The organism is Mesorhizobium sp. BR1-1-6 (assembly GCF_020165355.1).
Classification (GTDB): Bacteria; Pseudomonadota; Alphaproteobacteria; order Rhizobiales; family Rhizobiaceae; genus Mesorhizobium.
This window is the reverse complement of record NZ_JAIUHZ010000007.1, coordinates 57,124-113,125: the sequence shown is the minus strand read 5'-3', so window position 1 is coordinate 113,125 and position 56,002 is coordinate 57,124. Positions and strand designations below refer to the sequence as shown.

53 protein-coding genes, 1 other RNA gene and 2 pseudogenes (2 of these 56 running past the window's edge) are annotated in these 56,002 nt (G+C 64.0%); 37 read left to right on the top strand and 19 right to left on the bottom strand.

Annotation, left to right across the window (positions count from 1 at the left end):
* Positions 1–1,496 carry the 5' portion of a cisplatin damage response ATP-dependent DNA ligase gene (locus tag LB545_RS16075; protein ID WP_140523788.1) on the bottom strand. 106 nt of this gene lie to the left of the window's left edge, so only the first 1,496 of its 1,602 coding nucleotides appear in the window; the start codon lies at positions 1,494–1,496; its stop codon lies off the left edge, out of view.
* A 4-nt stretch (positions 1,497–1,500) separates the two neighbouring features.
* Positions 1,501–2,511, bottom strand: a complete 1,011-nt coding sequence (locus tag LB545_RS16070; RefSeq protein WP_140496897.1) for a ligase-associated DNA damage response exonuclease — start codon at positions 2,509–2,511, stop codon at positions 1,501–1,503.
* Between the two features lie 186 nt (positions 2,512–2,697).
* Between LB545_RS16070 and LB545_RS16065 the strand changes: the two genes are divergently transcribed.
* Positions 2,698–3,057, top strand: a complete 360-nt coding sequence (locus LB545_RS16065) for a hypothetical protein (protein ID WP_140559694.1) — start codon at positions 2,698–2,700, stop codon at positions 3,055–3,057.
* Positions 3,058–3,105: 48 nt separating this feature from the next.
* Here LB545_RS16065 and LB545_RS16060 read toward each other — a convergent pair whose 3' ends face one another.
* From LB545_RS16060 to LB545_RS16030, 7 genes are all read right to left on the bottom strand, one after another.
* Positions 3,106–4,047 (bottom strand): 2-hydroxyacid dehydrogenase, encoded by a 942-nt coding sequence (locus LB545_RS16060; RefSeq protein ID WP_140496893.1) that lies wholly within the window; start codon positions 4,045–4,047, stop codon positions 3,106–3,108.
* Between the two features lie 86 nt (positions 4,048–4,133).
* Complete coding sequence (locus tag LB545_RS16055) at positions 4,134–5,765, bottom strand: ABC transporter ATP-binding protein (RefSeq protein WP_140513100.1); 1,632 nt, start codon at positions 5,763–5,765, stop codon at positions 4,134–4,136.
* Positions 5,762–6,907: an ABC transporter permease gene (locus LB545_RS16050; RefSeq protein WP_140523799.1), complete on the bottom strand. Its 1,146-nt coding sequence runs from the start codon at positions 6,905–6,907 to the stop codon at positions 5,762–5,764. The genes LB545_RS16055 and LB545_RS16050 overlap by 4 nt, the downstream gene beginning before the upstream one ends.
* A complete protein-coding gene (locus tag LB545_RS16045; RefSeq protein ID WP_140496886.1) occupies positions 6,907–8,001 on the bottom strand; it encodes a microcin C ABC transporter permease YejB in 1,095 nt (364 codons plus the stop codon). The genes LB545_RS16050 and LB545_RS16045 overlap by 1 nt, the downstream gene beginning before the upstream one ends.
* A 168-nt stretch (positions 8,002–8,169) precedes the next feature.
* Positions 8,170–10,038 carry an extracellular solute-binding protein gene (locus LB545_RS16040; protein ID WP_140559693.1) on the bottom strand — a complete coding sequence of 623 codons (1,869 nt, stop codon included), beginning with the start codon at positions 10,036–10,038 and terminating at the stop codon, positions 8,170–8,172.
* Positions 10,038–11,915, bottom strand: a complete 1,878-nt coding sequence (locus LB545_RS16035; protein ID WP_140556752.1) for an extracellular solute-binding protein — start codon at positions 11,913–11,915, stop codon at positions 10,038–10,040. The genes LB545_RS16040 and LB545_RS16035 overlap by 1 nt, the downstream gene beginning before the upstream one ends.
* 165 nt (positions 11,916–12,080) lie before the next feature.
* The gene (locus tag LB545_RS16030; protein ID WP_140496880.1) at positions 12,081–12,782 is read right to left on the bottom strand and encodes a c-type cytochrome; all 702 of its coding nucleotides are present in this window, start codon (positions 12,780–12,782) and stop codon (positions 12,081–12,083) included.
* 191 nt (positions 12,783–12,973) lie between these two features.
* Here LB545_RS16030 and LB545_RS16025 point away from each other — a divergent pair, with 191 nt between their 5' ends.
* Together LB545_RS16025 and LB545_RS16020 are read left to right on the top strand one after the other, a co-directional pair.
* Complete coding sequence (locus LB545_RS16025; RefSeq protein ID WP_140523806.1) at positions 12,974–13,702, top strand: 3-deoxy-manno-octulosonate cytidylyltransferase; 729 nt, start codon at positions 12,974–12,976, stop codon at positions 13,700–13,702.
* A gap of 35 nt (positions 13,703–13,737) precedes the next feature.
* Positions 13,738–14,601 carry a prephenate dehydratase gene (locus LB545_RS16020; protein WP_140564881.1) on the top strand — a complete coding sequence of 288 codons (864 nt, stop codon included), beginning with the start codon at positions 13,738–13,740 and terminating at the stop codon, positions 14,599–14,601.
* Position 14,602: 1 nt separating this feature from the next.
* Here LB545_RS16020 and LB545_RS16015 read toward each other — a convergent pair whose 3' ends face one another.
* The 3 genes from LB545_RS16015 to LB545_RS16005 are packed head-to-tail and all read right to left on the bottom strand — an operon-like array spanning position 14,603 to position 16,334.
* Positions 14,603–14,902, bottom strand: coding sequence for a Dabb family protein (locus LB545_RS16015; RefSeq protein WP_140496873.1), 300 nt, complete (start codon positions 14,900–14,902; stop codon positions 14,603–14,605).
* A gap of 19 nt (positions 14,903–14,921) precedes the next feature.
* The gene (gene nudC / locus LB545_RS16010) at positions 14,922–15,863 is read right to left on the bottom strand and encodes an NAD(+) diphosphatase (protein ID WP_140896351.1); all 942 of its coding nucleotides are present in this window, start codon (positions 15,861–15,863) and stop codon (positions 14,922–14,924) included.
* Between the two features lie 51 nt (positions 15,864–15,914).
* Positions 15,915–16,334, bottom strand: a complete 420-nt coding sequence (locus LB545_RS16005) for an HIT family protein (protein ID WP_140670842.1) — start codon at positions 16,332–16,334, stop codon at positions 15,915–15,917.
* 145 nt (positions 16,335–16,479) lie between these two features.
* Between LB545_RS16005 and ffs the strand changes: the two genes are divergently transcribed.
* The 13 genes and pseudogenes from ffs to LB545_RS15940 all read left to right on the top strand — a co-directional run bounded on the left by ffs (position 16,480) and on the right by LB545_RS15940 (position 28,658).
* An RNA gene (gene ffs / locus LB545_RS16000) (signal recognition particle sRNA small type) lies at positions 16,480–16,576 on the top strand.
* Positions 16,577–16,681: 105 nt separating this feature from the next.
* Positions 16,682–18,508, top strand: a complete 1,827-nt coding sequence (locus tag LB545_RS15995) for a DNA polymerase III subunit gamma/tau (RefSeq protein ID WP_140556747.1) — start codon at positions 16,682–16,684, stop codon at positions 18,506–18,508.
* Between the two features lie 24 nt (positions 18,509–18,532).
* Positions 18,533–18,862 (top strand): annotated as a pseudogene (locus LB545_RS15990) (YbaB/EbfC family nucleoid-associated protein); the annotation flags it as partial.
* 71 nt (positions 18,863–18,933) lie between these two features.
* Positions 18,934–19,341: a hypothetical protein gene (locus LB545_RS15985; RefSeq protein ID WP_140556746.1), complete on the top strand. Its 408-nt coding sequence runs from the start codon at positions 18,934–18,936 to the stop codon at positions 19,339–19,341.
* A gap of 196 nt (positions 19,342–19,537) precedes the next feature.
* Positions 19,538–20,497: a cell wall hydrolase gene (locus LB545_RS15980; protein ID WP_140523817.1), complete on the top strand. Its 960-nt coding sequence runs from the start codon at positions 19,538–19,540 to the stop codon at positions 20,495–20,497.
* Positions 20,498–20,595: 98 nt separating this feature from the next.
* The gene (gene recR / locus LB545_RS15975; RefSeq protein ID WP_140513120.1) at positions 20,596–21,201 is read left to right on the top strand and encodes a recombination mediator RecR; all 606 of its coding nucleotides are present in this window, start codon (positions 20,596–20,598) and stop codon (positions 21,199–21,201) included.
* A 197-nt stretch (positions 21,202–21,398) separates the two neighbouring features.
* Positions 21,399–22,676, top strand: coding sequence for a lytic murein transglycosylase (locus tag LB545_RS15970; RefSeq protein WP_224705447.1), 1,278 nt, complete (start codon positions 21,399–21,401; stop codon positions 22,674–22,676).
* 253 nt (positions 22,677–22,929) lie between these two features.
* Positions 22,930–24,573: an ABC transporter substrate-binding protein gene (locus tag LB545_RS15965; protein WP_140496855.1), complete on the top strand. Its 1,644-nt coding sequence runs from the start codon at positions 22,930–22,932 to the stop codon at positions 24,571–24,573.
* A 9-nt stretch (positions 24,574–24,582) separates the two neighbouring features.
* Positions 24,583–25,650, top strand: coding sequence for an ABC transporter permease (locus LB545_RS15960; RefSeq protein WP_224705445.1), 1,068 nt, complete (start codon positions 24,583–24,585; stop codon positions 25,648–25,650).
* Between the two features lie 139 nt (positions 25,651–25,789).
* On the top strand, positions 25,790–26,716 hold the full coding sequence (nikC, locus tag LB545_RS15955; RefSeq protein ID WP_140559687.1) for a nickel transporter permease: 927 nt from the start codon (positions 25,790–25,792) through the stop codon (positions 26,714–26,716).
* On the top strand, positions 26,713–27,558 hold the full coding sequence (locus tag LB545_RS15950) for an ABC transporter ATP-binding protein (RefSeq protein ID WP_140523825.1): 846 nt from the start codon (positions 26,713–26,715) through the stop codon (positions 27,556–27,558). The genes nikC and LB545_RS15950 overlap by 4 nt, the downstream gene beginning before the upstream one ends.
* A complete protein-coding gene (locus tag LB545_RS15945; RefSeq protein WP_140523828.1) occupies positions 27,555–28,304 on the top strand; it encodes an ABC transporter ATP-binding protein in 750 nt (249 codons plus the stop codon). Before LB545_RS15950 ends, LB545_RS15945 begins: the two co-directional genes overlap by 4 nt.
* Before the next feature lie 39 nt (positions 28,305–28,343).
* Positions 28,344–28,658 carry a hypothetical protein gene (locus tag LB545_RS15940; protein WP_224705442.1) on the top strand — a complete coding sequence of 105 codons (315 nt, stop codon included), beginning with the start codon at positions 28,344–28,346 and terminating at the stop codon, positions 28,656–28,658.
* A 12-nt stretch (positions 28,659–28,670) separates the two neighbouring features.
* Here LB545_RS15940 and LB545_RS15935 read toward each other — a convergent pair whose 3' ends face one another.
* From LB545_RS15935 to LB545_RS15925, 3 genes are read right to left on the bottom strand one after another with little or no spacing between them, the layout of a single operon-like run.
* Positions 28,671–31,769: an efflux RND transporter permease subunit gene (locus LB545_RS15935; RefSeq protein WP_224705440.1), complete on the bottom strand. Its 3,099-nt coding sequence runs from the start codon at positions 31,767–31,769 to the stop codon at positions 28,671–28,673.
* On the bottom strand, positions 31,766–32,845 hold the full coding sequence (locus LB545_RS15930; protein WP_224705438.1) for an efflux RND transporter periplasmic adaptor subunit: 1,080 nt from the start codon (positions 32,843–32,845) through the stop codon (positions 31,766–31,768). Before LB545_RS15930 ends, LB545_RS15935 begins: the two co-directional genes overlap by 4 nt.
* Entirely contained in the window at positions 32,842–33,825 is a 984-nt protein-coding gene (locus LB545_RS15925; RefSeq protein WP_224705436.1) for an efflux RND transporter periplasmic adaptor subunit, read from the bottom strand. The genes LB545_RS15930 and LB545_RS15925 overlap by 4 nt, the downstream gene beginning before the upstream one ends.
* On the opposite strand from LB545_RS15925, the gene LB545_RS15920 reads away from it, so the two are divergent.
* On the top strand, positions 33,824–34,042 hold the full coding sequence (locus LB545_RS15920) for a hypothetical protein (protein ID WP_224618226.1): 219 nt from the start codon (positions 33,824–33,826) through the stop codon (positions 34,040–34,042). The genes LB545_RS15925 and LB545_RS15920 overlap by 2 nt on opposite strands.
* 405 nt (positions 34,043–34,447) lie before the next feature.
* A complete protein-coding gene (locus LB545_RS15915) occupies positions 34,448–35,725 on the top strand; it encodes a 4-aminobutyrate--2-oxoglutarate transaminase (protein WP_140523842.1) in 1,278 nt (425 codons plus the stop codon).
* A 104-nt stretch (positions 35,726–35,829) separates the two neighbouring features.
* Here LB545_RS15915 and LB545_RS31030 read toward each other — a convergent pair.
* The 3 genes and pseudogenes from LB545_RS31030 to LB545_RS15905 form a co-directional block, all read right to left on the bottom strand.
* Positions 35,830–35,922 (bottom strand): annotated as a pseudogene (locus LB545_RS31030) (type II toxin-antitoxin system RelE/ParE family toxin); the annotation flags it as partial.
* Between the two features lie 10 nt (positions 35,923–35,932).
* A complete protein-coding gene (locus tag LB545_RS15910; protein ID WP_140658032.1) occupies positions 35,933–36,163 on the bottom strand; it encodes a type II toxin-antitoxin system ParD family antitoxin in 231 nt (76 codons plus the stop codon).
* Between the two features lie 36 nt (positions 36,164–36,199).
* Complete coding sequence (locus LB545_RS15905) at positions 36,200–37,453, bottom strand: NAD(P)/FAD-dependent oxidoreductase (protein ID WP_224705434.1); 1,254 nt, start codon at positions 37,451–37,453, stop codon at positions 36,200–36,202.
* Between the two features lie 444 nt (positions 37,454–37,897).
* Here LB545_RS15905 and LB545_RS15900 point away from each other — a divergent pair, with 444 nt between their 5' ends.
* The 18 genes from LB545_RS15900 to trmB all read left to right on the top strand — a co-directional run bounded on the left by LB545_RS15900 (position 37,898) and on the right by trmB (position 55,147).
* On the top strand, positions 37,898–39,187 hold the full coding sequence (locus tag LB545_RS15900; RefSeq protein WP_140556727.1) for an imelysin family protein: 1,290 nt from the start codon (positions 37,898–37,900) through the stop codon (positions 39,185–39,187).
* Positions 39,188–39,294: 107 nt separating this feature from the next.
* Positions 39,295–39,606, top strand: a complete 312-nt coding sequence (locus LB545_RS15895; protein ID WP_140523850.1) for a (2Fe-2S)-binding protein — start codon at positions 39,295–39,297, stop codon at positions 39,604–39,606.
* Positions 39,572–40,057, top strand: coding sequence for a bacterioferritin (gene bfr / locus LB545_RS15890; RefSeq protein ID WP_140496826.1), 486 nt, complete (start codon positions 39,572–39,574; stop codon positions 40,055–40,057). Before LB545_RS15895 ends, bfr begins: the two co-directional genes overlap by 35 nt.
* A 12-nt stretch (positions 40,058–40,069) precedes the next feature.
* Entirely contained in the window at positions 40,070–41,665 is a 1,596-nt protein-coding gene (locus LB545_RS15885; protein ID WP_224705432.1) for a di-heme oxidoredictase family protein, read from the top strand.
* Entirely contained in the window at positions 41,665–42,744 is a 1,080-nt protein-coding gene (locus LB545_RS15880; RefSeq protein WP_224705430.1) for an imelysin family protein, read from the top strand. The genes LB545_RS15885 and LB545_RS15880 overlap by 1 nt, the downstream gene beginning before the upstream one ends.
* Positions 42,745–42,746: 2 nt before the next feature.
* Positions 42,747–43,853, top strand: a complete 1,107-nt coding sequence (locus tag LB545_RS15875) for a DUF1513 domain-containing protein (RefSeq protein WP_224705428.1) — start codon at positions 42,747–42,749, stop codon at positions 43,851–43,853.
* A 109-nt stretch (positions 43,854–43,962) separates the two neighbouring features.
* Positions 43,963–44,640 (top strand): tRNA (adenosine(37)-N6)-threonylcarbamoyltransferase complex dimerization subunit type 1 TsaB, encoded by a 678-nt coding sequence (tsaB, locus tag LB545_RS15870; protein ID WP_140629794.1) that lies wholly within the window; start codon positions 43,963–43,965, stop codon positions 44,638–44,640.
* Positions 44,640–45,134 (top strand): ribosomal protein S18-alanine N-acetyltransferase, encoded by a 495-nt coding sequence (gene rimI, locus LB545_RS15865; protein WP_224705426.1) that lies wholly within the window; start codon positions 44,640–44,642, stop codon positions 45,132–45,134. Before tsaB ends, rimI begins: the two co-directional genes overlap by 1 nt.
* A gap of 21 nt (positions 45,135–45,155) precedes the next feature.
* Positions 45,156–45,956, top strand: coding sequence for a lysophospholipid acyltransferase family protein (locus LB545_RS15860; RefSeq protein WP_140880044.1), 801 nt, complete (start codon positions 45,156–45,158; stop codon positions 45,954–45,956).
* A gap of 64 nt (positions 45,957–46,020) precedes the next feature.
* Complete coding sequence (gene miaB / locus LB545_RS15855; protein ID WP_224705424.1) at positions 46,021–47,430, top strand: tRNA (N6-isopentenyl adenosine(37)-C2)-methylthiotransferase MiaB; 1,410 nt, start codon at positions 46,021–46,023, stop codon at positions 47,428–47,430.
* A gap of 83 nt (positions 47,431–47,513) precedes the next feature.
* On the top strand, positions 47,514–48,506 hold the full coding sequence (locus LB545_RS15850; protein WP_224518987.1) for a PhoH family protein: 993 nt from the start codon (positions 47,514–47,516) through the stop codon (positions 48,504–48,506).
* Between the two features lie 17 nt (positions 48,507–48,523).
* Entirely contained in the window at positions 48,524–49,030 is a 507-nt protein-coding gene (gene ybeY, locus LB545_RS15845; protein WP_224705422.1) for an rRNA maturation RNase YbeY, read from the top strand.
* Between the two features lie 27 nt (positions 49,031–49,057).
* On the top strand, positions 49,058–50,152 hold the full coding sequence (locus LB545_RS15840) for a hemolysin family protein (protein WP_140624827.1): 1,095 nt from the start codon (positions 49,058–49,060) through the stop codon (positions 50,150–50,152).
* Between the two features lie 10 nt (positions 50,153–50,162).
* Positions 50,163–50,630 carry a VOC family protein gene (locus LB545_RS15835; RefSeq protein WP_140496804.1) on the top strand — a complete coding sequence of 156 codons (468 nt, stop codon included), beginning with the start codon at positions 50,163–50,165 and terminating at the stop codon, positions 50,628–50,630.
* 200 nt (positions 50,631–50,830) lie between these two features.
* Positions 50,831–52,423, top strand: a complete 1,593-nt coding sequence (lnt, locus tag LB545_RS15830; protein WP_140496802.1) for an apolipoprotein N-acyltransferase — start codon at positions 50,831–50,833, stop codon at positions 52,421–52,423.
* A 139-nt stretch (positions 52,424–52,562) separates the two neighbouring features.
* Positions 52,563–52,982, top strand: coding sequence for a helix-turn-helix domain-containing protein (locus LB545_RS15825; RefSeq protein ID WP_140496800.1), 420 nt, complete (start codon positions 52,563–52,565; stop codon positions 52,980–52,982).
* A 170-nt stretch (positions 52,983–53,152) separates the two neighbouring features.
* Positions 53,153–54,418 (top strand): methionine adenosyltransferase, encoded by a 1,266-nt coding sequence (gene metK, locus LB545_RS15820; protein ID WP_140496798.1) that lies wholly within the window; start codon positions 53,153–53,155, stop codon positions 54,416–54,418.
* 27 nt (positions 54,419–54,445) lie between these two features.
* Positions 54,446–55,147, top strand: coding sequence for a tRNA (guanine(46)-N(7))-methyltransferase TrmB (gene trmB, locus LB545_RS15815; RefSeq protein WP_140496796.1), 702 nt, complete (start codon positions 54,446–54,448; stop codon positions 55,145–55,147).
* 113 nt (positions 55,148–55,260) lie between these two features.
* Here the strand turns inward: trmB and LB545_RS15810 are convergent, their stop codons facing one another.
* Positions 55,261–55,425, bottom strand: a complete 165-nt coding sequence (locus LB545_RS15810) for a hypothetical protein (RefSeq protein ID WP_140496794.1) — start codon at positions 55,423–55,425, stop codon at positions 55,261–55,263.
* 294 nt (positions 55,426–55,719) lie between these two features.
* Here LB545_RS15810 and rimP point away from each other — a divergent pair, with 294 nt between their 5' ends.
* On the top strand, positions 55,720–56,002 hold the start of the coding sequence (gene rimP / locus LB545_RS15805; protein WP_140557592.1) for a ribosome maturation factor RimP. 365 nt of this gene lie beyond the right edge of the window; the window shows 283 of its 648 coding nt (coding positions 1–283); it begins with the start codon at positions 55,720–55,722; the stop codon falls past the right edge of the window.

The window sequence follows — 56,002 nt, the reverse complement described above, 5'->3', positions numbered from 1 at the left end:
TTGTGACGCGTCGAACGGTTGAGCCCTTCGAAGGCGACTTCCAGCACCAGCCCGTTGTCACGGTCGGCGCGCACCGAGCGCACAGGCCCGAAACGCTCGATCGTGTTGTCGCGGACATATTTGTCGATCTGCCTCAATTCCTCGTCGGTGAAGCCGAAATAGGCCTTGCCGACCGGCACCAGTTCCTCCTCGCCTTCCGCTCCGGACCAGACGCCGAACGTGTAATCGGAGTAGAAGCTCGAGCGCTTGCCGTGGCCGCGCTGGGCGTACATGAGCACGGCGTCCACCGTGTGCGGGTCACGTTTCCATTTGAACCAGGGCCCCTTCGGCCGGCCGGCGACATAGGGCGAATCCCAGCGCTTCAGCATCACGCCTTCGATGATCGGGTGCGGCGGCGCCCGGCGCAGTTCCTCCAGCGCCTGCCAGTCCGAGAACGCGACGAATGGCGAAAGATCGAAGCGGCTCGGGTCGAGCGTTTTCACGAAGTTTTCGAGGCGGACGCGCCGCTCCCGGAAGGGCAATCCCCGCAAATCCTCCGCGCCGACCTGCAAAAGGTCGTAGCAACGCATGAAAGCCGGATATTGCTGCTGCATCTTCAGTGACACCGTCTTGCGGTTCAACCGCTGCTGGAGATCCGAGAATGTCCCTGTCGCTTCCCGGGGATCGCCGACCAGCAATTCCCCGTCGAGCGTGGCCGAGAAAACCATCGCCTCGGCGAGGTCGGGAAAGGCGCCGGAGACATCGTCGCCGGTGCGCGAATAGAGCCGGCGGATGCCGCCTTCCGACACCGCCTGGACGCGGATGCCGTCCCATTTCCACTCGGCCACGTAATCGGCGGGGTCGAGCCTGTCGAGATCGCCGTCGCCGACCGGGTTGGACAGCATCACCGGCCGGAACAGTGCCCGCGCGGCCCTCTCGGGCTTTGCGGCCTTGCCTTCCAGCCATGCGAACAAGGCTGTGTACGGCGGCGACAGCCCGTGCCAGAGTTCCTCGATCTCGGCGACGTCGACCTTGCCGAAATCCGCCAGTGCCTGCTTGGCCAGCCGCGCCGACACCCCGATGCGCAACCCGCCGGTGACCAGCTTGATGATGGCGAAGCGGGCCGAGATGCCGGCACTGTCGAGCAGGTTTGACAGCACTTTCGGGCCGTCGGAGCGGCTCGCCGCCTGCAGCTTCGCGACCACCTCACCGAGCGTCGGCTCACGGTTCGGTATGGTTCCGGGCGTCTGCGGCCAGACCAGCGACACGGTCTCGGCGAGATCGCCGACATAGTCGTAGGAATAGCCGAACAGCACCGGATCCATGCGTTCGGTCACCAGGGTGCGCAGCATCGCCGGCTTGATCGCGGCGATGTTGAGGTCGCCGGTGATGGCAGCCAGCGCCAGCCCGCGATCGGGATCCTCGACGCTGCGGAAATAATCGGTCAGCAGCGTCAGCTTGCCGTTGCGCGACGGCGTCAGCACAAGGCGGTCGAGCAGTTCGGCGAAGCGATTCATGCCATCAATCGCCCTCGTCCTCATACCCCACCAGATGCAGTGGCCGCGCCGCGATGCCTTCGAGTTCGCACCAGCGCACCAGCGCCTCCTCGCGGCCGTGTGTCACCCAGATTTCCTCTGCGCCGGTCTCCTTGATCGTGGCGGTCAGTTCGTCCCAGTCGGCATGATCCGAAATGATCAGCGGCAGCTCGACGCCGCCCTGCTTGGCGCGCTGGCGGATGCGCATCCAGCCCGAGGCGAAGCAGGAGATCGGATCGGGAAAGCGCCTCGCCCAGCGATCGGCGAAGGCGGCCGGCGGACCGACGACGATGGCGCCGGTGAAATCATCCTTGCTGGCGCTCTCCACTGTCGCCGGCTCCAGCGTGCCGAGATCGATGCCCTGGCTCTGGTAATAGTCGCTGAGCTTGGCCAGCGCGCCGTGGATATAGATCGGCCTGTCGTAGCCGGCGTCGCGCAACAGACGCATCACCCGTTGCGCCTTGCCCAGCGCGTAGGCTCCGATGAGATGCGAGCGTTCGGGGAACTGCGCCGCCGATTTCAGGAGCCGCGCGATCTCCTCCTCGTCCGGCGGGTGGCGAAACACCGGCAGGCCGAAGGTTGCCTCGGTGATGAACACATCGCACGCGATTGGCTCGAACGGCAGGCATGTCGCGTCCTGCTGCCGCTTGTAGTCGCCGGAGGCGACGATGCGCATGCCCTGATGCACGACCGCGATCTGCGCCGAGCCCAGCACATGGCCGGCCGGATGAAAGCTGATGTCGACGCCGTTGAAGGCAATTCGCTCGCCCAGTCCTGCCGTCTGTGTCGTGCCTGCAAAACCCTCGCCATAGCGAAGCCTCATGATGTCCAGCGTCTGCTGCGTCGCCAGCACCGAGCCGTGGCCGGAGCGTGCGTGGTCGGAATGGCCGTGCGTGATCAGCGCCCGGTTGACCGGCCGCACCGGGTCGATGAAGAAGTCGCCCGGCGGGCAGTAAAGGCCCTCGGGCCGGGGATGGAGCAGGTCGCTGGCGCGCATCGTTCCAAGATAGTGGCTAATTCGGGCGCGGGAAGCCTGTTGCAAGAGACTGCTGACTCGTCCTACAGCCACCCGCCGGGCAGCAGTCAGGCAACGCACTCTGAGGCCTGCGGATGCCTCTGCTGCGAAAAAGCCCCAATCGCATGCCGGATTATGTCGGGGCAGTGTCGTAAGGAGGGATTTTCCATGCGCTGGAACATGATGGCCTTGGCCTCTTGCCTCGTTATGGCGGGCTGTGTCGGCAACTCCATGTCCGAGCGCCAGGACGAAAACGTCCAGTCTTCACTGCAGTATGACAGCGTGCCTTGCGGCCAGTTGCTGGCGCAACGCAACGCCCTGGCTCGGCAATACAATCTGACCCAGCAGGCCAAGCCGACATTCTCCAACCCCGCGATGGGCTTCGGCCCGTTCATTCCGGATATCCGCTCCAAGACCAAGCGCGATGCCGACAAGGCAAGCGGCGAGATCGACGCCATGAACCGGTCTATCGAGCGCCGCGATTGCGGCAAGCCGGACAAGCAGAAGAAGTTCGCTCTGCCCGGCTGACGCAGGTCGCCTAGTCTAAGGCGATCCCGATGACCACATGCCAGCGGCCTAATATCCCGCTTTGCGGTCCACCAGGTTCTCCAGCTTTTCGCCCCGCTCGAAGGCGTCCATCTGGCGCAGCATGATCGGCGCCAGGTGGACGGGATCGGACGTGGCCGCGGCATGCGGCGTCACGAACACTTTCGGATGGGCCCATAGCGGGCTGGTCTTCGGCAGCGGTTCGACCTCGAACACGTCGAGGCTCGCTTCCTTCAGCGTGCCGTCGTCCAGCGCGCGCACGATGTCGGCATCCTTCTGCAGGCGGCCGCGACCAGCATTGATCAGCACCGAGCCGCCAAGACCGTTGCGCTTGCGCAATTCCTTCAGCACGCCGTAATTGATGATACCCTTGGTATCCGGCGTCAGCGGCAGCAGCACGACCAGTATGTCTGTGGCATTGAGGAACGGGATCAGCCCGGCCTCGCCGCAATAGGTCGCGACACCTTCCATCGGCCGGTCGGTGCGCGACCAGCCATTGACCGCGAAGCCGAGCGACAGCAGCGCCGACGCCGCCGCGCGGCCGAGACTGCCGAGCCCCATGATGCCGACAGAGATATCTTCAGCGGTGCGCTGCGCCGGCTCGCGCCATATCTTCTTCGGCTGCTGCGACCGGTACAGCAGGCCCTGGCGGTGATGATCGAGCACCCGCCAGACGACATATTCGGTCATGTGCTGGGCCAGGTTGCCGGCGACGACCTTGACGATCGGCACGTCCGGCAGGCTGGGATCGGAGAAGATGTGGTCGACACCGGCGCCGATCGAGAAGATGGCGCGCAGATTGGGCAGCGACCCCAACAGGTTCGGCCGCTGTTTCCACACCACCGCATAGGTGATCGAAGGATCGCTGGCGCCGTCCGGCTCGAGCACCACCTCGCGCTCTGCGGACAGCAGTTCGCGCCAGCGCTGCGGGTGAAAGCCGGTGACGGCAAGCAGGATTTTGCCTTTTTCCATTTATGGATTTTGTCCTGTTGTTCGGTTTGGAGCAATTGCGGGAAAGGCGCAAGGCGGCTTTCCGTCCGGAATTGCGAAGGAAGGAGTCACTCGCTGACGACCCCCGTCGGGGCGGTTTCTATCTTGAAGGCGGCCGAGATCAGCGCCCGAGTATAGTCGGTTTGCGGCTTTTCAAAAATCTGTTCGGAAGGACCGGCTTCGACGATCTGGCCATTGCGCATGACGATGACATCGTTGGCCAGGGCCCGGATGACCTTGAGGTCGTGGCTGATGAAGAGATAGGCGAGGTCATGCTTGGCCTGCAGGCTGCGCAGGAGGTCGACGACCTGCGCCTGCACGCTCATGTCGAGCGCCGAGGTCGGCTCGTCCAGCATGACGAAACGCGGGTTGAGCACCATGGCGCGAGCAATGGCGACGCGCTGGCGCTGGCCGCCGGAGAATTCGTGCGGATAGCGGTTGCGCGTCGCCGGGTCGAGCCCGACTTCCTTCAGCACGTCGACCACCTTGTCGTCGCGCTCGTCGAGCGACAGCTTCGGCTCGTGGATCTTCAAGCCTTCTTCGATGATCTCGGCGATGGACATGCGGGGGCTCAGCGAGCCGAAAGGATCCTGGAAGACGATCTGCAATTCGCGCCTGAGCGGGCGCATGGCGTTGAACGAGAGCTGGTTGATGTCGCGCCCGTTGAACTGGATGGTTCCGCTCGACGAGATCATCCGCGCCAGCGCCAGGCCGAGCGTGGTCTTGCCCGACCCGGACTCTCCAACCACGCCCAGCGTCTGGCCGGCCCGCACGGTGACATCGATGCCGTCGACCGCCTTCACATGGTCGACGGTGCGTCGGAAGAAGCCCTGCTTGATCGGAAACCAGACTTTGATGTCCTTGCCGGTCATCACGGGTGCCGCGGCGCTGTTGGCCGCGGGTGGCTTGCCCTTGGGCTCGGCCGCCAGGAGATGGCGCGTATAGGCGTGCTGCGGATTGGCGAAGATGTCCTTGGTAGGCCCCATCTCGACGATCTTGCCCTTGGTCATCACGCACACCCGGTCGGCGATCTTGCGCACGATGCCGAGATCATGGGTGATGAACAGCATCGACATGCCCTTGCGGCTTTTCAAGCCGGCCAGCAGCTCGAGGATCTGCGCCTGCACGGTGACGTCGAGCGCCGTCGTCGGCTCGTCGGCGATCAGGAGTTCCGGCTCGTTGGCCAGCGCCATGGCGATCATGACGCGCTGGCGCTGGCCGCCGGACAGCTGGTGCGGATAGGCGTCGAGGCGCTTCTGCGGCTCGCGGATGCCGACCTCGTTGAGCAGGGCCAGCGTGCGCGCCTTGGCCGCGCGGTCCGCCATGCCCTGGTGCAGCTTCAGGATCTCGACGATCTGCTGCTCGATCGTGTGCAGCGGATTGAGCGAGGTCATCGGCTCCTGGAAGATCATGGTGATCTTATTGCCGCGCACCTGCCGCAGTTGCTTCTCGTTCATGGCGAGCAGGTCGGCGCCCTGGAACAGGATCCTGCCCGAGGGGTGGCTTGCGCTGGGATAGGGCAAGAGCTTCAGCACCGACAGCGCCGAGACCGATTTGCCGGAGCCGGATTCGCCGACCAGCGCCACCGTCTCGCCCTTGGCGATGTCGAAGGAGATGTGATCGACGGCCAGCGACTGCTGTCCGCCTTGCGCAAAGGCGACGCTGAGGTCCCGGACCGAGAGCAGGGGAGGCTCGCTCATCGGAACGTCTTGCGCGGATCGAAGGCGTCGCGTGTCGCTTCGCCGACGAAGACCAGCAGCGACAGCATCAGCGAGATGACGACGAAGCCGGAAATGCCGAGCCACGGCGCGTTGAGATTGCGCTGCGCCTGCTTGAGCAATTCCCCAAGCGAGGCCGAGCCCGGCGGCAGGCCGAAACCGAGATAGTCTAGCGAGGTCAGCGTCGAGATCGAGCCTGAGAGCAGGAACGGCAGGAAGGTCAGTGTCGCCACCATGGCGTTGGGCAACAGGTGCCGGAACATGATGGTGCGGTTGCGCACGCCGAGCGCGCGCGCCGCGTTGACGTACTCGAAATTGCGCGCGCGCAGGAATTCGGCCCGCACCACGCCGACCAACGCCACCCAGGAAAACAGCAGCATCAGCCCGAGCAGGATGAAGAAGCCCGGCGGCAATATGGCGGCGACGATAAGCAGGAGATAGAGCACGGGGATAGCCGACCATATCTCGATGAAGCGCTGGAACAGCAGGTCCGTCCAGCCGCCGAAATAGCCCTGTAGGGCGCCGGCCGCGACGCCGATCAGAGCCGAGCCGGCGGTCAGGATCAGTCCGAACAGCACCGAGATACGGAAACCGTAGATGACCCGCGCCAGCACGTCGCGCGCCTGGTCGTCGGTGCCCAGCCAGTTCCAGTTACCGACGCTGCAGGCCGGATCAGCAGGCCCTTGCGGGTACTGGTTGCAGCGCGTCTTGGCGTCATACTGCCAGGACGGCTTGGCCGGGGCTGCTTCGGGAATGGCGTTGTTGACGGTCTGGTATGAATAGCGGATCGGCGGCCAGATCATCCAGCCATTGGCGTTGATCTCGTCCTGGATCACCGGGTCGCGATAGTCGGTGACGGCATAGAAGCCGCCGAACTTCTCTTCGGGATAGGCGACCAGCACCGGAAACAGGATCTCGCCCTTGTAGGAGGCGATGATCGGCTTGTCGTTGGCGATGAATTCGGCGAACAGCGACAGCACGAACAGGACAAGGAAGATCCACAGCGACCAGTAGCCGCGCCGGTTGGCCTTGAAGTTCTGCAGGCGGCGCTTGTTGAGCGGCGACAGAAACGGCCGCGGCATCCGCTCCGGCACGACCCCGGCGGTAACACTTGCCTCCGACATCAAACGTCTCTCCGCTCGAAATCGATGCGCGGATCGACCCAGGTGTAGATGAGGTCGGACAGCAATCCGACGAACAGGCCGAGAAGCGAGAAGATGTAGAGGTTGGCGAACACCACGGGATAGTCGCGTTCGACCACCGACCGGAAGCCGAGCAGGCCGAGCCCATCGAGCGAGAAGATGTTTTCGATCAGCAGCGAACCGGTGAAGAAGGCCGAGATGAAGGCGCCGGGAAAACCGGCGATGACGATCAGCATGGCGTTGCGGAAGACATGGCCATAGAGCACCTGCCGTTCCGAGAGGCCCTTGGCGCGGGCGGTCACCACATACTGCTTGCGGATTTCCTCCAGGAAGGAATTCTTGGTCAGCAGCGTCGTCGTGGCGAAGGCCGACAGCACCAGCGCCGTCAGCGGCAAGGTCATGTGCCAGAGATAGTCCCCGATCTTGGCCGGCCATGACAACTGGTCCCAATTGTCCGAGACGATGCCGCGCAGCGGGAACCAGTCCCAGAACGAACCACCGGCAAACAGCACCATCAGCATGATGCCGAACAGGAAACCCGGAATGGCATAGCCGACGATGACGACGCCGCTGGTCCAGATGTCGAAGGGGCTGCCGTCCTTCACCGCCTTGCGGATGCCGAGCGGGATCGAGATCAGGTAGGACAGGAGCGTGATCCACAGCCCGATCGAGATCGACACCGGCATTTTTTCCAGGATCAGGTTGAGCACCGAAATGTCGCGGAAATAACTGTCGCCGAAATCGAACCGGATATAATTCCACAGCATCAGGCCGAAGCGCTCGAGCGGCGGCTTGTCGAAGCCGAACTGCTTCTCCAGCTTCTTAATGAATTCCGGATCGAGCCCCTGCGCGCCGCGATATTTTGAACCGACGTCGCCGGCGGCATCGAAATTACCACCGCCCGCATCGCCGCCGCCACCGCCCAGACGATCGCTGCCGCCCTGGTTCGTCAGCTTGGCGATGACCTGCTCGACCGGGCCGCCGGGGGCAAACTGAATGACGGCGAACGAGATCGCCATGATGCCGAACAGGGTCGGAATCATCAAAAGGATGCGGCGCAGGATATAGGCGCCCATCAGATGGTGCCCTCCCGACGCATGTGATTGGCGAAACCGTCGATGAACGCGCCTCTTTCCCCGTCACTATACGGGCAGAGGATGCCGGTCCACCCTCCGCAGCTGCGGCGCAGCTGCTGCGGAGGACGGGCAGGCAGGTGAGGGGCGGTGCTTACGCCCGCAAGAAATTCAGCCTTTGCCAATTTTTGCCGCCTTGCCCTTGTCGAACCACCACAGCGTCTCGACCGGAAAGCCGAAATCAGGCTTTTGCTCGACGAAGCCGAACATGTCCCAATAGGCGACGCGGTGATTCGCCAGATAGTATGTTGGAATCCAGTCCAGCCGCGCGCGCAAGACCCGATCGAGCGCTCTGAGCGCGGTGACGAGTTCGGACCGGCTTCGCGCCTTGCCGGCTGCCACGATCAACGCGTCGATGGCCTTGCTTTCTGTTCCGGGGTAGTTGCGCTGCCCCGGGATTTTCGCCATTCGAGAATCATAGAGCATCTCCAGGCTGTCATCAGTCGGCGTCGCCCCGATCGACCAATGCAGCACGGTAAGATCGAAGTCGAAATCGCTCTGCCGCTGTTCATATTGCGCCGAATCGACCTGCCGGATCGAAGCGTCGATCCCGATCGCCTTCATATTCTCGGACCATGGGGTGTAGATGCGAACGATGCCGTCATCCTCCGTCAGCATTTCCACCCGCAGCCGCTCGCCCTTGTCGTTGACGACGAAATTGCCCGCCCGCTTCCAGCCGGCTTGCGCGAGCAATCTCGAAGCCTCGCCCAGCAGCTTGCGGTCATGGCCTGACCCGTCGGACAGAGGCTGCGTCACGGCTTCGCCAAAAACCTCCGGTGGCAACTCGGCCCGGAATGGCTCCAGCAGGACCAATTCCTCAGGCGAGGGCAAGCCTTCGGCCTTGTAATCCGACCGTTCGAAGTTCGATTGAGAGCGCTCGTAAGAGCCATAAAACAACGCCCGCTTCATCCATTCGAAATCGAAACACCGGGCGATCGCCCGTCGCACCCGCTCATCGCGGAATTGCGCACGACGCTGGTTCAGTGCGACGCCCTGCATGTCTGGCGTCTTCTCGCCGGGAAATTCCCGTTTGACGACCTTGCCGTCCTTGAGCGCCGGAAAATCGTAGCCGGTCGCCCAGACCCGCGCGGTAAACTCCTCGCGAAAATGCGTGTCACCCTTCTTGAAGGCTTCGAACGCCGCCTGCCGGTCGAGATAGAAGTCGATGCGGATACGGTCGAAATTATACTGGCCGCGGTTCACCGGGAGGTCGCGGCCCCAATAGTCGGCCACGCGCTCATATTCGACTGTCTGTCCCGCGGCCACTCGCCCCATTTTGTATGGTCCCGAGCCGAGCGGCGGCGTCATCGTCGAAGCATTGAAATCATTGGCCGCATAAAAGGCCTTGGACACGATCGGCATCGCCACGATCCTGAGGATGTTTTGCGCGGACTGTTCGCCGTTGAAGGTAAGGTTGAGGGTGAGCGGATCCTCGGCGACCGCGTCGGTCATATACCGCAACGCCTGGGAAAGGTTCGGATGCCCTTGCTCTTTGTAAAGCTTCAACGCGAAGACGACGTCTTCGGCGGTCAGCGGCGAGCCGTCGTGGAAACGCGCTTGCGGTCGCAGCGCGAAGCGGAAGCCGTTGCGGTCTTGCGACAAGGTGACAGACTCGGCAAGCAGGCCGTAGACCGCATCCGGCTCGTCGAGCGCGCTTGCCATCAAGGAATCGAAACAGAGTTCGGTGCGCGGCGGCGCATCTCCTTTCAATACCAGGGAATTCAACGTGTTGAAGGTCAGGAAGCTTTGGTTGAGCGTGCCGTTCGGCGGCGCGAAATTCATCTGGCCGCCCTTGGGTGCATCCGGATTGACGTAGTCGAAATGCGTGAAATCCGGTTTGTATTTGAGGTCGCCGTAGGCGGACAGGCCGTGCAGTTTGGTGCCGGTCGCAATATTGGCAAAGGCTTTTCCGGGCAACAGGGCGGCGACAGCGGCGGCACTGCCCAGGCCCAGGAAATCGCGACGGGGCAGCACCGCCATCAATTGTTGCCCTTGTATTTGGCCGCCAGCGCCTTTTCCTTCTCCGGATCGATCCACCAGGAATTCTGGTCGGCGCCGATATAGCTCGGCTGTTTGGCGGGAATGCCGAATTTGTTCCAGTAAGCCAGCCAGACCACGGCTCGATAGTACTGCGGCACGACGTAGTAGTTCCACAGCAGCACGCGGTCGAGCGCGTGGGTGGCGGCAACCAGGTCCTCGCGGTCGGTGGCGAAGATGATGCGATCGACCAGGGCATCGACGACCGGGTTCTTGATGCCGGCGTAGTTGCGCGATCCCGGCCTGTCGGCGGCCTTGGAACTCCAGAAGTCGCGCTGCTCATTGCCAGGCGATTCCGACTGGCCGAGTTGCCCGATAATGACATCGTAGTCGAAATTGTTGACGCGGTTGACGTACTGGGTCTGGTCGATGATGCGCAACGTGGCGTCGACGCCGATCTTGCGCAGATTGGCGATATAGGGGCTGGAGATGACTTGGTCGGTGTCGTTCCAGCCGAGTATCTCGAACTTGAACGGCTCGCCGGTCTTGGCATTGACCATCTTGCCGCCCTTGATCACCCATCCAGCCTTGGCGAAGAGGTCGACAGCCTGCTTCAGGTATTTGCGCTCGGCTTGCGGCGAATCGTAGACCGGCAGCTTGAATTCCTGGGTGAACAGTTCGGGCGGCAGCTTGTCGCGATACTGTTCAAGAATTTCCAGCTCCTTGCCTTGCGGCAAGCCGCTGGAGGCCAGTTCAGTTCCCTGGAAATAGCTGCTGGTGCGAGTGTTGAACCCGTAGAACAGCGTACGGTTCATCGTCTCGAAGTCGAAAGGATAGGTCAGCGCGGCCCGCACCAGGCGGTCCTGGAACAGCGGGCGCCTCTGGTTGAGCATGAAAGCCTGCATCGGCTCTGGCGAGGTGGTCTTGAATTCCTGCTTGATGACATCGCCGGCCTTGACCGCCGGGAAATCATAGAATGTTTTCCAGCGCTTCGAACTGTTTTCCGGTTTGATGTCGTCAAGTCCGCCCTTGGTGAAGGCCTGCCAGGCGGCATTGTCATCAAGGATGTAGGTGAAACGCTGCCTGTCGAAATTCTCGCGGCCGACCTTCACCGGCAGCTTGGCACCCCAATAGTCCGGCACGCGCTGCCAGACGATTTCCGAGCCAGGCTTGAAGCTGGCGATCTTGTAGGCGGCGGAGCCGAGCGGCGGCTCCAGCGTCGGCCTGGTGACGTCGCGCTTCTTGCCGTTGGCATCCGTGCCTTCCCACCAATGTTTCGGCAGCACGGCGAGGTCACCCAGGATTTTAGGCAGCTCGCGGTTGCCCTTCTGGCTGAAATGAAACTCGACTTCGCGATCCGAGACGGCCACGGCATCCGTGACATTCTCGAAATAGCGGCTGTACATCGGGCTGTTCGCCTTCAGCACCTGGAATGACCAGATCACGTCGTCGACGGTGATAGGCTGGCCGTCATGCCATTTCGCGCGGGGGTCGAGCCGGTAAGTCGCCGAGGAAAAGTCGGCCGGGTATTTGTAGGCGTCGGCGATCAGCGGATGGCTGACACTGCCTTCGTCGGTCGCCTGCTCCATCAGCGTGTCGTAGAGCAGGCCGCCGCCGAACCCGACCAGGCCGGCGGCCGGTGAACCCTGCACGATATAGGGATTGAAGCTGTCGAAAGTGCCCAGTACCACCGAATTCAGCGTGCCGCCTTTGGGTGCGTTGGGGTTCACGTAGTCGTAGTGCTGGAAATTGTCGCCATATTTGGATTCGCCGATCAGCGATGAGGTGGTGCGCCACTCATCGGCCAGGGCCGCCTGCAACCCCGCGGCCAGCAGGGCTGCCGCCAGCAACGATTTGAGAAGCACTGGGCCAAGCGTCATCCACTGTCCTCTTCGCGATGCGTGCCATCATCCAGAAAGGCAATCTAGATGATTTGCCGCGCGTGAAAACCGCCATGCGCGGCTTTGTCGCCGTAGAGGCGGTTTTCCTAACGAAAAAGCCGGGCAGAACCCGGCTTTTTCAAGGTCGTCGAGACTATATCCGATTTATTGAGCAGGCGCCGGTGCCGGGGCGGCCGGAGCTGGTGCGGCGGGAGCCGCAGGCGCCGCTGGCTTGGCAGGAGCTGCGCCTTCGGCCGGCTTGGCCGGTGCGGCCCCTTCGGCGGGCTTGGCGGGGGCGGATGCATCGGCGGCAGCGCCCGGCGCGGGCAGCGGCTTGGGATTGTCCGACAGCGTGCGCAGATAGGCGATGACGTTGGCGCGGTCTTCTTCCTTCGGCAGGCCGGCAAAGCCCATCGCCGTGCCTTTCACGAATTTTTTCGGCGAGGTGATGAAGTGGTTGATGTTGTCGTAGGTCCACTTCTCTGTGCCGCCCTTGGAAAACTCCTTCATGCCGGCCGAATAGGCGAAGCCCTCATGCTCGGCGACCGGGCGGTCGATGAGATCCCACAAATCCGGGCCGACCTTGTTGGGGCCGCCCTTCTCGCCGGAGTGGCAGGCCTGGCATTTCTTGAAGATGGCAGCGCCCTGTTCGGCACTTGCGTTGGCCAGAAGATCCGCGATCGGCTTTTCGGCGGCTGCCGGAGCGGCGGGGCCGCCCTCGGCGGGCTCGGCGGCCTCGATGGCGAAGCCGGGCTTTTCCGGAGCGGGCGAGGCAAACAGCGCGTCCGACACGATGCCGACCGAGAACACCACGAAAACGGTTCCGAGCAATCCGGCGAGCAGCTTGTTGACTTCGTTGGAATCCATACGCCCCTTGCTCCCTTTTCCGGCGGACCGATCCGTCCACTCCGTCCGTCGGTATCGAGACCTGCCCTCCAGAGCCGGTCAAATCGCGCGGAAACTAGGTCTTTTGCTCCGGCGTTGCAACACCTATAAGGGCGCTTCCAGTGAGACCTTTTGCCACTTTCCCCTCCTCGTTTCGAACGCCCGCCAAACCGATGTCCACCTTGATCCTGATCCCCGCCCGCATGGCCTCGACCCGGCTCCCGGGCAAGCCGCTGGCCGACATTGCCGGCGCCCCGATGATCGTCCATGTCGCGCGCCGCGCCGCCGAGGCCGGGCTTGGCCGTGTGGTGGTGGCGACCGACACGCAAGGCGTGGCGGAAGCGGTGCGCGCGCATGGTTTCGAGGCGGTGATGACGCGCTCGGACCACGAATCGGGTTCGGACCGGATATTCGAGGCCCTGACGGTGCTGGATCCGGCAAACAAGGTCGAAACCATCGTCAATGTGCAGGGTGACCTGCCGACCATCGATCCCGCGATCATCGTGGCCTCGCTCAGGCCGTTCGAGGACAGGGCGGTGGACATCGCCACGCTCGGCGTCGAGATCGAGCGCGACGAGGAAAAGACCAATCCCAACGTCGTCAAGATCGTTGGCTCGCCATTGTCGGCCACCAGGCTGAGGGCGCTTTATTTCACCCGCGCCACCGCGCCCTGGGGCGAGGGCGCTCTCTATCATCACATCGGCCTCTATGCCTATCGCCGCTCGGCGCTCGAGCGCTTCGTGGCGCTCAAGCCGTCGCCGCTGGAGCGCCGCGAGCGGCTGGAGCAGTTGCGGGCGCTGGAAGCCGGCATGCGCATCGACGCCGAGATCGTGCGGTCGCTGCCGCTCGGCGTCGACACGCCGCAAGACCTGGAACGGGCCAGGACGATCCTTTCAAACTGAGCGCCGAACCGACACCCCTTCAACGAGAATTGGCCATGCCTGAAAAGACCAACAGAATATCCTTCCAGGGCGAGCCCGGCGCCAATTCCGACACCGCGTGCCGTAACGTCTATCCCTCGATGCAGCCGCTGCCGTGCCCGACCTTCGAGGATGCGTTCAACGCGGTCGAAACCGGCAAGGCCGATCTCGCCATGATCCCGATCGAGAACACCATCGCCGGGCGCGTCGCCGACATTCACCATCTGCTGCCGGAATCGAGGCTGCACATCGTCGGCGAATATTTCCTGCCCATCCATTTCCAGCTGATGGTGCTGCCAGGTGTGAAGCGTGACGAGATCAAAACCGTGCACAGCCACATCCATGCGCTCGGCCAGTGCCGCAAATACGTCCGCAAAAATGGCTGGAAGGCGGTTGTCGCCGGCGACACGGCGGGCGCGGCCAAGATGGTCTCCGAGGTCAAGGACCGCACCATGGCCGCCCTGTCCCCGGCATTGGCCGCAACGCTCTATGAACTCGACATCATCGAGGAGAATGTCGAGGACACCGATTCCAACGTCACGCGTTTCGTCGTCCTGACCAAGAACAAGCAGTGGGCCGAACGCCCGTCGCCTGCCGCCAAGATGATGACGACCTTCATCTTCCGCGTCCGCAACGTGCCGGCCGCGCTCTACAAGGCGATGGGCGGTTTCGCCACCAACGGCATCAACATGACCAAGCTCGAGAGCTACCAACTCGGCGCCTTCACGGCGACACTGTTCTACGCCGACATCGAGGGCCACCCCGACGATCCGCTGGTCAAGCTGGCGCTGGACGAGCTTCGCTTCTTCTCGCGCGAAGTGCGGATCCTCGGCGTCTATCCGGCGAGTGAGTCACGCGAGCAGTGGAAGGTAGCGGATTGAGCTACCAGCCAAGGGGCACATAGTCGATCTCCATGAAGGTCTCGACTTCAGGAATCCAGCGGTCGCGCACGAAGGCGACGTGGTCGGGATGGTCGTTGTACCTGGTATAGGCGGCCTGGTCGGCGAATTCCATGGAGAAGCCGAACTGGTAGTCGTTCTTGGGGCTGACCTGGCGCAATTGTTCGAAATGGGTGACGCCCCTGATCGCCGAGAGGATTTTCCTGGCGTCGACCAGGAACCTTTTTTCCTCCAGCGAGTGCGGCGGATGCTTCAGCGTGAACACGACGGTATGGCGGATCATTTCCCTCTCCTGATTTCCATTATTCGCTGTCGACCCAGGCGCGGATCAGGTGATGCGCGATGGCTCCCTTCGGCGGCGTGATCAGATTGCCCGGATGCTCCCTGGTCAGCATCAGGCGCACCTCGTCGCGCAAGAACCAGCGGCAGTCTTCCAGCTCGTTGAGGTCGGCCTGGATGTCTTCATTGAGCGGTTCGCCGAAGCAGCCGATCATCAGCGAATAGGGGAATGGCCAGGGCTGGCTGGCGTGGTAGACGACGCGGCCGAGCCGGATTCCCGCCTCCTCCAGCGTCTCGCGGCGCACCGCCGCCTCGATCGTCTCGCCCGGCTCGATGAAGCCGGCAAGGGCGGAATACATGCCCGGCGCGAAATGCCGGCCGCGCCCGAGCAGGCATTTCTCGCGCGTCGCCGTCAGCATGATCGCCACCGGATCGGTGCGTGGAAAATGCTCGGTGCCGCAATTCGGGCAATGGCGCTTGTAGCCGCCGGCCCGCATTTGTGACTCGGTCCCGCATTTGCTGCAGAAACGATGGCTGGCGTGCCAGGCGAGCAGCGCGGCGCCCTGCGCCATCGCCCCGGCGGCCGCTTCGTCGATCAGGCCTTGCATATAGACCGAGCGGTAGTCGATGGCCTTGACCGTTTCGGGAAGCTGTTCCGGCTCGAGGCCGGCGGTCACCGCCAGCACCGGGCCCTGGTCGGAGAATCCGAGCAGCACGCCGCTGCCGGGCAAGGTCTGGAAGGGCAGGCTTTCCGCGACGCCGAACCAGGGGTCGAAGCTGCCGTCACGAACCTTCAGGTAGAGCCGGCCGCCCTGCATCAAAAGCAGCCTGGTTCCAGGATCGGCGAGCGCTTTGTCGACCGAATCGTCGGCGCGGTTCTCGGATTGTCGGTCGATACTGTTGCCGGCGAAGCCGACGAATTGGCTCGGCTCGCGCAAGGGCGCGTCAAACAGGCTAAAGCTCATGCGGACTCTGGGCGTTCGGGATGGACACGTTCGGGATGGACACGGGAAGGCTTATAGCGCCGCCCTTATCGTTTCGGCAAACTGGCGCAGCTCGGAGCGCTGATAGGGCTCGCGCAGGCCGTGTCCCCACACCGGGCCGGGCCAGCCGGGATCGCCTTCCGAACGGGCGATGACGTGGATGTGCAGCTGGCGCACGATGTTGCCGAGCGCGCCGGTGTTGATCTTGGTGCAGCCGGTCACCTTCTTCAGCGCCTGCGCCACCATATTGGTCTCGAAGGTCAGCATTGTCTGGTCGAGCGGCGTCATGTCGTGGATTTCCTCCACGCCCGGCCGCTGCGGCACCAGAAGCAGCCATGGCCAGCGGCGGTCGTTCATCACGCGCAGTTCACACAGCCCAAGCCACATCAACTGCTCGCTGTCCGCCTCCAGCCGGGTATCCAGCGTGAATCCGGCCTTCAGGCCCGGCAGCATCGGCGTTTCCCTTGCTTTTGGTGTTTTCCTCAGAGTCATGAACGCTAGAGCGGCTGCATCGAGGCTGCAAGCGAATCTCGTGGCTGGTGCAGCCGATTTGCCTGCGCCCTTGCATTTCGTCGCCGAATTGCCGATATGGACGGCGGGAGGTTGGTGGTGGACGATCCACTCGCCAACCGGGTCAGGTCCGGAAGGAAGCAGCCCTAACGAGCCCGGAACGGGTCATTGTTCCAGCCTCCCACCTCATCGGCCCTTCTCGCGACGTTGACGACGCATTGCAGCGCGGGCGAAACTATGCGCAGGAATCGGCCGCCTTTTGGCGCGGCCATTTGGAGTTTTGCGGGCGAATGAGCGAAGCCGGAAATTCGGGACCAAAAAGCCTGGAGATAGGCAAGGCTGGCGCCTATCGCGTGCTGGCGCGCAAGTACCGTCCGGCGAATTTCTCCGAACTGGTCGGCCAGGAGCCGATGGTGCGCACGCTCACCAACGCTTTCGCCACCGGCCGCATCGCCCAGGCCTGGATGTTGACCGGCGTGCGCGGCGTCGGCAAGACCACGACGGCGCGCATTCTCGCGCGGGCCCTGAATTATAAAACGGCAACAATCGACCAGCCTTCCGTCGACCTTGCCGTGCTCGGCGAGCATTGCCAGGCGATCATGGAAGGCCGCCATGTCGACGTCATCGAGATGGATGCCGCCTCGCACACCGGTATCGACGACATCAGGGACATCATCGAACGGGTGCGCTACGCGCCGGTCTCGGCCCGCTACAAGGTCTACATCATCGACGAAGTGCACATGCTGTCGACGCAGGCCTTCAACGGCCTGTTGAAGACGCTGGAAGAGCCGCCGCCGCACGTCAAGTTCATCTTCGCCACCACCGAAATCCGCAAGGTGCCGATCACCGTGCTGTCGCGCTGCCAGCGCTTTGACCTGAGGCGCATCGATGCGGCTGTGGTGAAGGCTGATCTCGCCCGGATAGCGGGCCTGGAAGGCATCGAGGCGGAAGACGACGCGCTGGCGATGATCGCGCGCGCGGCCGAGGGGTCGATGCGCGATGCTCAATCGATTTTCGACCAGGCCATCGCGCATGGCGGCGGTGCGGTCAGCGCCGAAGCCGTGCGCGCGATGCTGGGTCTCGCCGATCGCGCCCGCGTCGTCGATTTGTTCGAACATGTCATGAAAGGTGACGTTGCCGCGGCACTGGCGGAATTGCGCGCGCAATACGACACCGGCGCCGATCCGGCCGCCGTGCTGACCGACCTTGCCGAATTCAACCATCTCGTCACCCGGCTGCGTTTCGTGCCGGCCGCCGCCGACGACGCGGCGCTGTCGCAGGACGAGCGCGAGCGCGGCGCAGATTTCGCGCGGACGCTCTCGATCAAGGTGCTGTCGCGGACGTGGCAGATGCTGCTCAAGGGCATCCCGGAGGTGCAGTCCTCCAACCGCCCGGTAAGTGCTGCCGAGATGGTGCTGATCCGGCTGGCGCACGCGGCCGACTTGCCGACGCTGGACGAAGCATTGAGATCGCTGGAGAACGGCCTGCCGGCGCCGGGCGCGGCGCCGCGTTCGAACGGCGCGCCGGCGAGCCCCGGTAATGGCGGCGCTCCTGGTGGCAACGGCGCCAGCGCAGTGGCGCAGGCGCGCATGCCCGGCGGGTCGGGCGGCGCGCAGACCATGCGGCTGGTGGAAGCCGCTCCGGCCGCCTTCATTGCGCCTGTGCAGCCGGCGCCGGAGGCGCAGCCAATACCGCTGAAATCGCTGGCCGATATTGTCGCCCTTGCCGACGCGCAGCGCGACATCGCCTTCAAGGTGCTGGTCAAGCGCTGCATCCGCCTCGTGCGCATCGAGCCCGGCCGCATCGACGTCAGCCTGACCGACGATGCGCCCAAAATGCTGCTCAACGATTTGACGACCAAGCTGCGCGCCTGGACCGGCCGCAACTGGCTGGTGTCGCTGTCGAAGGAAGAGGGCGGCCAGACGCTGGCCGAAATGGAATCGACCAGGCGCGAGAACGCTTTGCTCGATGCCAAGAGCGATCCGACGGTCGCCGCCATCCTGGCGCGTTTTCCCGGCGCCAGGATCATCGACGTGCGCATTCCCGACGCGCCGGAAGCCGACGCGGTCGAAGCCGAAGTGCCGGTCGAGCCGCCGGCGGACGACGACGAACCCTGACGAAACCACGACTTTGCAAAGGATCGGACCATGAAAGATCTTCTCGGCCTCATGGGCAAGGCGAAGGAAATGCAAGCCAAGTTCCAGGCTATGCAGGACGAGATCGCCACGGTCGAAGCCGTCGGCCAGGCCGGCGGCGGCCTGGTCATTGTCACGTTGACCGGCAAGTTTGAGATGAAGTCGCTGAAGATCGACCCGTCTCTGTTCAAGGAGGATGAGGTCGAGATCCTCGAAGACCTGCTTCTGGCCGCTCACAATGACGCCAAGGCCAAGGTCGAGCAGATCATGCAGGAAAAGACCAAGGCGCTGACCGCCGGCCTGCCGATTCCGCCGGGAATGAAACTGCCGTTCTAGATGCATGTCGCCCAAGAGTGTGCGACGGTTTTGGGGATAACGACATGCATAAAGCCAAAGACTAGTTGGCCATGGCCGAAGAGCCGTCCGAAAGGCTGATCGAGCAGCGTATCCGCAACAGGATCTACGAGATCCTGGAAATCCTGGCCGATTCTGATGCCGGCGTCGATCTCGTCGGCATCAAGGGCTATTTCAACCTGTTCGAGGATTTCGTGCATCGCCCCTCGATCGAAGCGGGCACTTCGGCGCTCTCGAAGGAAGAACGCGCCATCGTGCTGGAGATCGCGGATTTCCTGGAGGCTGCCGGAGAGGCCAACCCCGATTTCACCAGGTCCGAGTTCATCGACAGCGACTGGCCGGGAAAGATCGCGCCGGTCGCCCGCAATGCGCGAGCATTGTTCCTGAAGCGCGGGCTGTTCTCGGAGAAATTCGAAGAAATTGAGCCAGGACGGCCGGCAGCGATTTCAGCCGAGCGATAATGCATGTCGTCCAAAAGCGGTCTCGGCCTGGACAAGGGCGTGCATAAAACAAAGGCTTGAAGTCCGGATCTTGCCACGTAACTGTGCCAGTTTGGCAACAGCATCTCACCAATAACGTTTTAGCCATCATTTTGCCCGAAAGTGTCTCATTCTTGCCGCAGCCTGGGGGCGGGCATCGAAGTGAGAGGGTTACCTGTTGATTGCCACGCGATGGAAGACGCCGCTGTTGCTCGGCGTCGTCACGTCTCCCCTGTTCCTGGCCGCTTGCAGCCAGACCGCGTCACACGGCATGTCCAGCCTGACCGACGCCATCACGCCGAGTTTCCTGAGCTCTCGCGGCTACCACACGCCGAAGGACAGGGAATGCCTGGAAAGGGCGATGTTCTTCGAATCCAACCGGTCGAGCCGCGATGGCATGATCGCCGTCGGCACTGTCGTGATGAACCGGCTGCGCTCCGGCAAACATGGTGACACCATCTGCGCGGTGGTGGGCGAGCGCGGCCAGTTCGCGCCCGGCGTCATGACCAGGCCGATGAATTCGCGTGCCATGCCCGATGTCGAGGAAGCCGCCGACGCCGTGCTCAAGGGCGAGCGCAAGGCCAAGCTCAAGAACACGATGTATTTCCACACCGCGGGCCTGCGCTTCCCCTACAAGAACATGCATTACACCATGGTCGCCGGCGGCAATGCGTTCTACGAGAAGCGCGGCCGCAACTGGCAGCCGCTGCCGGACGAGCCGACGGTCGCGGTCGCCTCGGCCGAGCAGCCAGCAGCCTTGCCCGGAGTTGCCGCGACTCGTGTTGCTTCCGCCGAGCCGGCGGCCAAGACATCCGATCGCACCGCTGCGGCCTACGTGACTGCCGCGGCGGAGCCGATGCGCTCCGGCAAGGCGGCCCAGCAGACCTACGTGACGGCATCGGCTGCGCCGGCCGCAAAGTCTGCGCGCGTCCAGGAAAAGCCGACGATGGTGGCGATGCAGGAGCCGATGGAGGAACCGGACGCCGCTCGTTTTGGCGGGACCTTGAACACGAAGGTCATTTCCTCGGTGCAGGGCGCGCCGCAGGAAGCGGCGATGGGATTCCAGTCGACGCCTGAGAACACCGATGCCATCGGCGCGATGATCGTCAGCCAGAGCCGTCCGCTCGAAACCAACTGAGGCGGGCCGCACTTGACGGCCTGCCGGTGCTGGTTGGAGACGCGGTCCGGACGCAAAACCGCTTCGCACTTTTCGCGGAATTGCTCTAGATCAGGGCAATGTCCAAGCGAATCGCGGGTCCCGAGATCGAACGCCTGATCCAACTCCTGGCCAAAGTGCCGGGGCTTGGTCCTCGTTCGGCCAGGCGCGCCGCGCTGCATTTGATCAAGAAGAAGGAACAGCTGCTGTCGCCGCTCGCCGCCGCCATGGGCGAGGCGGCCGACAAGGTGCGCATTTGCTCCACCTGCGGCAATGTCGACACGTCGGACCCCTGCATGATCTGCACCGATCCGCGCCGTGACGCCGGCACGCTGATCGTCGTCGAGGACGTCTCTGATCTGTGGGCGCTGGAGCGGGCGGCGGCGATGAACGTGCGCTACCACGTGCTGGGCGGCACGCTGTCGCCGCTCGACGGCATCGGCCCCGATCAGCTCAACATCCGCTCATTGGTCGACCGCGTCGCCGGCGGCGAGGTCAAGGAGATCATCCTGGCCGTCAATGCCACGGTGGAGGGCCAGACCACGGCCCATTACCTGACCGATCAATTGTCCGGTTTCGAGGTGAAGATAACGCGGCTGGCCCACGGCGTGCCGGTCGGGGGCGAACTCGATTATCTCGACGAAGGCACGCTGGCGGCAGCGCTGCGCTCCAGGACGGCGTTTTGACGCGATTGCGGGGAAGGATGCTTGTCACGATGATCCCGCATCCTCAAAAGTTGGCGTTCCGTGGCGCCCCCCTCTGTCCTGCCGGACATCTCCCCCTCAAGGGGGGAGATTGGCAATTTCGCAGCCGGCATCTCCTTTTCAACGGCGGTGTTTGGCGAAGGCAGAGACAACAGTCGATCTCCCCCCTTGAGGGGGAGATGGCCGGCAGGCCAGAGGGGGGCGCCAAGGAACGCGGCCTCCGCAAGTTCTGCTTTGCGTTTTTCCTGGCGATACTGGCTGCACTGTTCCTCTCCACCCCCGCCTCGGCCGCCAAAGTCGACAACCAGTTCCGCGCCTGGCTCCGGAGCGATCTGTGGCCTGACGCCAAGGCCAAGCGCATTTCCAAGCAGACCTTCGATGCCGCTTTCGACGGCGTCAAACCCAATCTCAAGCTGCCCGATCTTGTCATGCCCGGCGAGAAGCCGAAGACGCCGCAGAAGCAGCATCAGGCCGAGTTCGGCTCGCCCGGCGCCTATTTCGCCGAGAAGACCATCCGCGCGGTCACATCGGGCGGGCGGACGCGCGAGGCGGCCAACGCCAGGACACTCGCCGCGATCGAAAAGCGCTATGGCGTGCCGGGCGAGGTCCTTTTGGCGATCTGGGGCCGCGAAACAGGGTTCGGCGCGGCGAAGATGCCTTACGACGCCTTCGAGGTGCTCGGCACCAAGGCGTTCATGTCGACGAGGAAGGACTTCTTCCGCACCGAGCTGCTGGCGGCGCTCGAGATCGTCCAGCGCGGATTGGCCCCGGTGGATGCGATGAAATCGTCCTGGGCCGGCGCGCTCGGCCAGCCGCAATTCATGCCGACGTCGTTCCTCAAGCATGCCGTCGATTTCGATGGCGACGGGCGCGTCGACATCTGGAGCTCGACGCCTGACGTGCTCGCCTCCATCGCCAACTATCTCGTCCATTATGGCTGGGTGAGGGGACGTGGCTGGGGATTCGAAGTGACCGTTCCCGAGAGCGTCTCCTGTTCGCTCGAAGGCCCCGACCAGGGCAAGACAATCTCGCAATGGGCCGCAATGGGCATCAAGCGTGTCGGCGGCAAGGCATTCCCGGCGAGCGAGCTGAAGGCCGAGGGCTTCCTGCTGATGCCGGCCGGCCGCAGCGGCCCGGGCTTCATCGCCACGCCCAATTTCTACGTGCTGAAGCAATACAACACCAGCGACCTCTATGCCCTGTTCATAGGCCATGGCGCCGATCGCATCGCCCATGGCGATGCCAATTTTTCCGGCAACTGGGGCGCGGTCGGTGACCTCCACCGCTCCGATATCGCCGCCCTGCAGCGGGCGCTGGAGGCCAAGGGCTACGATGTCGGCAGTGCCGACGGACTGCCCGGCTTCAAGACCCGCCGCTCGATCGGCGCCTGGCAGGAAAAGAACGGCAAGCCCGCCACCTGCTTCCCCGATGCCGGCCTGGTCGCTGCTCTGAAGTAACTCCCACGTCAGGGTTTTTTCTCGAATGCGGGCCTCTGTTGGCCTTCGCATGCTCCCGCTCGCCCGCCTGCCACTATGATCCAGTGAGCCGACGCATAAATGCTCGTTGCCCGCCGCGAGGCCGCCGGATATGCTGTTGACCAACTGGACAAAAACCACGACGGTAAGTGGTCAAAGGGGGCCCTTGTCGGCCTGGAAAAACACCGCAACCCTGAGCCGGGAACTCAGGTCAACAAAACAGGGAACAATCACCATGATGATGGAAAAGCTTGCTCTACGATCCCGCATTCTGCTTGCGGGTGCCGCAATGTCGGCGCTGCTTCTGGCGGGAGCGCCGGCTGGCGCGGTCACGCCAGCCGACACGCTGGTCGAAGGCTTTGCCATCGATGACATCATCTCCATGGATCCGGGCGAGGCATTCGAGCTGTCGACCGCCGAGGTCACCGGCAACACCTATGACCTGCTGGTCCGGCTCGACCTCAGCGACACCTCCAAGGTCAAGGGCGACCTCGCCGAAAGCTGGACCGTCTCGGACGATGGCCTGACCTACACGTTCAAGCTCAAGCCCGGCCTGAAATTCGCCTCGGGCAACCCGATCACCGCGGCCGACGTCGCTTATTCGTTCGAACGCGCCGTCAAGCTGGACAAGAGCCCGGCCTTCATCATCGACCAGTTCGGGATCAGCGGCGACAATGTCGCCGAAAAAGCCAAGGCGGTCGATGACACCACCTTCCAGTTCATCGTCGACAAGGCCTATGCGCCGAGCTTCGTGTTGAACTGCCTGTCGGCCACCGTCGCCTCGGTCGTCGACGCCAAGCTGGTCAAGGAACATGTCGCGGCGGTCACGCCGAGCGCCGACTACAAATGGGACAATGATTTCGGCAATGCCTGGCTGAAGACCGGCTATGCCGGCTCGGGCGTCTACAAGCTGCGTGAGTGGCGCGCCAACGAGGCCGTCGTGCTCGAACGGAACGACAATTACTACGGCGAAAAGGCAAAGCTTGCCCGCGTCATCTACCGCAACATGAAGGAAAGCTCGGCACAGCGCCTGGCGCTTGAGGCCGGCGACATCGACGTCGCCCGCAATCTCGAGCCGAACGACCTCGACGCCATTGCCAAGAACGCCGACCTCACCACAACCAGTGCGCCGAAGGGAACTGTCTACTACATCAGCCTCAACCAGAAGAACCAGAACCTCGCCAAGCCCGAAGTCCGCCAGGCCTTCAAATATCTGGTCGACTATGACGCGCTGAGCTCGACCATCCTCAAGGGCATCGGTGAAATCCACCAGACTTTCCTGCCCAAGGGCGTGCTCGGAGAACTGGACAAGAACCCGTTCAAGCTCGACGTCGCCAAGGCCAAGGAACTGCTGGCCAAGGCAGGCCTGCCCGACGGCTTCAGCGTGACCATGGATGTGCGCACCGGCCAGCCGACAACCGGCATGGCGGAATCGATCCAGCAGACGCTCGGCCAGGCCGGTATCAAGCTGGAGATCATTCCCGGCGACGGCAAGCAGACGTTGACCAAGTACCGCGCCCGCAACCACGACATCTATATCGGTCAGTGGGGCCAGGACTATTTCGATCCGAACTCCAATGCCCAGACCTTTGCCTCGAACCCGGACAATTCGGATGAGGGCAAGTCCAAGACGCTGGCCTGGCGCAACGCCTGGGATATTCCGGACCTGACCAAGCAAACCGAAGCCGCTTTGCTGGAGAAGGATTCGGGCAAGCGCGCCGACATGTACAAGGATCTGCAGCAGAAGATCCTCGATACCAGTCCCTTCGTCATCATCCATCAGCAGCTGGAAGTCGCCGGGTTGCGCAAGAACCTCAAGGGTTTCGCGCTCGGCCCGAGCTTCGACACCAATTTCGTTGGGCCGGTTTCCAAGGAATAGCGCCGGCGGATGAGCGTAGCTGAAAATCAGGCGGCGGCAGGGCGCGGCAGCGCCCGTGCCGTCGCCATTTTCTCATCGATCGGCCGCTTCCTGGTGATCGCGATCACGACCTATCTCGGTCTGCTCGCGGTGACCTTTTTCATTGGCCGCGTCATCCCCATCGACCCGGTGTTGGCCGTGCTCGGCGACCGGGCGCCGGCCAATGTCGTGGAACGCACGCGCCGCGAGATGGGCCTCGACCTGCCGCTGGTCGAGCAGTTCTATATTTATGTCAAAAATGCCCTCAATGGTGATTTCGGCACCTCGGTGCTGACCACCAATCCGGTCATGACCGACGTCCGCCGCGCCCTTCCGGCAACGACGGAACTGGCGACGTTGGGGACACTGATCGGCGCGCTGTTCGGCGTGCCGCTGGGTGTGCTGGCTGCCGTCAGGCGCGGCAGCCTCATCGACCAGGTCGTCCGCGTCATCGGCCTGATCGGCTATTCCGTGCCGATCTTCTGGCTTGGCCTGCTCGGGCTCGTCCTGTTCTACGCCAAGCTGCAATGGGTGGCTTTCCCGGCGCGGCTCGACGTCGTCTACGAATACACCTTCACGCCGATCACTGGCTTCTACCTTCTCGATTCGGCGATGCAGGGGCAGTGGGATGTCTTCTGGGACGCGTTCCGCCACATCATCCTGCCGGCCTCGCTGCTCGGCTATTTCTCGCTCGCCTATATCAGCCGCATGACGCGCTCCTTCATGCTCAACGAACTCACCCAGGAATACATCGTTGCCGCGCGCGCCAAGGGCCTATCGGAAACCCGCATCATCTGGGCTCATGCATTGCGCAATGCCGCCGTGCCGATGGTGACCGTGATCGCGCTCTCCTATGCCGGGCTGCTGGAAGGTTCGGTGTTGACCGAGACGGTCTTCTCCTGGCCTGGCATCGGCCTCTACATCACCAATTCGCTGCAGAATGCCGACATGAACGCGGTGCTCGGCGGCACCATCGTCATCGGCTCGGTGTTCATAGCCATCAATCTTCTGTCCGACCTGCTTTACCGCGTGCTCGACCCGAGGACCAAGGTAAGATGAGCAGAGGAATCCCACTTTCAGGCTCGGCTGCGGCCCACCCCGGCCCTTCGGGCCACCTTTCCTCTCCCCCGTCGAACGAGGAAGAGATGGTCTGCGAAGCAGACCGGAGTGGGGGTCGACAGCGCCAAGAGGCATCGTCATGACCGCCTCCGACGCCGCCCCCCTCTCCCGCCGCGACTGGCTGCTCAGCGAGCGGCCGGCCTCGCGCATACAGGCGAGGCTCGGCCGCGCCTATGTCGCGTGGCGGCGTTTTTCCGCCAATCGGCTGGCCTTTCTCGGCCTGCTCATCATCATCGCACTGCTGGTCATTGCCGCCCTTGCAGGGGTACTGGCGCCTTATTCGCCGACTTTCGGCGATCTGAAGAATGCGCGCCTGCTGGCGCCAAGCGCCGAGCACTGGTTCGGCACCGACGATCTCGGCCGCGATATCCTCTCGCGCATTCTCTACGGCTCGCGCTGGACGCTCTATGTCGTTATCCTGGTCGCCATCATCGCCGCCCCCATCGGCCTCGTGGTCGGCACCGTCGCCGGCTATGCCGGCGGCTGGACCGATGCCATACTGATGCGCATCACCGACATCTTCCTCGCTTTCCCCAAGCTGATCCTGGCGCTGGCCTTTGTCGCGGCCCTCGGCCCCGGCATCGAGAACGCGGTGCTCGCCATCGCCATCACCTCCTGGCCGCCCTATGCCCGCATCGCGCGTGCCGAAACGCTGACCGTGCGCAATTCCGATTACATCAAGGCGGTGGAACTGATGGGGGCCTCGCCCTTCCGCATCGTGCTGCGCCACATCATGCCGCTCTGCATCTCCTCGCTGATCATCCGCGTGACGCTCGACATGGCCGGCATCATCCTCACCGCCGCCGGCCTCGGCTTCCTCGGGCTCGGCGCGCAGCCGCCGCTGCCCGAATGGGGCACGATGATCGCTTCGGGCCGCCGTTTCGTGCTCGACCAATGGTGGGTGGCCGGCGCGCCTGGCTTCGCCATCCTGATCGTCAGCCTCGGCTTCAACCTGCTTGGCGACGGCCTGCGCGACGCGCTCGACCCCCGGAGCGGCGACCAATGAACGCTGACAGCAAGACGCTGCTCGAAGTCGACGATCTGCGCGTCACCTTCCCGACGCGCACCGGGCTGATCGAGGCCGTGCGCGGCGTCTCTTTCTCGCTCGGCCGCGAAAGGCTGGGCATTGTCGGCGAGAGCGGCTCGGGCAAGTCGCAGACCGGCCGTGCCATCATGGGGCTGACGCCGCCACAGGCGCGGATATCAGCCAATAAATTGGCCTTCGACGGCATCGACCTGCTCGGCGTCTCGGCGCGCGAGCGCCGCGCGCTGCGGGGCAATCGCATCGCCATGATCCTGCAGGATCCGAAATATTCGCTCGACCCGGTGATGAGCATCGGCCGCCAGATCGTCGAGACGCTGCGCACGCATGAGAAGGTCTCCAAGGCCGAGGCGCGGGAGCGCGCGCTGGCCATGCTGGAAGCCGTGCAGATCCGCGACCCCCGGCGTGTCTTCGACCTGCATCCGCACGAGGTCTCCGGCGGCATGGGCCAGCGCGCCATGATCGCCATGATGCTGATCGCCGGGCCGGAAATGATGATCGCAGACGAGCCGACCTCGGCGCTCGACGTCACCGTGCAACTCGACGTGCTCGGCATTCTCGACCGGCTGGTCGGCGAGCGCGGCATGGGGCTGATCTTCATCTCGCACGATCTGCGCCTGGTCTCGTCCTTTTGCGACCGCGTCATCGTCATGTATGCCGGCAAGGTGGTGGAGCAGCTCAAGGCCTCCGAACTCGGTCGCGCCCAGCATCCCTACACGCGCGGCCTGCTCAACTGCATGCCCAAGATCGGCGCCGATCGTCACCCGTTGCCGGTGCTCGACCGTAAGCCGGAGTGGGCGGCATGACATCAGCAATCGCCGTCGACGGGCTGGAGGTCATCTTCGACCGCTTTCGCGCACTGAAGGGTGTCAGCCTGGACGTGCAGCCGGGCGAATCCTTCGGCCTAGTCGGTGAATCCGGCTCCGGCAAATCGACGCTGCTCAGGGCGATCGCCGGCCTTGCGCCGGTCGCTTCGGGCAGCATCGTGGTCAACGGCAAGAAGCTCGGCGCGCGCCGCGACAAGGCCTTTTACCGCGAAGTGCAGATGGTGTTCCAGGATCCGTACGGTTCGCTGCACCCGCGCCAGACCATCGACCGCCTGCTGCAGGAGCCGCTCGCCATCCATGGTTTTGGCGACGGGGAAAAGCGCATCCAGCGGGCGCTCGACGAGGTCGGTCTCGGCAACGGCTTCCGCTTCCGCTACTCGCATCAATTGTCGGGCGGCCAGCGCCAGCGCGTGGCGATCGCGCGCGCGCTCATCCTCGAACCGTCGGTCCTGCTGCTCGACGAGCCGACCTCGGCGCTCGATGCCTCCGTGCAGGCCGAGGTGCTCAACCTGCTCGAGGAGGTCCGCCGGCGGCGCAAGCTCACCTTCCTGATGGTCAGCCACGACCTCGCCATCATCACCCATATGTGCGAGCGCCTGATGGTGATGCAAAGCGGCGAGGCGGTGGAGAATTTGACGGCGGATGACCTGGTCGAACGCCGCGTGACGAAGGATTACACGCGCAATCTCTTGCGGGCCAGCGACGGGTTTGTGAGAGCTATTTGAATTCGCTTGTCTTGCGAACCGATCGTCTTAGGGGACGTCATGAAGGAATGGCAGTTTGCAGATCCTCCTAACGTCGGGGTGCTTTTGGACAGGGGCATAGTAACCCGGGGCGACTGGATCGCATATGTCTCGCATGACGATGACGACGGCAGTTGGCAATTCCACAACAGCGAAACCGGACCTGTTGAAGAAGGCGACATAATGATCGTGAGCCTGCAAAGCGTTTTGCAGCGGGATGAAAGCATCCAAATCTTGGCCGACTTGCCGGAAGGCTGGCATGCCTGGCGCAGCTCAAAATCGTCACCTTGGCAGCGGGCAAAATCGCGTCCCACACCCACCAACGACAACGAATGACTCGGCAATGTCTCAGGTCTGAGCTTGCACCGGTTCGCCGGTCTCCAGAGCGGGCGGCTCATCCCGACGCTTCGGCTCCTTGATCCTGAACCACGTCACATAAAGCGCCGGCAGGAACAGCAGCGTGATCGCAGTACCCGCGATGATGCCACCCATCATCGCGTAGGCCATCGGTCCCCAGAACACTTCGCGCGCAATCGGGATCAGCGCCAGGCTGGCGGCGGCGGCCGTCAGGGCGATCGGCCGCATGCGGTGTTCCGTCGCTTCGATGACGGCGGCCCAGCGGTCCTTGCCCTCCGCGACAAGGTCCTCGATCTGCACGATCAGGATGACCGAGTTGCGGATCAGGATGCCGATCAGGGCGAGCACGCCGAGGATGGCGACGAAGCCGAGCGGTGCGCCGCTCGGCACCAGGGCCGCCACCACGCCGATCAGCCCGAGCGGCGCCACCGCCACCACCAGGAACAGGCGCTGGAAGCTCTGCAGTTGGACCATCAGGATGGTTGCCATCACGAACAGCATCAGCGGCACGACGGCCGCGATCGGCCCCTGGCTCTTGGCGCTTTCCTCGACGGAGCCGGCGGTCTCGACGGAATAGCCCGGCGGCAGCTTGGCGATGAAGGCATCGACCGATGGCTTCAATTCGTTGACCACTGTTGCCGGCAGAACGTCGCCGACCAGGCCGGCGCGCACGGTGATAGTCGGGATGCGGTCGCGCCGCCACACCGTCGGCTGTTCGAGCTCGTATCGGAAATTGGCCACCGCCGCGAGCGGGATGGCCTCGCCGGTGCTCGTCGGCAGCTGCATGTTCTGCAAAGTCTCGATCGAGCCGCGTTCGGCCTCGCGCGAGCGCGCCACGACGTTGATCAGGTAGGTGGCGTCGCGCACCTGCGTGATGGTGGCGCCGCCGACGGTGCTGTTGAGCGCGCTCGCAATGTCGGAGGAGGTGATGCCGAGCTGGCGTGCCTTGTCCTGCAGCACGTCGACCCTGAGCACGCGCTGCGGCTCGTTCCAGTCGAAGGTCGGCGCGGCGAGCTTGGGATTGGCCGAGATGACGCCGGCGAATTGCTGCGCCAGCGCGCGCACCGTCTGGATGTCGGGCCCGCCGACGCGGTACTGCACGGGGCGGCCGACAGGCGGTCCGAGTTCGAGCAGCTTCACGAAGGCGTCGGTGCCGACGAATTCCTCGCGCAGCAGCTTTTCCAGCGCCGGCTTCACCCGGTTGCGAGCCTCGATGCTTTTGGTGACGATCACCGTCTGGCCGAAATAGGGATTGGCCGGTTGCACGTCATAGGCGAGCACGAAGCGCACCGCGCCCTGGCCGATATAGGACGAGAAATGGTCGATGTCGGGATTGCCGACCAGCGCCCGCTGCTCGAACCGCTCCATCTGCTCGCGCGTGTCGGCGATCGAGGAATTCTGCGGCAGGTTCCAGTCGACGATCAGCTCCGGCCGGTCCGATGGCGGGAAGAACTGCTGCTGCACCAGGCCGAAGCCGGCGATCGAGGCGGCAAACAACAGCACCGTGGCGATGATGGTCAGCCAGTGATGGCGCACCGAGCCGACAAGGGCACGCCGGAACAGCGAGGTGAAGCGGCCCGGCTGGTCGTGATGCTTCGTCTTCATCGCCGCCGGCAGGATGGTGACGCCGAGCAGCGGCGCGAACAGCACCGCCACGATCCACGACACCAGCAGCGACACGGCGATGACCACGAACAGGGTGAAGGTGTATTCGCCGGCGGCGCTGTTGTTGAGGCCGATCGGAATGAAGCCCGCGACGGTCACCAGCGTGCCGGTCAGCATCGGAAAGGCGGTCGATGTGTAGACATAGGTCGCCGCCTTGCGCAGGCTATCACCGACCTCCAGCCGCGCCACCATCATCTCGACCGCGATCATCGCGTCGTCGACCAGAAGCCCGAGCGCGATGATCAGCGCACCGAGCGAGATGCGCTGCAGCGAGATGCCGAGATAGGACATGACCGTAAAGGTGATGGCCAGCACCAGCGGGATCGACAGCGCCACGACGAAGCCGGCGCGCATGCCGAGACTGATGAAGGACACGGCCAGCACGATGGCCACCGCCTCGAACAAGGCGCGCGTGAAGCCCGAGACCGCTTCCTCGACGATGACCGGCTGGTCGGCGACCAGATGCACGCCGACGCCGACCGGCAGGTCTGCCAGCACCTTGTTCATCGCCTCATGCAGCGCCTCGCCGAATTTGAGCAGATTGGCGTTGGGCTTCATGCCGATGGCGAGCCCGATCGCGTCCTGGCCGTTGAAGCGGAACAGTGCCGTTGGCGGATCGACATAGCCGCGCGTGATCGTCGCCACGTCGCTCAGCCGGAAGAAGCGGTCGTTGACGCGAAGATTGATCGCGCGAAGGCTCTCTTCGGAGGTGAACTGGCCGCCGACCCGCACGCTGATGCGTTCCGGGCCGGACTGGATGACGCCCGACGGCGTGATCGCGTTCTGCGCCTGCAGGCTTGCCACGATCGCCTGCTGGTTTAGGCCGAGGGCCGCGATCTGGCGGGTCGAGAATTCAAGGTAGATCGCCTCGTCCTGGGCACCGACCAGGTCCACCTTGCCGGCATTCGGCACGGTCAGGATTTTTGTCCTGACATCTTCGACATAGTCGCGCAGCTGGCGCGGCGTCAGCCCGTCCGACGTAAAGGCATAGATGTTGCCGTAGACGTCGCCGAAACGGTCGTTGAAGAACGGTCCCTGGACGCCTTGCGGGAACTGCGCCTTGATATCGTTGACCATGTTGCGCACCTGAATCCAGTTCGGCACGACGTCGCGCGCCTTGGTGGTGTCCTTCAGGTTGACGAAGATGACGGTCTGGCCGGCTGTGGTGACGGATTTGGTGTAGTCGAGGCTGTCGAGTTCCTCGAGCTTCTTCTCGATGCGGTCGGTCACCTGCTGCACCGTCTCCTTGACCGAAGCGCCGGGCCAATTGGCCTGGATGATCATGGTCTTGATGGTGAAGGCGGGGTCTTCCTCGCGGCCGAGGTTGAGGTAGGAGAAGATGCCGGCCGCAACGAAGACCAGCATGAAATACCAGACCATCGAGCGGTGGTTGAGCGCCCAGTCGGAGAGGTTGAAGCCCTTCATGAGGCCCTTCCCGCGGGCAGTTTGACCTTCTGGCCTTCGGTCAGGCTGTGGACGCCGGCGGTGACGACGCGCATTCCCGCTTCCAGTCCCTGAGCCACCGTGAAGGTTCCGCCGTTCCTGGAGGCAACCTTGATCTCGCGCGTGCTCACGCTCGATGTCTGCGCATCGACGACCCACACCCTGTCGGAGCCGTTCCTCTGGAAGAGCGCCGACAGCGGCAGTTCGATCGTCGGCTCCACCGTGGTCATGCGCGTTGCCGTCACGGTCGAGCCGAGCCGGAAGGCCTGCGGCGGATCGGTGAGCGTCAGCCGCACGCGCCGCGTGCGCGTCGAGCCCTCGGCCTGCGGCGCGATCTCGCGCAGCTTGGCCTCGGTCCGGATCGTCGGCAGCGATTGCAGGATGACCTGGAACGGCGTGCCGGCCGTGAGATCGCCGGTTAACTGGTCGGGAATATCGACCACCGCTTCGCGCGGGTCCGAGCGCGCCACGGTGACGACCGTCTGGCCGGGGGAGACCGTCTGGCCGACCTCGGCGCCGACAGCGGTGACGACGCCGTCGAAATCCGAGAACAGCCTGGCATAGCCGAGCTGCTCCTGCGATTTGGCCAGCGAGGCCCTGGCCCGCTCGACACTGGCCTCGGCCGCCTTCCTCGCCTGCTGCGCGGCATCGAACACGGCTTGCGTGGTGTTGGCGCTGGCAAGCAATTGGCGTTGGCGCTCCTCGCTGGCGGCGGCGTTGGCAAACTGTGCCTCGGCATTGGAGAGCTCGGCCTTGGCCGCCTGGACCGACAGCTCCAATGCGGTCGGGTCCAGTGCCGCGATCGTCGTGCCCTTGCTGACGATGTCGCCGACATTGACGTCGCGGGACACGACCCGGCCGAGCAGGCGAAAGGCGAGATCGGCGCTGACCTGCGGCTCGACCGATCCGGCGAAGCCGAAGACCTCCGTGGTGCGCGGCTCGACCACCACCGACAGCACCGGCCGGATGATCTCCGGCGGCTTCTCCTCCGACTTCGAGCAGGCGGCGAGCGCGCCAAGCGCGATCACGCCAAGCAGGAGGCGCGGCAGCCGGCTCATCGGCCCGCTCCCGATATCTCGATTTTCTGACCCGCACTGAGCAGCTGTCCGCCCGCGGTGACGACGCTTTGGCCCTCCTCCAATCCCCTGGCGATGACGACGGTGCCGGAATTGAAAGCCAGCACCTCGACCGGTGCCATCGTCACCGTACCGGTCGAGGGATCGACGATCCAGACCGCCGGCTTGCCGGCGCTGGACGTCAATGCCTGCCAGGGCAGCAGGATCGCCTTGGCCGGTTTGGCGCCGACCGAGCCGATGACGGCCGCGCCCAGCGGCATGCCGGCGGGCGTATCGGCAATGCCGACCTTGACCCGGATCGAGCCCGACGCCGGATCGACCGCCGGGGAGATTTCGCGCACCTTGCCCGTTGCCCTGATCTGCGGGTCGGACAGGAGCGTGATCGTCACCGCCGGCGAGGTCGGCGTTCTGGCGACCAACGTCTCCTGGACGTTGAACACCGCGTCGCGGTCGCCGTCCTCGGCGACGGTGAAGACGGTCTGCGCAGCCTGCACCACCTGGCCGGTTTCGACTTGGCGGGCGGTGATGACGCCCGCGGCGCCAGCCTTGAGTTCGGTGAAGGACAGGTTCTGCTTGGCATTGGCGAGCGCGCTCTGCGCCGCGTCGAGGCTGCCTTGCGCCACCTTCAATGCCTGGTCGGCGGCGTCATAGTCGCGCCTGGTGGTGTAACCCTGGGCAAGCAGCGTCTTTTGCCGCTCGAAGGCGGCGGCGGACTGGGTCAACTGCGCTTGCGCCGCGTCGAGATCGGCCTGCGCCGAGCGCAAATCGGATTCCTGCTCCTGCGGGTCGATGCGGGCAAGCACCGCGCCCTTGTCGACATGCTGGCCGACATCGGCAAGCCGTTCGGCGACGCGGCCGCCGACCCGGAACGACAGATTGTTCAGCGTGCGCGCCGCGATCACCCCGGTCAGCGCGGTTCTCGGCGCATAGTCGGCCATCGCCACGGTCTCGGTGCGCACCATGATCGGCAGCTTTTTTTCCGCCGCTTCCTGTTTCTGGCAGCCGGCCAAAAGCAGGACGGCCGTGCAAGTGAAAAGCGCTACGCCGATGGAAAAAGTCGAAAAATTGGAAGGTTTGACCGATGGCGGCGAGACGGACGATGTCGCGTTCCTGCTCATGGGCTCCCTCAGCCGCAGGCCGCTCGCCGATCGCGATGCCTCGCGGATCCCGGCACGATAGTCGATCTCCCGAAAAAGGAAACCGGACTCGTACCCGTGTCAGGCATCCGACTCGGGTTTGCAAAGGCCTGACGACGGCCGGTCCCGGCCGGGCAGCTTTTCGTGATAGGAATTTTTTCCTTGACGAGGTGAAGGCAACTATGATAGATATTTGGATATGGTGCTGAGTTGCGCCAGGGACCCGCCGCACAGGCGGGTTTTTCCGTTCAATGATCCTCAACAGCGCGCCGCGAAGGCTCCGAACCCGTTAACGCAGTCCGTTGCCCTGGTACGGATATCGCCGGCTGGTCAGGCGCGATACCTCAGGCCCAATCGCCTGCCGGCGGTGCCGACTTGAGGAAAGCATGAAATAAGCCCAGAAGACATCTGATCAAGCAGAACGGGCGCCGGCCCTATGAGGGACATCATGAAGAACTCAGCCATTTCCGAACGCAAGAGCCAGTCGATCTCGCGCGGTGTCGGTATGACCACGCAGATTTACGCCGACCGGGCCGAGAACTCGGAGATCTGGGATGTCGAGGGCCGCCGCTACATCGATTTCTCCTCCGGCATCGCCGTCGTCAACACCGGCCATCGCCACCCCAAGGTCATCGAGGCGGTCAAGGCGCAGCTCGACCGCTTCACCCACACCTGCCACCAGGTGGTGCCCTATGAGAGCTATGTACGGCTGGCCGAGCGGCTGAACGGCATGCTTCCGGGCAAGTTCGAGAAGAAGACGATCTTCGTCACCACCGGCGCCGAGGCGGTCGAGAACGTCATCAAGATCGCCCGCAATGCCACCGGCCGCCAGGCCGTCATCGCCTTTGCCGGCGGCTTCCATGGCCGCACCTTCATGGGCATGGCGCTGACCGGCAAGGTCGTGCCCTACAAGGTCGGCTTCGGCGCCATGCCGGCCGACGTTTTCCACGCTCCTTTCCCGGTGCCGCTGCACGGCGTGTCGGTGGCCGATTCGCTTGCAGCGCTCGATCGCCTGTTCAAGGCCGACGTCGATCCGGCCAGGGTCGCGGCCATCATCGTCGAGCCGGTGCAGGGCGAGGGCGGTTTCTACGAGGCGCCGCGCGATTTCATGACCGCGCTGCGCAAGATCTGCGATCAGCACGGCATCCTGCTCATTGCCGACGAGGTGCAGACCGGCTTTGCCCGCACCGGCAAGATGTTTGCCATGGAGCACCATGAGGTGACCGCCGACATCACCACCATGGCCAAGGGCCTGGCCGGCGGCTTTCCGCTGGCGGCGGTCACCGGCCGCGCCGAGATCATGGATGCGCCTGGCCCCGGCGGGCTGGGCGGAACTTATGGCGGCAGCCCGATCGGCGTTGCCGCCGCGCACGCGGTGCTTGACGTGATCGAGGAAGAGAAACTGTGCGACCGCGCCAACTCGCTCGGCGCCAGGCTGAAGCAGCGTCTGGGCTCGATCCGCGACGACGTCCCCGAAATCGTCGACATCCGTGGCCCCGGTTTCATGAACGCGGTCGAGTTCAACGACGTCAGGAAGGGCTTGCCATCGGCGGAGATGGCCAATGCGGTCAGGCTGAAGGCGCTCGACAAGGGGCTGATCCTGCTCACCTGCGGCGTTCACGGCAACGTCATCCGCTTCCTGGCGCCGCTCACCATCCAGGACGGCATCATGAACGAGGCGCTCGACATTCTGGAAAGCTCGATCCGCGAGGTTCGCGCTGCCTGAAAGGGCGGCGCCCATTTCTCCTGACGGCTTACACCGGACCCGGTGAACGTGCCGTCAGGAGCTCGGATTCTGTAACCAGGCTGGAAGGTCCGCCTGGCGTGCAGCAACGCCGCATGCGAACCAGCTTCTCGCGCATAGTAATCGACAGCATCCTCGACATCCCGCAGGGCTAGTTTTCGAGGAATGATCGCCTTTATGGGCACTTACTCATTGGCCCTGCGCTCGTTTCCGCAGCGTGGCGAAATAGTTGTCGTCGACGGGAGCGCCCGGGGCGGACGATGCGCCCTCGAGGAGCAAACCGCGCAGAAGTTGACGATCCTGATCGCGGCGGATCAATTCACGCATATACTCGCTGCTCGTGCCATAGCCGCGATCGGTCACTTGCTGATCGACAAAATGCTTCAAGCTGTCCGGCAGGGAGATGTTTATGATGCTCATCCAAGCATTTTATGGACTATGGCAAAAATGGCAATCTTAGGCATTGGCCTCGGCTGACTCCTTGTTCTGGAACGCGGCCAGCGCCGCTTTCAATCCGTCCGGCCCCGCTGCCACCGTCTGCCGCCTCGGCGAGAAGCCGGCGCCGAGCATCTTGCGGCCGAGCATGTGGTCGCCGGGGCGGTTGACCGATTCGATGCCGAGCAGCCTGTCTGCGGCATAGTGGTAGATCGAGAACTTGTTGTCGGCGAGATCGCCCAGCACGACATGGCTGTCGCCGCCGGATGTCAGGCCGACCATCTGCAGCTTCATGTCGCCGATGTCGGACCAGAACCAGGGCACGGCCGAATAGGCGTCGGCATGGCCCGTTATGGTGCGCGCGGCAAGCCGCGCCTGGTCGGTGGCGTTCTGTACCGATTCCAGCCGCACGTCGCCGCCGGTGAACCAATGCCGATAGGAGGCGGCGTCGCCGATGGCGAGGATTTCCGGCACCGAGCTGCGCATCTGGTTGTCGACGCGAATGCCGTTGGCGATGGTGAGGCCGGCTTCCGCGGCCAGTTCGACATTGGGCACGGCGCCGATGCCGACGACGACCATGCGCGCCGGCAGCCTTTCGCCTGACGAGGTGATCGCGGCCGTGACATGGCCGTTTTCGCCTTCGAGCCTTGCGATCGTGGTGCCGGTGAGAATGTGCACGCCGGTCGCTTCCAGCCGTTGGCGGACATGGCCCGCCACGATCGGCGCCACGGCGCGGCCAAGCAGCCGGTCGACCGCTTCCACGACCGTTACGGTGCGGCCGGCCGCGCGCAGCGTCGCCGCGATCTCCAGCCCGATGAAGCCGCCGCCGAGGATGACGACGTCTTCGCTCCGTGCGCTCAAGTCCCGGATCAGCCGCGCATCGGCCAGCGAGCGCAACGACACCACACCGGACAGATCCGCGCCGGGCAGCGGCAGGAGGCGCGGGCGCGAGCCGGTGGCGAGGATCAGATGATCGAAGGCAAGTTCGCCGCCGCCTGATATCTCCAAACGGCGACTGCCGGCATCGATGCGGTCGATCCGAACGCCCGGCCGGTAGTCGACGGCGTTGCCGGTGTAAAATGCCTCGCCACGCAAGGGTTGCGGCTTGGCCTCGGCATCCTTGATGAAGGTCTTCGACAGCGGCGGCTTGTGATAGGGCAGTTCGTTCTCGTCGCCGACGAGGATCACCGGCCCGTCGTAACCCTCCTCGCGCAGGCTTGCCGCCGCCTGCACGCCCGCATGTCCCGCACCGACAATGACCACGCCGTTCTTCATCGCATTCCGATCCCAAGCTTGATTTTAGGATGTCTCGCCACGTGGCAATTGTCTGGCGCCGCCGCAAGAGGCCATTTGCGGGTCGCACCCGGAACGGCGGCTGTCAATCGGACAGTTCGGCGATGAAGTCGGCACACGGTGCAGGCGGCTAAAGTTGATTATCGCAGTTTAGAATAATTCTAAACTGTTGTTTCGATTGAGTTTTTCCTGTCGATTTTCGTTGACTTCCATCGGTCCTGAAGCTTTATGGGGCCTCGCGCATCGGCGCATCCCTTTGATGTCTGGGCCTTGAACCCTTTCGATTGGAGGCATTTTGGTGTCTTTCTTCTTCGACCCGCGCGACAGCGCGGCATGCCCCGCGAATGACGGCCTGCACATGGCCTGGCCTGGCGCCGGTTGTCGCGCGCGCCGTTCACAAAATTCCCGAAAAACTGGAGAGTGATAATGACGGCACGACATGGCAGCAGGCTTGCGGCGATCAGTGCCACGGCGCTGCTGACGGCGGCGGTGTTCGTGCTGCCGGCCAAGGCCGAGAGCGATCCCAAGGCGGTCATCAAGACCTATGCCGACATCGCGCTTGCCAAATACGAGGATTCGCTGACCACCGCGCAGGCGCTCGACAAGGCGGTCGATACCTTGTTGGCCAAGCCTTCGGCCGAGACGCTCAATGCCGCCCGCGAGGCCTGGAAGGCATCGCGCGTTCCCTACCAGCAGACCGAGGTCTACCGCTTCGGCAACAAGATCGTCGACGACTGGGAAGGCAAGGTGAATTCCTGGCCGCTGGACGAAGGCCTGATCGATTATGTCGCCAAGAGCTACGGCACAGAATCCGACGCGAATTCGCTCTACACGGCCAATGTGATCGCCAACAAGGAGATCGAGATCAACGGCAAGAAGGTGGACGCCTCGAACCTTTCGCCGGAATTCCTCTCCGGCACGCTGCAGGAGGCCGGCGGCGTGGAGGCCAATGTCGCCACCGGCTACCATGCCATCGAGTTCCTGCTCTGGGGTCAGGACCTGCACGGCACCGGACCGGGCGCCGGCGAGCGCCCCTACACCGACTATGATCTCAAGAACTGCACCGGCGGCAATTGCGACCGCCGCGCGGAATATCTGAAGTCAGCCAGCACGCTTTTGGTGTCCGACCTCCAGGAGATGGTCGGCGACTGGAAGGAAGGCGGCGCTGCGCGCAAGAACCTGGTCGACGGCGAGCCGAACGCCGCTATTTCGGCCATCTTCACCGGCATGGGCTCGCTCTCCTACGGAGAACTCGCCGGCGAGCGCATGAAGCTCGGCCTGCTGCTGCACGATCCGGAAGAGGAGCATGACTGCTTCTCCGACAACACCTACAATTCCCATCTTTATGACGCCGTCGGTATCCGCGCCGCCTATCACGCCAGCTACACCAGGCTGGACGGCACCGTCGTTTCAGGGCCGTCGGTGGCGGACATGGTCAAGGCGGCCGATCCGGCCATCGACAAGGAACTGTCTGACAAGCTCGATGCCACCGTCGCCAAGATGGAGGCAATCAAGGCCCGCGCCGAAGGCGGCGAGGCTTACGACCAGCAGATCGCCGAAGGCAACACCGAGGGCAACGCCACGGTGCAGGCGGCAATCGACGCACTGGTCGACCAGACCAAATCGGTCGAACGCGCCGTCGGCGCGCTGAAGCTCAACGCCATCGCCTTTGAGGGTTCAGACAGCCTCGATGCGCCGGACAAGGTGTTCCAGTAAGCGTCGAAGCCTGGAAGCCCGGGCCGAAGTCACAAAGGCTTCGGCGCGGGGAAGATAGAGTCAAGCCACACGGCGCGGAAGGCGCCGTCAGCCATCCGAGCAAGTTTATGCTAATCTGCCATTGCAACATCATCACCGAGAAGGAGATTGAGCAGACGATCGTCGGGCTGCTGGACCAGGATCCCTGGCAGCTCATCGTGCCGGCAAAAGTCTATCACGCCATGCACAAGCGCGGTCGCTGTTGCGGCTGCTTCCCAAATGTGGTCGAAACGATCATTCGGGTCACCGAGAACTACCACGCCCGCTCGCAGGCGAGCGGCGTTGACATCGTTTCACATCTGGATCGCGTCAGAGGCCTGCGCGTCCAATACGGGAGCAGAACCCATGAAAGGCGAACCACAGATCATCGAGCGGCTTAACGAGGCTCTGTTCCTGGAGCTTGGTGCCGTCAATCAGTATTGGGTCCATTTCCGTCTGCTGGAGGACTGGGGATACGCCAAGCTCGCCAAGAAGGAACGCGCCGAATCGATCGAGGAGATGCACCATGCCGACAAGCTCGTGGCCCGGATCATCTTCCTGGAAGGGCACCCCAATCTGCAGTCCGTGGCGCCGCTGCGTATCGGACAGAACGTGAAGGAAGTGCTCGAATCCGACCTTGCCGGCGAGTATGACGCTCGCACCGCCTACAAGCGCTCGCGCGAGGTCTGCAACGAAGCCGGCGACTATGTCAGCATGAAACTGTTCGAGGAACTCTTGGCCGACGAGGAGGGGCACATCGACTTCCTCGAGACGCAACTCGATCTGCTTGCCTCGATCGGCGAGGAAAAATACGGCCAGCTCAATGCCGCATCGGCGGACGAGGCGGAGTAAGGGCATGCGGGAATGCGGCGCACCCTAGCATTGCTGCGCCGCTGGCGGCGGGCCGAAGGCCTGTCGTCAAACAGAAAACCGGGAAGCGTCGTGCTTTCCGGTTCGGCCGCCATCATTCTTTTGACCTTCGCCACGGGCGGGTCCGGCTCGCAGCAGCCCGCCAATTTCGCCGCCACGCGCACCGACCTCAGCCCGAAGGATCAGGCGCGCGTCACAGCCGTTACCAGGCCGACCAAGGACTTCTCGAAACCCGAGCAGTTCGAATTGATGCAAGGCGGCGCCGGCACATCCAGGAAGGACGTCAACCGCGATTCCTTCTCGCAATCGTCGGCCAACATCACCTTCGAGGAAGAAGGCACCTTCAAGCTGGGCAACGCCCTGTTCCGCAAGAATTGGGTCTCGTCGCCGTCCTCGACGCAGGCTTCCGACGGGCTCGGACCGCTGTTCAACGAACGCGCCTGCCAGAACTGTCATCTGAAGGACGGCCGCGGCCGCCCGCCGCAAGGCACCGGCAGCACGTCGATGTTCCTGCGGCTGGCGCGCGAGGCGAGCACCGAGGAGGAGAAGGCTCGGCTTGCCGACCACAGGCTGCTTAACATCCCCGATCCGGTCTACGGTTCGCAGCTGCAGGACCTGGCCGTCCCCGGCCTGCGCGGCGAGGGCCGGATGCGCGTCGACTACAGCGAGGAAAAAGTCGGGCTCGGCGACGGCACCGTGGTTTCACTGCGCAAGCCCACTTACGCGGTCGATGATCTGGCCTACGGCCTGCTCGATCCGCGCACCACGCTGTCGCCGCGCCTGACGCCGCCGATGATCGGGCTCGGCCTCATCGAGCAGATCGCGCCTGCTGATATACTCGCCCATGCCGATCCGGACGACCGGGACGGCGACGGCATTTCCGGCAGGCCGAACATCGTGCGCGACGGCATAAGCGGCGCGCTCGCTCTTGGCCGTTTCGGCTGGAAGGCGCAGACCGCGTCGATCCGCCAGCAGGCCGCGGATGCCTTTGCCGGCGACATCGGCATCTCGACGCCGGAGGAGCCCAAACACTGGGGCGACTGCACCGCCGCCGAGAAGGATTGCCTTGCCATGCCGGACGGCGTGCAGGAGCGGCTCGGTCCGGCCGAGGCGCCGGCGCCGGTCATGGACCTCGTCACCTTCTATTCGCAGAACCTGGCCGTGCCGGCGCGCCGCGACCTCGGCGCCCCGGATGTGCTCGCCGGAAAGAAACTCTTCTACGAGATCGGCTGCGTTTCCTGCCACGCGCCGAAATTCGTAACCCGCCGCGACGCGCCCAACAAGGCGCAGGCCTTCCAGCTTATCTGGCCCTATTCCGACTTCCTGCTGCACGACATGGGCCCCGGCCTTGCCGACGGCCAGGCGGTGGGCGAGGCGACGGGCAACGAATGGCGCACGCCGCCGCTATGGGGCATAGGCCTCACCGAAACGGTCAACGGCAACAATTTTTATCTGCACGATGGCCGCGCCCGCAGCCTGGTCGAGGCGATTCTTTGGCATGGCGGCGAGGGCCAGAAATCGCGCGACCGCTTCGCCGCCGCCGGCGCCGCCGACCGCGATGCCTTGGTCAAATTCCTGGAGTCCCTGTGATGTTGAAGCGTTCCGCGCTGGTAATCCTTCTTCCTCTGGCCCTGCTGGGCGTCAGCCCCACATCGGCGGCGGTGAAGGCCACCGACGTCATCCAGCGGGCAATCGACGGCTTTGTCCGGCCAGCCTATGCCAGTCTGCACGACCGCGCGGCGGGCTTGAACAAGGCGATGCACGCGCTTTGCGAAAAACCCTCAAAGGGCGATCTCGATGCGGCACGCGCCGAATTCTCGCGCACGGTGGATGCCTGGTCGTCGGCCGAGATCATCGGGTTCGGCCCGATCAAGGAAAACAACCGGCTGGAGCGAATGCTGTTTTGGCCGGATCGCAAAAGCATCGGCCTGAAACAGGTGCAGGCCGCGCTGGCGGCCCAAGACCCGAGCGCCACCGATCCGGCACAGCTTTCCGGCAAGAGCGTCGCCATGCAGGGGCTCGGCGCCTTGGAGTTCGTGCTCCACGGTGACGGCGCCGATGCGCTTGCCGGCAAGAACGATCCCTATCGCTGCGCCTATGGCGCCGCGGTTGCCGGCAACATCGAAACCATGGCCGGCGATGTCGCCGACGCCTGGAACAAGCCGGACGGCTTTGCGGCGCTCTGGGCCAATCCGGGGCCGCAGAATCCGCTCTATCGCGACGGCACGGAAGCGGTGACGGAACTGGTCGGCATCTTCATCAACGAGCTGGACATGGTTCGCGACGTGCGCCTGAAAGGCTTCCTGGGCGGCAAGCCGGAGGCGGACAAGCCGAAACAGGCGATCTACTGGCGTTCGCAAAACACCACCAATTCGCTGGCCGGAAACCTTGCCGGCATCGACGGGCTGTTCGAGGCCTCGAAGCTCGGCGATGCGCTGCCGGCCGATGCGCGCTGGATGGCGGAATCGATCCGTATCCAGCTGGTCAACGGCGTCGCCACCGCGAAGTCGGTCCAGGGCCCGATCGACATGGCGCTCGCCGACCCGGCGCTGCGCGCAAAGCTCGAGCATCTCGCGCTGATCACCTCCAGCCTGTCGACCCTGTTCGGCACCAGGCTGACCGCCGAATTCGGCCTGACCGCCGGGTTTTCCTCGCTGGATGGGGACTGAGCGTGAAAACCTCTCTCATCGATCGCCGCGATTTCCTGAGGGCTGCCGGAGCAGGCTTCGTGGCGGCGATGACAACGCCCGCGTGGGCGAAGACGCTTGCGGCGGACGCCGTCTTCGCCACCGCCTTCGTCAAGCGCGACGGCAGCTATGGCGCCGCAATCCTGTCCGAGGCCGGCAAGCTCCTGCACGCGATCGACTTGCCCGACCGCGGCCACGACGTCACCTTCGATCCCATATCGAAGCGCTCGGTGGTCTTCGCCCGCCAGCCCGGCACCTTCGCCGTGGTCTTCGATCACGCCGGGCGCGATGAACCGCTGACCATCGCCAGCATCACCGGCCGGCATTTCTTCGGCCATGGCGTGTTCTCCCCGGACGGCGCCTTGCTTTATGCCACCGAGAACGATTTCGACAACGCGGCCGGCGTCGTCGGCGTCTACGACGCGCCGGCGAAATTCAAGCGCCTTGGTGAATTCCCGACCTATGGCATGGGACCCCACGAGCTTCTGCTCCTGGGCGACGGCAGGACGATCGCCGTTGCCAATGGCGGCATCGAGACTCATCCCGATTATGGCCGCGCCGAACTCAACATCGCCACCATGAAGCCGTCCTATGTGCTCATCGACCGTGTCACCGGCGATCTGGTCGAGAAGCACGAATTGCCGGCGGCGCTGCACCAGCTGTCGATCCGCCACATGGACACCGACCAGACCGGCACCGTCTGGTTCGGCTGCCAGTACAGGGGGCCCGGCACCGACCGTCCGCTGCTGGTCGGCCGCGCCGCGCGCGGCAAGGATTTGCAGCTCCTCGACATGCCGCAGGATGTCCTGTCCGGCTTCCGCAACTATATCGGTTCCGTCGCCGCCAATCCGGTTGCCGGCACCATTGCCGTCTCTTCGCCGGAAGGCAATTCGCTTGTGGTGATCGATGCGGCGAGCGGGCGGCTCGTCTCGTCAAGCGCACTGGTCGAGGTCTGCGGCGTGGCGCCAGACGGGACGGGTTTCATGGCTACCACCGGAGCCGGCGAAATCGTCGAGGGCAATGGCGCGACACGGTCCGAACCGGACTACGTCTGGGACAACCATATGCTGCGCATAGAGCCGGCCGCATAGACACCTTCCCGCTGCGTCGGAGCGAAGCCGCTTAAGAAATTATGCGCTTTCCCCTTGCGGTGGCGCGCTGTGGCAGGCACAGGGAATTGTTTTTCGAACCGGTCGTTTCATGAAAGTGCTCGCCATCGACTGTGCCGCCAACCTCTGCGCCGCCTGCGTCTATGATGCCGTGGCGAGGCAGGAACTCGGCCGCGCGGTGCTCGATTTAGGCAAGGGCCATGCCGAGCATCTGATGGCAGTCATCGCCGAGGCGCTGAAGGCCGGCGCAACCGCCTATGCCGGCCTTGGCGCCATCGCCGTCTCCGTCGGCCCCGGTTCCTTCACCGGTCTGCGTGTCGGGGTTTCCACGGCGCGTGGCCTGGCGCTGGCGCTCAAGGTGCCTGCAATCGGCGTGACGACGCTCGAGGCGCTGGCAGCCGAGGCGGCACGGGCATTTCCCGGGCGCGCCGTGCTGGCCGCGCTCGATGCCGGACGCGAGGAGATCCATGCCGCTCTCTATGATGAGATGTCGGTTTTGACTTACGGTCCGGCCGTGGTCACGCTGGCGGATGCCGTGGCCATGGCGAGCGAGCGGTCTTCGGTGCTCGCCGGAACCGCCGCGACGCGGATCGCGGCATCCGCCGGACGCTCCTTCGACATCGGACCCGAGACGGCGACCGCGGACATTCTCACTTACGCCCGCCTGGCGGTCGCCAAGGGCGACGGCGAGAGGCCGAAACCTCTTTATCTGCGCGGCGCCGACGCCAAGCCGCAGGCCGGGTTCATACTTTCCAGGCAAGGGAAATAATGCGCATACCTTTTCTCCAGTCGCGCCGCCGCGATTACGCGCTCGAACCGCTCAGGACCACCGACGGTCCGGCGGTCTCGCTGCTGCACCGCGAGGACTTCGTCCGCCCCTGGACCGATGGCGAGTTCGCGGCCTTGCTCGAACAGGACACCGTGTTCGGCTATGCCGCGCGCGAAACCGGGCAGGGCGCCAAGCCGCCGGTCGGCTTCGTGCTGGCCCGGCTGGCGGCCGGCGAGGGCGAGATCCTGACCGTCGCGGTGGCGCGGTCGCATCGCCGCCAGGGGCTCGGCTGGCAGTTGATGGACGCGGTGCTGCGCGAACTGCACGCGCAACGCGCCCAAGCGCTCTTCCTCGAGGTCGACGAGACCAATGTCGCCGCGATCGCCCTCTACAGGCGTCTCGGATTCCGCGAGGTCGGTAAGCGCCCCAACTATTACAGGTCGCCCGAGCATGGACCGACCGGCGCGCTTGTCATGCGCCGCGATCTTCGCTAGCCAGGTTTTCGGGGTGGAGCGATGATCGGAAAAATCAGGGTTTTCCTGGCGATAGGGCTGGTCGTCGCCGGTTCGCTGATCCTGGTGCCTTTGCAGGTCCTGTCGATGAAGACCGGCTGGTGGCCGGAAACCTTCATCCTCAAGATCTGGCACAGGCTGATCGTCAGGGCGCTCGGCATGCGCATCCATGTCAACGGCACGATGTCCGACCGCCGCCCCTTGTTGATTGCCTCAAATCACATCTCCTGGACCGACATCATGGTGCTGGGTTCTTTTGCCGATGTGAAGTTCATCGCCAGGGCCGACATGGAAGGCTGGCCGCTGATCGGCATGCTGTCGAAGCTGCAGCGCACCGTCTTCATCGAGCGTGAGCGCAAGCGCTCGTCCGGCGACCAGGCGAGCGAGATCGCCAACCGCATGGCCAAGGGCGATGCCATGGTGCTGTTTGCCGAGGGCTCGACGGGCGACGGCAACATCGTCCTGCCCTTCAAGAGCACGCTGTTCGGTGCCGCCTCGATGGCGATTTCGGAGGGCGCGGCGGAGCAGGTCTTCATCCAGCCGGTAGCGATCGCCTATACCCGGTTGCATGGCGTGCCGCTCGGCCGCCGGCACCGGCCGATCGCGGCGTGGATCGGCGACGAGGATCTGATGCCGCATCTCAAAGTGCTGATGGCGGAAGGCGCGCTCGATGTCGAGGTGCATTTCGGCGAACCGATCGCCTTCGCCAAGGGGTCGAACCGGAAGGAAACGGCGAAGCTGATGGAAAGCCGCGTGCGCGAAATGATGCAGGCGGCACTGGCCGCGCCGCGCCCGAGCCGCTGAATCCCGAAGGCCCCCAGGCAGAATCGTCTGTTTTTTGTCGCGGAAAGGCGTTAGAAGCCGCCGGATGGACTTGAACACGGTTGAAAGCGACGACATCGGCACTGCGGCTGGACAGCAGGCAGTGATTTCCGCGGCAGCGAAAAAGGTCTTCGTCAAGACTTATGGCTGCCAGATGAACGTCTATGATTCGCAGCGCATGACAGATGCGCTGGCCGCCGACGGCTACACGGCGACCCAGACCGTCGGCGAAGCCGACCTGGTGCTGCTAAACACCTGCCACATCAGGGAAAAAGCGGCTGAAAAGGTCTATTCCGAGCTCGGCCGCATTCGCGAAATGAAGGCCGAACGCGCCGCCGCCGGCCGCGAATTGCTGATCGGCGTCGCCGGTTGCGTGGCGCAGGCCGAAGGGGCCGAGATCATCCGCCGCTCGCCCGCCGTCGACCTGGTCATCGGCCCGCAGACCTATCACCGGCTGCCGGACGTACTGGCCAGGGTGCGCGGCGGCGAGAAGATCGTCGAAACCGACTACGCCATCGAGGACAAGTTCGAGCACTTGCCGCAGCCGAAGCGCGCCGAGGTGATCAAGCGCGGCGTCACCGCCTTCCTCACCGTCCAGGAGGGCTGCGACAAGTTCTGCACCTTCTGCGTCGTGCCCTACACCAGGGGGTCCGAAGTGTCGCGGCCGGTGGCACAGATCGTCGCCGAAGCCGAGCGCCTGGCGGAAGCCGGGGTGCGCGAGGTGACGCTGCTTGGCCAGAACGTCAATGCCTGGCATGGGCAGGGCGAAAACGGCGAGGAATGGGGCCTTGGCCGCCTTCTGTTCAGGCTGGCCGAAATTCCCGGGCTGGCGCGCCTGCGCTACACCACGAGCCATCCACGCGACATGGACGACGAGTTGATAGCGGCCCATCGCGACCTGCCGGCATTGATGCCGTATCTGCATCTGCCGGTGCAATCCGGGTCCGACCGCATCCTGAAGGCGATGAACCGCAGGCACACGGCGGTTGATTATCTGGCGCTGCTCGACCGCATCCGCGCCGTGCGGCCCGATATCGCGCTGTCGGGCGATTTCATCGTCGGTTTTCCCGGCGAGACCGAGACGGATTTCGAGGCGACGATGGAGCTGGTGCGTCAGGTGAACTACGCCTCGGCCTTCTCGTTCAAATATTCGCCGCGCCCCGGCACGCCGGGCGCCGAGATGGCCGGCCATGTGCCGGAAGCGGTCAAGGACGAGCGTTTGCAGCGGCTCCAGGCGCTGCTTTTGAAGCAGCAGCAGGATTTCGGCTTGAGTCTCGTCGGCCGCACCATAGATACGCTGATCGAGAAGCCAGGTCGCCAGGCCGGCCAGAAGGTCGGACGCTCACCTTGGCTTCAGCCCGTTATTGTTGATGAAAAGGCCGGCGAAATCGGTGACATTATCCAGGTGCGAATCACGAAGACGGGTTACAATAGCCTGTTCGCCGAATTGGTCTGATGACCTCGGCAGATGAGGAGAGACGGTTGAGCGCAGCGGAGCTGAAGAACCTGCCCCCGGTACCGGCATCTGGGGCTTCTGACATGGCGCACATCGTACTGACTTTCGACAACAACAAGCTTGCCAGCGCCCTCTACGGCCAGTTCGACGAGAACCTCGCCCGGCTTGAGCAGAAACTGGGCGTTGACATCCGCTCGCGCGGCAACCAGCTGACCATCAAGGGGTCGGCTTCCGCCGCCGAGCAGGCCCGCCGGGCGCTCGACAATCTCTACGGCATTCTCCAGAAGGGGGTGGATATCGGCCAGTCCGATGTCGACGGCGCCGTGCGCATGGCGGTCGCCGCCGATGACCAGCTCACGCTGCCGACGCTGGAGCGCAAGGGCAAGGTTTCGGCCGCCCAGATATCGACGCGCAAGAAGACGATCTACGCCCGCTCGCTCACGCAGGACGCCTATATGCGGGCGCTGGAGCGCTCGGAACTGGTGTTCGGCATCGGCCCGGCCGGTACCGGCAAAACCTACCTGGCGGTGGCGCATGCGGCGATGCTGCTCGAACGCGGCATGGTCGAGCGCATCGTGCTGTCGCGGCCTGCCGTCGAGGCCGGCGAGCGGCTGGGCTTCCTGCCGGGCGACATGAAGGAGAAGGTCGATCCCTACCTGCGGCCGCTCTACGACGCGCTCTATGACATGATGCCGGCCGACAAGGTCGAACGCGCCATCGCCGCCGAGGTGATCGAGATCGCACCGCTCGCCTTCATGCGCGGCCGCACGCTGGCGCATGCCGCCGTCATCCTCGACGAGGCGCAGAACACCACGCCGATGCAGATGAAGATGTTCCTGACCCGTCTGGGCGAGAATTCGCGCATGATCGTCACCGGCGACCCAACGCAGATCGATTTGCCGCAGAACACCAAGTCCGGCCTTGTCGAGGCGCTCCGGATCCTCGATGGTGTGACCGGCATGGTGACGGTCCGCTTCAATGAAGGCGACGTCGTCAGGCATCCGCTGGTCGCCGAGATCGTCAAGGCCTACGACCGTGACGGCAAGCTCGCCCGCGGTCTGGGGACCGAAGGCTGATTTGATCGAGCGACCTCATGGTTGAGCCCGAAACGCCGAACGGGCCGGCTCCGCCGCTGCCCGTCGACATCGATCTGACGATCGAGGCCGGGCATTGGCCGGACGAAGCCGAGCTTGTCCGGCTGGTCGGCGCCGCCGCCGCCGCTGCATTCGCCGAGACGAGCCCCACGGGCCATTCCGAACTCAGCGTCGTTTTTTCCGACGATGCCCATGTCCAGGCGCTCAATGCCGGCTGGCGCGGCAAGGACAAGCCGACCAACGTTTTGTCTTTTCCGGCTTTTCCTTTCCCCAAGGGCGGTCCCCTGCCGCCGATGCTCGGCGATATCGTGCTGGCCGCGGAGACGGTGGCGCGCGAGGCGGCACTGGAAGACAAGCCGCTGGAGAACCATATTTCCCATCTCGTCATCCACGGCCTGCTGCATCTCATGGGCCATGATCACGAGACCGATGCCGAGGCCGAGGAGATGGAGGCCGTCGAGCGCGCCGCGCTCGCCAGACTTGCCATTCCCGATCCCTACGCGTAACTACAAAACACCAATTGACGGACGAAGATGAACGACAAACCTGAAACTGCCGTCCGCCCCGACGCCGGCAGTGCGACCAAGGCTTCCGATACGTCGGAAGAGGGATCAAGTCCGAGTACCGTTACCCCTGGTGTTGCCAGCACCGGCAGCGTCGCCAGTGAGCCGTCGCCTGCGGGGCCTTCCCTGTTCAACCGTGTTCTGGGCCTGTTCAGGCAACGCAACGGAACCAGCCTGCGCGAGGAGATCGCCGGCGCGCTCGCCGAGACGACGAGCGATGTCGAATCCTTTTCGCCGGGCGAACGCGCCATGCTCAACAACATCCTGCGGCTGCGCGAGGTGCGCGTCGAGGACGTCATGGTGCCGCGCGCCGACATCGAGGCGGTCGAGATCACGACCACGCTTGGCGATCTGCTTGGCATGTTCGAGCAGTCCGGCCATTCCCGCATGCCGGTCTATGCCGAGACGCTCGACGACCCGCGCGGCATGGTCCATATCCGCGACGTGCTGGCCCATATCACCAAGATTGCGCGCGTCAGGAAAGGCCGGGCGACCAGGAAGACACCCGCCGCCACGGTTCTCGACCTCACCCAGGTCGACCTCTCGCGCACCATAGGCGAACTGAACCTGATCCGGCCGGTGCTGTTCGTGCCGCCGTCCATGCTGGCCTCCGATCTGATGGGCCGCATGCAGACGACCCGCACGCAGATGGCGCTGGTCATCGACGAGTATGGCGGCACCGACGGGCTCGTCTCGCTCGAGGATATCGTCGAGATGGTGGTCGGCGACATCGAGGACGAGCACGACGACGACGAGCCGATGATCACCCAGACCGGTGAAGGCGTGTTCGTCGTCGACGGCAAGGCCGAGATCGACGAGGTCGCCAAGATGATCGGCGGGGATTTCGCCGCCGGCGAACATGGCGAGTATGTCGACACCATCGGCGGCATGATCTTCAACACGCTTGGCCGGGTGCCGGCGCGCGGCGAGGTGGTGCAGGCCATCCCTGGCTTTGAGTTCCATGTGCTCGACGCCGATCCGCGCCGCGTCAAGCGCGTGCGCATCGTGCAGAACCAGAAGGGCGAACGTCGCCGCCGCGCCGCGGCGCGCACCGAGCAGGCTTAAGCGCCTGCGGATGACCGAAGACCCCTTCAAGCACGCCGCCTTGGGATCCGGCGTGTTCTACAGGGATCCGCGGGCCGCGCTGGATTGGCTGGAGGCAGCTTTCGGCTTCGAGCGCAGCATGGTGGTCAGCGATGCCGACGGCAAGCTCGTCCATTCCGAGATGCGGTTCGGCGACTGCTACATCATTGTCGATTCCGAATGGAGCGACTACGTCGCCAGCCCGGCCTCGGTCTCGGGCAAGAACACGCAGTCGGTCTATGTCAGGCTGAAAGACGGCATTGATGCACATTGCGAGCAGGCGCGGACGGCGGGTGCCGGTATAATCCAGGAGCCGGCGGACCAGTTCTACGGCGAGCGCCAGTATCGGGCGCGCGATCCCGAGGGCCATGTCTGGACCTTCACCCAGACCATCCGCTCCGTTCCGCTGGAAGAGGCCGAACGGCTCGGCGACGTGCGCATAGAAGGGTGGCACCGCTGATCCATGTCGCCCTAAGTAACTTCGGTTTTGGGAGGAGGACATGCACAAAAACAAAGATCTAAGGCGCGTCGTCTGATCAGTTCAAACGCGATGCGCTCCAGCAGTGGTGAGTGGGTTTCACGGCAGACCACCCGAAGTTTGGAGCGCAGGCCGCGGCCTGATAAATCTGCTGCCGTGATTCGCACGACTCGGAACAATGCATGAACCGCCTGGCCGGCCGGATAATTCTGTTTTGGGGTTGGCGGCGTGCGCTCGTGGCGTTCCTCGCGGGCGCCCTGGCGGTGCTCGGCCAGGCGCCGTACGATTTCTTTGCCGCTTGTTTCATTTCGTTTCCGCTGCTGGTCTGGCTGCTCGACGGGGCGACCGGTGAGGCCTCGGGCAGCCTGTTTGCGCGGCTGCGGCCGGCCTTTGCCGTCGGCTGGTGGTTCGGCTTCGGCTATTTCCTCGCCGGCCTGTGGTGGATCGGCTCGGCCCTGCTTGTAGAGGCCGACAGTTTCGCCTGGGCGCTGCCTTTCGCGGTGGTCGGCATCCCCTTTGCATTGGCCTTCTTCTACGGCTTTGCGGCCATGGTCGCCCGGCTCCTGTGGAGCAACGACATCGGCCGCATCGCGGCCCTGGCCGCCGCCTTCGGGCTGGCCGAGTGGCTGCGCGGCTTCCTGTTCACCGGCTTTCCCTGGAATGCGATCGGCTACGCGGCGATGCCGGTGCCCCTGCTGATGCAGAGCGTCTCGGTCACCGGGATGGTCGGCATGAACGTGCTCGCCGTGTTCGTCTTCTCGCTGCCGGCGCTGCTGGCGGCGCGCACGCATCTTCGTCTTGGCGTCGCGCTGCTTGTCGTGCTCGTGGCCGCTCATGCCGGCTTCGGCTATCTCAGGCTCAACGCTCCGGCCGCGCCTGAGGCCCGCACGATCGATGTGCGCATCGTCCAGCCGGCCGTCGACCTTTCGGAAAAGTGGGACGCCTCGGTGCGCGACCGTATCTTCGCCACCTTGATAGGCCTGTCGGCCAAGGCGCCGGACCCCGGCCATGAAAAGCCGCAACTGATCCTGTGGCCCGAAACCTCGGTCCCGTTCCTCCTCACCGAGCGGCCGGACGCTTTGACCGCACTGGGCGACATGCTGGACGCCGGCCAGATGCTGATCGCCGGCGTCGTGCGCGAGGAAGGCGGTGCGGCGGCCGGTGCCGGCAGCCGCTACTACAACTCCGTGGTGGCGATCAACGACAAGGGCGAAATCGCTGACGCCGTCGACAAGGTCCATCTGGTGCCGTTCGGCGAATACCTGCCTTTCGCCGACCTGCTCGATCGTTTCGGCATCGAACAACTGGTCGCTGGCCCGGTGACCTTCACGGCAGGCAATGAGCGGCACGCGATCACGCTGCCGGATGGCGTCCGCGCCTTGCCCTTCATCTGTTACGAAGTGATCTTTCCCGAACTGGTGGCGGTTGACGCAACGTCAGCGCAGCTTATTGTCAACGTTACCAACGATGCGTGGTTCGGCGATACGCCGGGTCCCTATCAGCATTTCAGGCAGGCTCAGATTCGCGCGGTGGAGAACGGGTTGCCCTTGTTGCGTGCGGCCAACAACGGCATCTCGGCGGTTGTCGACCCACGGGGGCGCATCGTCGATGCGCTGGCGATCGACGCGCGCGGGGCCATCGACGTCCGTGTGCCAATCTCGCGGCAAGCGGTCGTGTCCGCCGGCCAGCTGCGCATTAACGGAATGCTGATCATGTTGCTGTTTGCCCTGGCTGCCGTCCTGTTCAATGTAAGGCAAAGGCTACGGGTGAATTGACAGTCGACACATTAGAAACTCATACTGTAACGCCTGAAAATTTCTCGAAGCCGGTGGATCGTTCTGTTGGGGCAGTCGCCTCCGGCTTTGTTTGGGTAGGAAAAAAATCACAAAGCCGAAAAAATTCGGCGAGGAAAAAATGACAGAAGATAATAAGAAGAAACCGAATCCGATCGACATCCATGTTGGAAGTCGCATCCGGCTTCGCCGCAATATGTTGGGAATGAGCCAGGAAAAACTAGGCGAGAACCTCGGCATCACATTTCAGCAGATACAGAAATATGAAAAGGGCACCAACCGTGTCGGCGCAAGCCGCCTGCAGGCGATAGCATCCATACTCGGCGTGCCTGTCGCCTTCTTTTTCGAGGATGCGCCGGGGCAGGAGAGCCCGGCCGGCCGCGGTTTCGCGGAGGATGCTTCAATGGCTTTCGCCGTGGAATTCTGCGGCAGCCCGGAGGGCCTTCAGCTCAACCGGGCCTTCGTCAAGATCGCCGACGTCAAGGTGCGTCGCAGGATCATAGACCTGGTGAAGTCGCTGGCGTCCGAAGATTCCGACTGATCCGCAACAGGACTCGAACCGGCGGCATTCCGGCCGCTGGTGGTACAAAATATCGACATCGACATTCATGCCAGAAGGGCGGCACCGCTTGACGAGCGGCGCTTCGCCCCGCTAACACGTGGCGCGCCAAATCGGCAACCTGCCGATCGTTTTTTCAAGAGGGGACACCCGTGACGCGGCAGAACTACTTCTTTACCTCGGAATCCGTTGCCGAGGGCCATCCCGACAAAGTCTGTGACCGGATATCCGACGAGATCGTCGACCTGGTCTACCGTGAGGCCAAGAAGACGGGCATGGACCCGTGGAAAGTCCGCGTCGCCTGCGAGACGCTGGCGACCACCAACCGCGTCGTCATCGCCGGCGAGGTGCGCGTTCCCGAGACGCTGCTGAAGAAGGACAAGGAAGGCAACATCCTGAGGGATGCCGCCGGCCATCCGGTCGTCAACCCGGCGAAGTTCAAGTCGGTCGCCCGCAAGGCGATCCGCGAGATCGGCTATGAGCAGGCCGGCTTCCACTGGAAAAAGGCCAAGATCGACGTTCTGTTGCATGGCCAGTCGCCCGACATCGGCCAAGGCGTCGACAATGCCTCCGACCGCCAGGGCGAGGAGGGTGCCGGCGACCAGGGCATCATGTTTGGCTATGCCTGCCGCGAGACGCCGGACCTGATGCCGGCGCCGATCTACTACAGCCACAAGATCCTCGAACTCCTGGCCGCCGCCCGCCACCAGAACAACGGCGATGCCGGCAAGCTCGGGCCGGACGCCAAGAGCCAGGTAACGGTCCGCTATATCGACGGCAAGGCCGCCGAAGCGACGCAGATCGTGCTGTCGACCCAGCACCTCGATGCGAGCTGGGATTCCAAGAAGGTGCGCAAGGTCGTCGAGCCCTATATCCGCGAGGCATTGGGTGACCTCAAGATCGCCGACGATTGCATGTGGTACATCAATCCGACCGGCAAGTTCGTCATCGGCGGGCCTGATGGCGACGCCGGGCTGACCGGCCGCAAGATCATCGTCGACACCTATGGCGGCGCCGCACCCCATGGCGGCGGCGCCTTCTCGGGCAAGGACACCACCAAGGTCGACCGTTCGGCCGCTTATGCGGCGCGCTACCTGGCAAAGAACGTTGTGGCGGCGAAACTTGCCGACCGCTGCACCATCCAGCTTTCCTACGCCATCGGCGTCGCCCAGCCCTTGTCGGTCTATGTCGACCTGCACGGCACCGGCAAGGTCGACGAGGCAAGGCTCGAGGAGGCGCTGCGCACTGTGATGGACCTGTCGCCGTCCGGCATCCGCCGCCACCTCGACCTTAACAAGCCGATCTACGCCAAGACCTCGTCCTACGGTCATTTCGGCCGCAAGGCCGGCCGCGACGGATCTTTTTCCTGGGAAAAGACCGATCTCGCCAAGGCGCTCAAGGATGCTGTCGCTGCCTGAGGGCGGCGACAGGACCTTGATCAGCCGATGAGTTCCGGGGACAGGCCAAGCCGCGCGACAGAAGCCTTCTTCGGCCGTCGGCGCGGCAAGCCGGTTCGCCCGCAGCAGGCGGCGGCGCTGGAAAGCGGCCTCGACACCTATCGGCTCGATCTGACGAATGAGGCGCCGTCGGATCTGCGGGCTCTGTTCGAAGCCGATGTTTCCGCCGTTCGCCTCGAAATCGGCTTTGGCGGCGGCGAGCATCTCCTGCATCGCGCGACCGAAGCGCCGATGACCGGCTTTATCGGTGTCGAGCCCTTCGTCAACGGCATGGCCAAGATGATGATGGCGATGCGGGAAAAGCCGCTGGCCAACCTCAGGGTCTACGACGACGACGCCACGCGGCTGCTCGACTGGCTGCCGCAGGCCTCCCTCGATGGCATCGACCTGCTCTATCCCGATCCGTGGCCGAAGAAGAAGCACTGGAAGCGCCGTTTCGTCAGCCCGGTCAATCTCGATCGTTTCGCACGCGTTGTGAAGCGTGGCGGCGAATTCCGTTTCGCTTCCGACATCGACACCTATGTGAACTGGACCCTGCTGCATTGCCGTGCGCATGGCGGTTTCGCCTGGCAGGCTTCAGAGGCCGTCGACTGGCATCGCCCCTACGATGGCTGGCCAGGCACCCGCTACGAGGCGAAAGCCGTCCGCGAGGGCAGGCGGCCGGCCTATCTTACCTTCATCAGGACCTAGGCATCAGGTCCCAGGCATCGGGATTTGGGCATCAGGATCTGGGCCCTTCGTGAGGGAGAGATCTTCAATTGTTGCGGGGACACAGAAATCGAATGTCGCCCGTTGGCCGGAGTTCAGAAACGGCCGATCTTGTCGAAAGCCGTCGGATCCATGCCGAGGCTGCGCAGATCCTGGGCGCGCGGCTTGCGGCCGGCTTCCACCGCCCGCGACGCGGCTACGGCGCTGCCGAATGTGGTGAAGAGATCGCCTATGGCGGAAAAAACCTTGCGGCTGTTCATTGTCATGTCCTTTCGCGTGCGGTGACGCGCTATCGCTGTCGCTTTGTGCAATGCAACATAGATAGGAGCGCGGCTTGAGGACCAACAAGGGCCGTTGCCGCATGGATGGCATGCACCTGGCGCAACCCCAATGCGCCAGGACATTCGCGCAGTTGGGACGGCGGGCTTGAAACACCGGGGCGGATCGTTTATATCAGCCTCAAATTCTTGGTCGGTATGACGAAGAGTGGGTCCACCCGGTCCCGCTCTTTTTTATTACCTGCCGACGGCTAGAGAATGATCGACAGGAATCGAATGACGTCAACGGCAAGCGAGAGCGACGATCGCATCATCCGCGAAAGCGGCATCGATGCACGCATCGCGCTGATCGTCCAGCCGGTGCTGCGCGGCATCGGCTTTCGCCTTGTACGCGTGCATCTGTCCGGCCAGAACGGGCTGACGCTGCAGATCATGGCTGAGCGCGAGGACGGCACCATGACGGTCGAGGATTGCGAAGAGGTGAGCCGTGCGGTGTCGCCGGCGCTCGACGTCGACGATCCCATCGAGAAGGCGTATCATCTCGAAGTCTCATCGCCCG

What these genes read in the sequence shown, in the direction of transcription:
- LB545_RS16070 (WP_140496897.1), bottom strand. Translation starts at nt 2,511, where the DNA reads ATGCGCGCCAGCGACCTGCTCCATCCCCGGCCCGAGGGCCTTTACTGC.
- LB545_RS16065 (WP_140559694.1), top strand. Translation starts at nt 2,698, where the DNA reads ATGCGCTGGAACATGATGGCCTTGGCCTCTTGCCTCGTTATGGCGGGC.
- LB545_RS16060 (WP_140496893.1), bottom strand. Translation starts at nt 4,047, where the DNA reads ATGGAAAAAGGCAAAATCCTGCTTGCCGTCACCGGCTTTCACCCGCAG.
- LB545_RS16055 (WP_140513100.1), bottom strand. Translation starts at nt 5,765, where the DNA reads ATGAGCGAGCCTCCCCTGCTCTCGGTCCGGGACCTCAGCGTCGCCTTT.
- LB545_RS16050 (WP_140523799.1), bottom strand. Translation starts at nt 6,907, where the DNA reads ATGTCGGAGGCAAGTGTTACCGCCGGGGTCGTGCCGGAGCGGATGCCG.
- LB545_RS16045 (WP_140496886.1), bottom strand. Translation starts at nt 8,001, where the DNA reads ATGGGCGCCTATATCCTGCGCCGCATCCTTTTGATGATTCCGACCCTG.
- LB545_RS16040 (WP_140559693.1), bottom strand. Translation starts at nt 10,038, where the DNA reads ATGGCGGTGCTGCCCCGTCGCGATTTCCTGGGCCTGGGCAGTGCCGCC.
- LB545_RS16035 (WP_140556752.1), bottom strand. Translation starts at nt 11,915, where the DNA reads ATGACGCTTGGCCCAGTGCTTCTCAAATCGTTGCTGGCGGCAGCCCTG.
- LB545_RS16030 (WP_140496880.1), bottom strand. Translation starts at nt 12,782, where the DNA reads ATGGATTCCAACGAAGTCAACAAGCTGCTCGCCGGATTGCTCGGAACC.
- LB545_RS16025 (WP_140523806.1), top strand. Translation starts at nt 12,974, where the DNA reads ATGTCCACCTTGATCCTGATCCCCGCCCGCATGGCCTCGACCCGGCTC.
- LB545_RS16020 (WP_140564881.1), top strand. Translation starts at nt 13,738, where the DNA reads ATGCCTGAAAAGACCAACAGAATATCCTTCCAGGGCGAGCCCGGCGCC.
- LB545_RS16015 (WP_140496873.1), bottom strand. Translation starts at nt 14,902, where the DNA reads ATGATCCGCCATACCGTCGTGTTCACGCTGAAGCATCCGCCGCACTCG.
- nudC (WP_140896351.1), bottom strand. Translation starts at nt 15,863, where the DNA reads ATGAGCTTTAGCCTGTTTGACGCGCCCTTGCGCGAGCCGAGCCAATTC.
- LB545_RS16005 (WP_140670842.1), bottom strand. Translation starts at nt 16,334, where the DNA reads ATGCTGCCGGGCCTGAAGGCCGGATTCACGCTGGATACCCGGCTGGAG.
- LB545_RS15995 (WP_140556747.1), top strand. Translation starts at nt 16,682, where the DNA reads ATGAGCGAAGCCGGAAATTCGGGACCAAAAAGCCTGGAGATAGGCAAG.
- LB545_RS15985 (WP_140556746.1), top strand. Translation starts at nt 18,934, where the DNA reads ATGGCCGAAGAGCCGTCCGAAAGGCTGATCGAGCAGCGTATCCGCAAC.
- recR (WP_140513120.1), top strand. Translation starts at nt 20,596, where the DNA reads ATGTCCAAGCGAATCGCGGGTCCCGAGATCGAACGCCTGATCCAACTC.
- LB545_RS15970 (WP_224705447.1), top strand. Translation starts at nt 21,399, where the DNA reads ATGGCCGGCAGGCCAGAGGGGGGCGCCAAGGAACGCGGCCTCCGCAAG.
- LB545_RS15965 (WP_140496855.1), top strand. Translation starts at nt 22,930, where the DNA reads ATGATGATGGAAAAGCTTGCTCTACGATCCCGCATTCTGCTTGCGGGT.
- LB545_RS15960 (WP_224705445.1), top strand. Translation starts at nt 24,583, where the DNA reads ATGAGCGTAGCTGAAAATCAGGCGGCGGCAGGGCGCGGCAGCGCCCGT.
- nikC (WP_140559687.1), top strand. Translation starts at nt 25,790, where the DNA reads ATGACCGCCTCCGACGCCGCCCCCCTCTCCCGCCGCGACTGGCTGCTC.
- LB545_RS15950 (WP_140523825.1), top strand. Translation starts at nt 26,713, where the DNA reads ATGAACGCTGACAGCAAGACGCTGCTCGAAGTCGACGATCTGCGCGTC.
- LB545_RS15945 (WP_140523828.1), top strand. Translation starts at nt 27,555, where the DNA reads ATGACATCAGCAATCGCCGTCGACGGGCTGGAGGTCATCTTCGACCGC.
- LB545_RS15940 (WP_224705442.1), top strand. Translation starts at nt 28,344, where the DNA reads ATGAAGGAATGGCAGTTTGCAGATCCTCCTAACGTCGGGGTGCTTTTG.
- LB545_RS15935 (WP_224705440.1), bottom strand. Translation starts at nt 31,769, where the DNA reads ATGAAGGGCTTCAACCTCTCCGACTGGGCGCTCAACCACCGCTCGATG.
- LB545_RS15930 (WP_224705438.1), bottom strand. Translation starts at nt 32,845, where the DNA reads ATGAGCCGGCTGCCGCGCCTCCTGCTTGGCGTGATCGCGCTTGGCGCG.
- LB545_RS15920 (WP_224618226.1), top strand. Translation starts at nt 33,824, where the DNA reads ATGATCGGCAGCTTTTTTTCCGCCGCTTCCTGTTTCTGGCAGCCGGCC.
- LB545_RS15925 (WP_224705436.1), bottom strand. Translation starts at nt 33,825, where the DNA reads ATGGTGCGCACCGAGACCGTGGCGATGGCCGACTATGCGCCGAGAACC.
- LB545_RS15915 (WP_140523842.1), top strand. Translation starts at nt 34,448, where the DNA reads ATGAAGAACTCAGCCATTTCCGAACGCAAGAGCCAGTCGATCTCGCGC.
- LB545_RS15910 (WP_140658032.1), bottom strand. Translation starts at nt 36,163, where the DNA reads ATGAGCATCATAAACATCTCCCTGCCGGACAGCTTGAAGCATTTTGTC.
- LB545_RS15905 (WP_224705434.1), bottom strand. Translation starts at nt 37,453, where the DNA reads ATGAAGAACGGCGTGGTCATTGTCGGTGCGGGACATGCGGGCGTGCAG.
- LB545_RS15900 (WP_140556727.1), top strand. Translation starts at nt 37,898, where the DNA reads ATGACGGCACGACATGGCAGCAGGCTTGCGGCGATCAGTGCCACGGCG.
- LB545_RS15895 (WP_140523850.1), top strand. Translation starts at nt 39,295, where the DNA reads ATGCTAATCTGCCATTGCAACATCATCACCGAGAAGGAGATTGAGCAG.
- bfr (WP_140496826.1), top strand. Translation starts at nt 39,572, where the DNA reads ATGAAAGGCGAACCACAGATCATCGAGCGGCTTAACGAGGCTCTGTTC.
- LB545_RS15885 (WP_224705432.1), top strand. Translation starts at nt 40,070, where the DNA reads ATGCGGCGCACCCTAGCATTGCTGCGCCGCTGGCGGCGGGCCGAAGGC.
- LB545_RS15880 (WP_224705430.1), top strand. Translation starts at nt 41,665, where the DNA reads ATGTTGAAGCGTTCCGCGCTGGTAATCCTTCTTCCTCTGGCCCTGCTG.
- tsaB (WP_140629794.1), top strand. Translation starts at nt 43,963, where the DNA reads ATGAAAGTGCTCGCCATCGACTGTGCCGCCAACCTCTGCGCCGCCTGC.
- rimI (WP_224705426.1), top strand. Translation starts at nt 44,640, where the DNA reads ATGCGCATACCTTTTCTCCAGTCGCGCCGCCGCGATTACGCGCTCGAA.
- LB545_RS15860 (WP_140880044.1), top strand. Translation starts at nt 45,156, where the DNA reads ATGATCGGAAAAATCAGGGTTTTCCTGGCGATAGGGCTGGTCGTCGCC.
- miaB (WP_224705424.1), top strand. Translation starts at nt 46,021, where the DNA reads ATGGACTTGAACACGGTTGAAAGCGACGACATCGGCACTGCGGCTGGA.
- LB545_RS15850 (WP_224518987.1), top strand. Translation starts at nt 47,514, where the DNA reads ATGGCGCACATCGTACTGACTTTCGACAACAACAAGCTTGCCAGCGCC.
- ybeY (WP_224705422.1), top strand. Translation starts at nt 48,524, where the DNA reads ATGGTTGAGCCCGAAACGCCGAACGGGCCGGCTCCGCCGCTGCCCGTC.
- LB545_RS15840 (WP_140624827.1), top strand. Translation starts at nt 49,058, where the DNA reads ATGAACGACAAACCTGAAACTGCCGTCCGCCCCGACGCCGGCAGTGCG.
- LB545_RS15835 (WP_140496804.1), top strand. Translation starts at nt 50,163, where the DNA reads ATGACCGAAGACCCCTTCAAGCACGCCGCCTTGGGATCCGGCGTGTTC.
- lnt (WP_140496802.1), top strand. Translation starts at nt 50,831, where the DNA reads ATGAACCGCCTGGCCGGCCGGATAATTCTGTTTTGGGGTTGGCGGCGT.
- LB545_RS15825 (WP_140496800.1), top strand. Translation starts at nt 52,563, where the DNA reads ATGACAGAAGATAATAAGAAGAAACCGAATCCGATCGACATCCATGTT.
- trmB (WP_140496796.1), top strand. Translation starts at nt 54,446, where the DNA reads ATGAGTTCCGGGGACAGGCCAAGCCGCGCGACAGAAGCCTTCTTCGGC.
- LB545_RS15810 (WP_140496794.1), bottom strand. Translation starts at nt 55,425, where the DNA reads ATGAACAGCCGCAAGGTTTTTTCCGCCATAGGCGATCTCTTCACCACA.